Below are 57671 nucleotides of genomic sequence, written 5' to 3' on the forward strand. Positions count from 1 at the left end.
TATATTTACATTCTGGAAGACACATTTAAATACTTTAGACTTGTCAAAAGTATTTATAGTGCTGGAAGAATGTAAATATATCCTGGAGCATAAGTTAAGTGTCTAGTGTGTGTCTATAAATTTACCAGCCTTTTTTATTATTTCTTATCTTTTCCAATAAAGTCGTGCCACTTTAGAAGTTATTTTTTCCTCTACCATATCATTTACAGCCTTACTTTCTATATAACTTCTTAATAATGTATTTATCTTCTCGTGTTAAAAGCTTTGTTCTTCCAAAATAGTTCAAGAACTCTATATAAAAATTCATCTACACAAATGATACTGATTTACTTTCTCGTGGTAAATGATTAGTATCATTTAATGATATTAAACAAGGATTAAATTCTTCGTCAAAATTCACCTGACTTATAGCAGTATTTCCCAAAACAATTTTATGATACATAGTCATATCCCATCCTAAAATTCCAATAAGTCCAGCCTTTAATATTCCTCCGTGTGCTACAATCGCCACTCTGTTTCCATTATGTTTCTTGGCAATTTTTAGAATACAGTTAGCTGCCCTTACAGATGCCAACTTTATACTCTTATCTCCACCACAAAGGGGAGCTTCAAACTTATCAGTTTTCCACGTTTCAAAAGCTTCTGGATAACTTGTCTTTATTTGAGTAACAGTCATCCCTTCCCATTCTCCAAAATTAATTTCTCTTAAGTCGTTTTCTATCAAAAGTTTCTTTTTGCTCTCTGATGCTAAAATCCTTGCAGTTTCAAAAGCCCTTTTCAGCGGACTTGTATATATAAAATCAAACTTACTTTCAAGTCTTTCTTTTAGGTAGTTAGCTTGTACCAAGCCATTCTCAGCTAAATCTATATCTTTACACCCCTGAAATTTACCCAATGAATTCCATTTAGTTTCTCCATGTCTTATTAAAAATATTACTGTTTTCATTTTTTCACCTTTCAACTCAATTATTTTATCATGCACCGTTCAATCTTCGAACTTTAATTGCAACTCTTATTTAAACCTATCATCTTACTATAAATAATCTATCAAACCAGACTTTGATAAATTTGCATTTCTAATATAGGATCGATTCTTATAAATATATAAAGCATATATACCTATCATTATCATTCCTGTTATTAAAAAAGCTATGTTCACTTCAAATGGTACAGCTTCATTACTACTCACTTTATTTCCCATAGTTTTCATAAATACAAAGAGATTATTCAAACCATGACATATTATAGCAGGAATCAAAGATTTGTATTTTAACACTAATATACAATTTGTTATTCCTATAGCAAAGGTCATAGGGTTTGACCTAAAATGTATCATAAAAAATATACCTGATGTAAAAATTATTGCTCTAATTATCCCATATTTATTGTATAACTTACTTAAAAGAATACCTCTAAATATAATTTCCTCTAGTATAGGTGCCAGTAAAACTGTATCTACAAAATCAATAGTCATAATAAAGCTATTAGGCGCTTTTTCGTATGTATCTTTAAGGCCTTTATTAAAATTTTGAACAATACCAGGATTAATTCTATACACTATATACAATAATATTAGAATCATTCCTATTCCTGCAATATATGTCAATATTAATGATATAGGAACTTCAAATATAAAAGATTTCTTTTTAGGCCTTCCTATTACATCTTTAATGTTTATATTATTTTTCTTTAACTCACCTAAAGTTATTATTAATAACGCCAAATTGATTACAAGTGGCATAATACTAAGTATATAACCACTGCTAGGCTTCAATCTTTGCTTACCTACAATTAAAATTATACCAACCAATGCTATAACAAAAATTACCATTGTCCCAATCAACTTTAAAAAATATCCTTTAAGTTTAACATATTTAAATAAATTTAAGTCCATAAAACACCTCCACAGTTAAATTATACTTTCCGTAATTTGCATTTTCTCTGGCCAATTCTTCTTAATATATTTTACAGTAAAGAAACCTGAAACTAAAAAACCAACTAAACTTATTGGCAACCAAAGCATAATATCACTTTTACTAATGTTACTGCTCCCTGAAGAACTGGAAGTAAAAAATGAAATAACTTGAACTAATGATACCAAAAAGTTATTAAAAGCATGTATACTTATGGTAATTAATATATTTTCTGTTTTTATATATATTAAGCACATCATAATCCCAAAGGCAAATGCTCCTAAGAAAGCAAGATCCGCATGCATTATTCCAAATAAAATGGATGATAATATTATTGCTTTAAAAACACCATACTTCATTTTCACTCTATTTAAAATAACACCTCTAAACATACATTCTTCAACAGCAGGAGCTAACAATACTGCACCTATACAATTAAAAATCAAGGAACTAAGAGTATTGCTGCTATTTTCGTTAGTATCTGCTAATAGTTTATTACAAAATTCTGGACTTATCATATAAGCTAAACAAAGTGCTAAACATGCAAAACTAAGACTTAAAATAACATTTATACAAACTACTTTTATTACTTCACCCCACTTAAATTTGCACTTAAAATCCTCTACAATAGGCTTTAACTCTATCTTGCTTTTAACACATTTATACATAAACCAAAAGAACATAAGCAGATTAATTACCACTAGCCAAAAATTAAAATCTAATATAGTAATTTCTTTAAAATAAGATTGTTCTGATACTATAATACTGAATATAACAACAAAAAAATATACAAGTACTAATTTCTTTATTGTTATATTCTCAAAAAAATTCCTCATTCATAACCCTCCATTATTAAGCAAAGAACTCAAATGTTAAGCAGATATCCCAAATCTTAAGCAGATATCCCAAATCTATGATTTGGAGATAGTCGCTTACATAGAGTGCTGATTTGCAGTGAATCACTTACTCATTTGACTAAAAGAAGAAGGAGTTTCATTTAATAATAGTCGTTTATAATAACTTCAACTGTATTACAAACGCCGTTTTAAAATCTTGTTCTGACTCAAGATACAATTTACCACCATGTTTTTCAATTATTTTATATGCAATCGAAAGACCTATACCTGTTCCTCCACTGGTTTTTCTTGATAAGTCTCCTCTTGTAAAAGCTTCAAATATTTGCTCCTTTAATCCTTCCTCAATGCCTACTCCATTATCTGCAATTATAATTTCTATACTCTTTAGCTTTTTCTCAAGTTCTATTTTTAGAGTTGTATAGTCTGGGTTGTACTTTAAAGCATTTGAAATAATATTGGAAATTGCCCTTGACATTTCATTTTTATCAAATTCATATTCAATAGCATATTCAGGTATATCAATTATAAATTCAAAATTTCTATTTTCAATTTCGGGATAAAACTCAACAACTAGTTCTCTCATAAACTCACAAATGTCAATTCTTTCTTTATACATAATATAAGTATCATTATTAAGCTTGGCTAATTCATGAATGTTTTCAATAAGACTGGTTACCCTCTGAGATTTTTCATATATTGTTTTAAGATACAGCCTTTTTTTATCTTCATCTACAACAACTCCATCATATAATGCCTTTGAATATCCCTGTACAGAAGACACTGGAGTTTTTAAATCATGAGAAATATCCACAAAAAATTGCTGCTTTAGTCTTTCAACTTTTTCTCTTTCCAGTTCACTAGCTTGAATCTTTTCTGCCATAAAATTAAAAGCATCCTTTATCTGTGCAAATTCATTGGCTGCTTTAAAGTTAATCCTAGTAGAATAATCTCCCTCTGTCATTTTCTTTATTCCTTCAAGTATTTTATTTAATGGCTTTACTATTTTTCTGGATGTCCAGAATGCATAAAATAATATTACTATAATTAAAAATACTAATATGATAAGCATTCCTATAACTATATGGATAGCTGCCTTTTCTATATATTTTTGGGGTTCGTTTACTCTGCTTATTTCTATTTTTATAACTCCAGGAGGTACTTTAACTATACAGTAATATTTCTTTCCTTCTGAATAAAAAGGAGTTATTGAATTCAAATTTTCATTTCCTATTTTTGATACATCTAAATTCCAATTCATTAGTTCATACATTTCTGCCTCTGTATAAGCTTTTTTATCATCTTTCTTTTTACCAATAACATGAATCAAATTCCTATCTGAATCTAATATTTCCACCCATCCTCCAACAGAAGTGATTTTTGAAGCATCTATACTTTTATAATCGCTTTTTACTATCTTTGAGGCCATGTAAAACTGCTGCATTTCTCCTATATATTCCTGTGAAGTTATCATTCTTCCTATGCCAAAAATCGGAAATGATACGCCAGCGATAAATACCAATATAATAAGAAATACAAATAGTAAATAATTTTGAAACATTGAAGTATATACTTTTTTTGATTTTCTTCTTATCTTAAACATTATTTAAATTCTCCATAAATTTATACCCAAGACCCCTTATAGTTTTAATGTATATAGGTTTTTTAGAATCTTCCTCAATTTTTTCTCTAAGTTTACTCATATGAACCATTATTGAATTATCATCACCATAAAAGGTTTCTTCCCACACTTGTTCAAAGATTTGCTTTTTAGTAAATACCCTGCCTGGACTACTCATTAAAAGTAAAAGAATTTTATATTCTGTTGAGGTAAGAGCAACTTCTTCATTATTTTTGTAAAGAACATATGTAGCTTTGTCCAACCTTAAAGTGCCAAATTCTATAATTTCAACCTTTTCCTTTGTATTTTCATTAAATTTATAATATCTTCTAAGCTGAGCTTTTATTCTTGCTGCAATCTCAAGTGGGTTAAAGGGCTTAGTTACATAATCGTCTGCACCAAGCTCTAATCCAAGTATCCTGTCACTGTATTCACCCTTTGCAGAAAGCATGATAACAGGAATATTGAATTTCTCCCTTATCCTTTTTATTAACTGATATCCATCTATATTAGGCATCATTATATCAATTACAGCAATATCAATATTATTTGATTGTAAAATATCTAATGCCATGCTACCATCGTAAGCTTTAAACAATTCATATTCTTTTTCTAAATATAATGATAAGAGTTCTACTAACTCCTTTTCATCATCAGCAATTAATACTTTTTTCATAAAGATACAACTCCTCTTCCCCTATGCATATGGATTGGCTTTACATTTACTAATTATTATAACAGTTATACTTTATTTATCCAATTTTCACTACGTATTTAATTCTATATTGGTATCATTTAGCTTAACTTAACAAAACCTTAAGATTACCTTAAGAAAAAAACTGCTGACAATAAAATCGTCAACAGTTTTTAAAAATATCATCTAAACTTTCAGTCGTGGGCATCTAAATTTCAATAACAGTTCCTGTTTTATTAATAAAAAATCCTTTACATCCTTCAGCAAATAGTTCCACAGCCTTTTCGCCAGTACAGTGAGATACTCCAACCATGCTTATATCCAAATCATTAAAATATTCAATAGATTTTTTAATTCTGTCATTATCAGCCTCAACAAGATGAGTACCTCCAACAACACCTAGTACTTTCTTTTGAAAAGTTTCACTTATAGTAGTTACCATATTAAGAACTCCTGGGTGAGAACATCCAAGAAGAATTAATAAACCTTTTGGAGTATCTAGTACAAGTGCAATTTCATCAGAGAAACTATCGGTTATATATTTATTTCCTACTTTTATTTGCATACTCTTATTTGCTTTTTCAAAGCTGTGATATTTATTAAAATTTGAACATATGTATATGTTCTCTGATATTTCAGTTACACTAGTACGTACAAAATTAATTGGAATTCTATTTGACTTTAAATAACTTTCATTAAAATTTATTCCAACATATGTATAACCTGTTTCATTAGAAAAATCAGTTTTAAGCTTTCCATCTGAGTAATGATATCTATCACTATTATTAAAAAAATCTTCGCCTATAAATAATTGAGGCCTTATATTAAAGTTTTCTATAAATCGTTTAATTCCACCACAATGATCATAATGCGCATGACTCAATACAATTATATCTGTTTTAGAAATATCAATATTTAACTTTTTAGCATTATCTATGAAGTCTCCACTTTTGCCTGTATCAAAAAGAATATTACAGTTAGGTGTCTGAATAAACATAGATAGTCCATGCTCGTTTTTCAATACTTTTAAATCATCCTGTGAATTTTCAATTAGAGTTGTAATTTTCAAAATAAATCCCCCCTCTTACAATTTTGACACAATATCTTTTAGTATAGCAGCATTTGAATTTAATTTCTGGATTGTAGATGATATTTCTTCAATAGAAGCTGTTTGTTTATCTAACACATTATTTGAATCATTAAATTTCTGAGATATTTCATTTGAAACTACTCCAAAGCCTTTCAAGACTAGTTCCAATTACAATGGTATCTACAATTGTGTTATTTTCATATACTGGTACAGCCATAGCTTTCAAGGGTGTACCAAAAACTTCTTTAGGCACTATGATAGAAACTGGCTTTTTCTGTTTAAGACATTCATATGCTGCACATCCAACAGGTATAGCGTCTCCAGTTTTCGAGGACATTTTGATATTCTCACTATCTTGTACTAATAAAAACTTTTCTGTATTAGATATAGTAAATGCTAATTCATCCTCAAAGTAATGTTTAAAATACGGTATTAAGTTATAAAAAGATTGAATTAGTTCATTATCACTTATGTTATTAACCAACTTAACATCCCCTTTTATATAAATTCAATGCTTCTAAAAGTATGTACTCATTATATCGTCATTTACTACAAAATTCAAACTTCAACGAATCGTACCATAAACGGACTATATTACCAAACCTGGCTTACTATGTATTATACTTAAAACTTTTTTGCTAATATAAGAAAGTACTTTGGAAAATCTTAAAATTTTTGATATAATAAAATTTTTTACTTTATTTAGTCGAATAATATTATCATATTTATAAATTAGCAGTATAATATTTAGTGCTAATTTATAATTCTACAGAAAGGAGTGTTTCTATTTTGATTTCTAATCATCTAAGCACTTTACAAAAAAATAAATTTAAGCTACCTCTAAATAATATTACTAATGAATCACTTCATCTCGGAGTGCTCCTTGCCATAGTTGGAGGTTTTTTAGATGCCTATACCTATATATCAAGAGGTGGCGTTTTCGCTAATGCTCAAACAGGGAATATAGTATTATTAGGAGTTGAAGCTGCAAAAGGAAACTTTAGACAAGCAACCATGTCTCTTGCTCCTATTTTAGCTTTTATATTAGGTGTAATAATCTGTGAATGGTCAAAGAAATTACCAAATGAATCTTTTATAAAAGACTCACCCCGAGCTGTCTTAATTCTTGAAGTTATAATTCTTTTTATTATAGGATTTATACCAAATACTGTTCCAAATGATATTGTAAATATTACTGTATCTTTTGTTTCATCCTTACAAATTTGTACCTTTAGAACACTAGTCGATTCACCTTATAGTACTACAATGTGTACTGGTAATTTACGTTCAGCTTCCTACGCAGCTTATGTTGCATTCACAGAAAAAGATAAAAAAGCTGCAGTGCGATCTCTTCGCTATTTTGTAATTATATTTTTCTTTCTATTTGGAGCACTTTTAGGTGGTTTTCTTACACTAAACTTTGGAATAAAAGCCATTTGGTCTGCAGCTCTTATATTAGTTTTTTCTATTATTGTATTTAGTATAGATGAACTTAGAAATAAACACATTGCTTAATTATTACTACATAGAAATCTCATATAAAAACAAAAACCATGCATAAATAGAAAAATAAATTTTCTTATATGCATGGCTTTTATTCATAAAAACTTATAACTCTCCAATTCTCAACATTCCCATTTAAATTTATACTTTAGTCCTCAAAACTATAGAAACCTTAAAATTTTTTTCGTCTACTACCTTAAACTCAGAATTTCCACCGTATTTTTCTGCTACTGCCCTAACAGATGAAATTCCAATGCCTCTATTACCATTACGTTTAATTGAAAAGAACTGTTCATTATCATATAATACATGTCCATCAAAACCATTGCCAATGACAATAACAAGTTCTCCCATTTTCATACCTGCTCTAACACGAATAAATTTTTCTCCAGATTTCATTCTCTCACAAGCTTCCAGTGCGTTTTCAATACAGTTACCAAAAATGATAGAAAGATCTGAATCCAAAATGCCTATATCCGTAGGAATACTAATTTTAAAATCAGTTCTGATACCTTTTTCTTTCGCAAGCCCGATATAATAGCAAACTAAAACATTAACTGCAGTATTTTCGCAAATAGTTTTCTCTACATCCACCGGAATACTTTGATGTTGTTCTTCTAAATATTTAAGCAATTCCGCTTTTTTATCCGCCTCAATATACCTTCTTACTAATATAAGGTGATGCCGTAAATCATGACGTGCTTTTCGAGTTTTTTCAACGTTCTCAGCAATAGCCTTGTATTGCTTTTTCTGCATTTGAAGCTGTTGATCGATAAAATAGAGTCGTTCCTTCAAATTAGCATTGTCAGATAACTGTTTTAATGTTTTTAGTAATATATAACAAGCAGTAAAAGCCCCGATTCCAATCATATATCGTGTTACAATATGTTTCCAACTTTCTGCAGTACTTAAATCTGTGGTGAAAATCAAGCCCATAGAATAAAACATAAATGGAATCAGCCAAATAAATTTCCAAATATCTGTTTCTACTGAATCTGCAAATTTTTTTAACCGTTTTAGTATCAATTCAAACATTGCAGGAAATGTAAATATAATCTGTACAATTACTGCAACATTAGTAATTGTATAAGGGTGTTTTTCAGAAACCTCCTGAAAAATATTTGCTTCTAAGAAATTTGCTGTGCCAAAAATTACAGCTGAGTAACTTGCCACTATCAAATAAAAGAAAAACTGTTTGAAAAATTTATCCTTAATTACAATAAAAGAATATAATGCAAAAATTCCTCCCCATGCTATACGGTAAACTTGAATTTCCATACCATTTATGCTTCCATTATTCGTAATATAAGAAAATACTCCTGCTTCTAGAGTAATAAGGAATGTATAAATAATAATTACATTTCTTAATGAAATCCTTAACTTATCCAAAAATGGATAGTATCTCAGTATACTTAAAGGTATCATAAACAATAGGATGTAGAGTATCTTCATTACTATATTAAACATAATCATTCCCACATGCTTTCTATGTTATAATTATCAATTTCTTTCATAATGCTTGTCCGACTATTTTTGGGTACAGGTACCAGTGCGCCATTTTCCATGATCAAACCATCGGAAGTTTTCTGAATAATGGCACGCATATTCACAAGAAAACTCCGGTGGCACCTCAAAAATGACTTTTCATTTATAAGCTTCTCCAAATCGTTTAGCGGTGTATATGTTACAATTTTATTTTTCGCCATATGGATATGACAAGCATTTCCAAGGACTTCTATATACTGAATGTCTACTAATTTCACTTTAATTCTATTTTTGCCAACTTTAATTTCAATCTGCCTTGCAATTTCCCCTAAAGATTTAATACACCTGTTCATAGCATCCTTAACCTTAGCATAATCTATTGGCTTTACCAAATAATGAAGTGCTCCTACATCAAAACCTTCTCTGTAAAATTCTTCACTGGACGTAGTAAATATAAATATTGCATTTTCATCTTGTTTACGTATTCTTTTAGCCACTTCTACCCCTGTCATTTCAGCCATATATATATCAAGAAAATAGATGTTAAAATCACCTGGAGTAAAGCTTTGGAACATTGATTCACCATTAGAAAATCCCACTAACTTGGCATTCCAAATGTTGTTGTCGCAACACTGGCATATTAACTCTGTTAGAAGTGCACGTTCTTCCTTATCATCATCAACTATTGCTATTTTCATAAATTAACACCATACTTTTCTAGTAATTTTGTTTACTTTTCTATTATCTCAAATATAATTTTAAAAAACAATATCTAAAATTGTAAAAGATATACAAATAAAAAGCTTGAGCAGACATATAATCTATCCAAGCTTTTAACTCTTATTTAATTGAGCAAAATGAAAGCTTGGACAAACAGCCTGCTTGTTCAAGCTTCTATTTTTATATAGGAAGGTCTGCATAGAAATCTACTTAATAGTAAACTGATACCTCAATTCATTTACTAAAGCTGTCTTATCCCTTGACTTAACATTCTTGCTAATATACAGATAATAAGTTTCTCCTGATTTATAAGGATTTAAAGGTGTTACCTTCAATATATTATCTGAGCCATAGCTTACTTCTACCTCAACTCTGTTTCCTTTCAAATCTGTTACATAAACATTATCCTTTGTTATTGTACTTGAGTCTGCTGTTTTTGTGAATTTTATCTGCCATTCTTTATCTTCTACTACCTTATCTTTCATTACTGTAGTTCTTCCTTGAAAATAGCTTTCTGGTAAGCTTATTAAGGTAAAGTCACTGAATTTATCCACCCAAATTGAAATTCCTATTGCTTTTCCCTTTTCATCATATGTTATAGTACCTTTATCTATTGCATTTTCTCCATCACTGTGCTGAACCATTACTGCTAAAGATGAAAGGAATTTATCTAGTTCTTCCTTTGAGATTGGCAGCTTTGAAGCATCTATTGGCAGTGTTATTTTTGTTTTACCTGTAAAATTAGTTTCTATTTTTAGAGGAGCTGCAATTACCTCTGAACCTGACGCTAGCTTAAGAATAAGCCCTTTAGTTTCTTCAACTTTATTGCTATCCTTTACCTCACTAATTTGGATTTTTGCATCTTTATCTTTCAGCCCGCTTACTGTTTCCTTTGGTAATTCTAAGGCTGCTTTTTCTGTTCTTACATCTAATCCTATATTGTTACTTCCTAGCTGTGTCATTGAACTTTGAGGAACCTGCACTTCTACCTTATCTGCATTGTTTCCTGGTATATCTGTTACACTAATAGTTGCTGTATCTGTCTTTGTTTCCAAAGCCTTTGTTACCGTTTCTTTTGCTTTATCTTCGTCAAATTTTACAGTGTCTGTCTTTATTCCATCACTATCCGTAGTCCTTGTAACTGGTACCTGAGCTGCATTTGTATTTGTTCCTCCATTGTCAACTACTACTGGCACTTCTCTCGTTTCAGTTGTTGGCTGAGGAGTTGGAGTTGGTGGATTATATGGTGGTACGTATGGTAGTTTTTCCGTAATTTCGAAGCCTATGGTAGTTGTAGCAACATAAGTATTGGCACTTTCACCACTGACAGTAAGTATAAGGTTGTATTTTCCTACATTGGTTGGTGCAGTTTCACTTTCGTCATAGGTTGTGCCGTCTCTGCCCGTATATTTTGCTGTGTAGGTAATGCCTGACACGGTTTCTTCATCATTTTTGAAAGTTGGTGTACCTGTGTAAGCATAAGGTTTTCCGTTATAGGTTCTACCTGTAAACACAGCTTCAATGGTAAGTGGTAACTTATCTGTGGTTTTTACGATCAAATCAGCAGTAAAGTCCTTATAATTCTCAGATGTCACTTTAATTTGTATTGCTGCTTTTTTGTCTTTATCAACTACATTTGCCACCTTTAGAGTGATTTTTCCATCAACTATATCAGTGTCTGTAGTAGGATTCTGTGCTAAAACTTTGTAGTCATCAGTTACAGTTCCTACCGTATAAGTAATATCTCCAAAGCTTTTGCCATCTGAAAGAGCGGGCAACAGCTTAGTTAAATCAAAGGTATATTCCTTTTCCAAGCCTTTTACTGCCTGCAGTTCTTGACTTACTCCTGTAGCAGTTGCTTGTGTGATAGATACATTTCCGCTAACAGCAGAATTATCAAGACTGTAATAATCTTTATCCTCACCATCTAATTTAACACTGATTGCAGTAAAGGTTTTGCCTGTGCCCACATTTACATCTGTTACTGTTCCATCTGCAGTTGCTTGTACATTATCATCGTTTTCCACACCTTCCAAAGTTGTAAGTGCAATACTTGTGAAACTGTTTGTTCCGTCATATTCCTTGCTTGCAGAAGTATCGGAATTAACTACTGCTGAGGTGATAGCCTTTTTATTCAGCGTAACAGTTGTGCTTTCGCTGTAATCCGCCATGTTGTTGCTGCCCACATATTTTGCGGTAATGGTGTTGCTGCCGATTACAAGGTCTTTAGCCTTGGTATCATAGGTCATTGTGTAAATGCCGTCTGTTGCATTAACTGTCTCTGTAATCTGCTTATCTCCCACAAACAATGCCATCTGGTTTGCCTCTGGTGCAGAAAAGCTGAGCATCGCCTGCAAACTCTTTGCCGCAGGTGCAGTGCCTGTTGCCTTTGGCGTTACTTGTACTGTTATGGTATCGCCATAGGTAAAGGTATCCGTTGCTTCTTCGCCCTTATAGGTTTTGATACCGCCTGTAAATTCAGTGGCTGATTTTGTGATGGTAAATGGAATATAATCCGTTTCTGCTCCTGCATACTCATCGTTTTCTGCAAGAGTTGCTTTCAGATAATAGGTTCCTGCATTTTTGGGTGATGCACCTTCATTTGCTGCGCCGCTGCTTGCATTTGTAGTTTTTGTACCATTACTATCTGTAAAGTAAGTAAATGAAAGTGCTCCTCCGCTATCCCAGGTAAACAAATCACCATTTACTGTACTATGAGAAATCGGCGTATCGTCAAATACCTTTCCACTCACCGTGCCTTCCAATTGTAGATTCGGTGATTTCTTCAAGGTTGTAAAAGCTACTGTTTTAATATCTGTAAATGTATTCCCTGCTTTTGCCGCCACATAATAGGTGTAGGGTGTATTATTGTTCAGACTTGTAAATTCAATGTCAGTATCAGTATTGGCAGAAACAGATTTAGAAGTACCTGTTGTTTCCAAGGTGCTGGTATCAGTAATCGGCGTTTCGCTTGCAAGGTAATAGACAGTAGCATCTCTATTGCAGTTAACAGTAAACTGTGCACTGCTGTCTGTTATTTCTTTTGCTGATGAAACGGTAACCTTTAAGTTCTCAATTGGCGTTCCGCTCCAAGAACTGTTGCCGCTGCCGCTGTAGCTTCCGCCTTCGCTCTTTACAATGCCATTATTTGTAAATGCGCCGTCGTTGACCATGTTGCCCTGAATAGTGAGCTTGCCCTCATTGGTTATATTTGCCCCTTGTTGTACTGTCAGGGTAGCGCCTGCTGGCAGGGTAAAATCAAAATCAGAAGGAAGCGTAATGGTTCCCTTGGCAATATAGGTGTTGGTGTCAATTTTCAGAAAACCATTATCAAAACCACTTTCATATGCTTTTGTTGATGTAACAATACCAGTTTTTATTTCAGTAACTGTTCCCCAATCAGAAGTGCCGGATATATCAAAGATAGCAGTACCACCCGTCATAATTACGGTAGTACTTCCGCTTATGGTACTTCCAGAACCTGAAGTCCCACCTCTGCAGTATCCATTAATTGTCCCCCCGGTTACCTTGATATAGGTATCTCCCGTAAGATTGGCGGTTTGAGATGTACCACAACATCCGCCATAAAGATTGCTTATATAACCGCCTGTCATAACGATATGAGTATTATATGCCGCGTTTGTTTCATGACCTCCGCCATAAATGCTTGTGTATAGCAAACTTGCTCCATTTTGGGGGGCATTTGAAATACCGGCATCAGCCAGAGACTTTTCGCCTGAATCCAACACACCGTTGGCATTGCTGTCGATATAAACGGTAGTTCCGGTACCATCAGCTACAATCAACAGAGGTGTGCCATTGGCATAAATCACATTACCATCAACCGTCGGTAGTGTAATTCCTGAACTGGCAAGAAGCATAAGTGGTGCTTCCGCTGTACCTAGAACGGTAATGTTTTTCACATCCTCTGCCAAATCTACAAAAGCTGTAATGGTTTTGCTTTCTTGCATCGGGTTACTTTCTACGGCATATACCACCGACATACCCATCTGGAACATTAATAAGCTGACAGATAGGATTACTGAAAGAACTCTGCTTGCAATTTTTGTTTGCATGTTGTTTTCCTCCTTTTAGTCAAAATTCATTCTTAGACCTATTTCACTTGATGACATTGTCCCGATTTTAAGGTGGTATTTCCATTTGGGAAAGTAACTTTTTTTGCAAAATTCCTTCACCTTCTTTCAATGTGTGGACTAATATTTTTTATAAATATTCTAAAAATTCACATCTTCAACACAATAATTACTAGCCTCCTATTACCACTGTTGTAAACAAAGAAGCCTGTCTCTAAGGTAACTACATTCTTCAACAGAAGTCTCAGATTACCCAAAAATAGGTAAAACTAAAAGGCGTACTATATAACAGGATATAAGCTAAAGCAGTATACTTTTAAAGCATTTCTGTTTACTTTTCTATTATCTCAAATTCAATCATGAAAACAATATAAAAGTGATAGAAAGGATTTGCAGAGGGCAGAAAGGATTATTAAATAAAAATAAAAAAAGAGGAAATCCCTTTTTAAGAATTTCCTTTTTTTAATTTCTTGTCATTTGCATATTTAACCAGAAGCTTAACTCTGATTAAAAACCAAATTCTTTAGGATCTAACTCTAAAGTTACAGCAAGCTCTTTTATTATAGCTTCTTCTTTTTCACTTACTGAACCATCTGCTGATGCAATTATGCTGCAAAAACGAACTACCTGTGTAGTTTCATCTTTAGAATATCTTACCTTTAAAATTGCATCAATACATTCTTTCTTTCCTGCATTGTAGTCAGCAATAACAACATCTGCATATTTGTTAAATTCACCTACAACTTCGCTCATATCATATAAACGCATTATAGTGCTTCCCTTCATAAACTCTACCATCTTCTCTTTTTCTGAGAGCTCCAAATTGCCATCAGCTGCTGCAATCAATGCGCATCCTGCAACAATTGCCTGCATAAATTCTTTGTTTGTAACCTTCATAATAGATTCTTCTGCATTTTTCTTTTGTTCTTTTATTTTATCAGATAGCCAATCTACTGATTCTCCTAAATTTTTCTTTTGATCATTTAACCATTCTTTAAATCCCATATTATAAAACATCACCTTTCAAATTATTTAACTATTAATACTATTCTTCTTGTGCTGCTAAAAGAACAATTGCTTCTGCTGCCTTAGCATATTTGAATTTAGCAAGATCACCAATTGTCTTTATTTTAAATTTTTCTTCTAAAACTTTTCCACCTTCAGCACTAATTCCTTCAAGTGCACTTACTGGTGCATCAACTAATTCTTTAAAAGATTTTCCTTCATAGGCCTTGTCTAAAATTTTATTAATATTCATCATCTTGTCCCTCCATTTTTTAATTATATTATTGTTTTTTATATTATTTATCTTCTTCTTCTCTTACTACTATCTCCCTTAAAGCCTTTTTTCTTCTTCTTCCCCTTGAATAGTATCGCTGATAAATCCGGGTCTGATTCAGCAAGAACATTCTTTGGAATATAACAATATCCGTTATCTCCCCATTCTGTTCCCCATGAATTTTTAACTATATAATAATTTCCAATATATCCCACAATCAACATCGCATGTCTTCCATGTTGACCACTTGGTGCTTCAGCTGCATTCATAACTCCATCTCTACCTATTTCACTGAAGGCTTTTCCGGTATTCATTCCAACATGAACAAATCCACCTGCACTAAGTACCTTTTTTACATCTTCCAATTCAATAGTTTGAATCTTTACATCTTCAACACAATAATTACCAGCATCCTCTTCCATATCTTCTGGGTCGACAGCTGGCTCTTCAGCATCATTGTCCCATAATTCTTCCCTACAGCTTCCTGTACTCATAATTTCAATACCTGGTTCAGGTCCACCCATTGTTCCTTCTCCGCCAGTATATGCATATTCAAAGTCCTGAATATCACCTTGAAGGTTTTGAAATACTAACATTGTATAACTACATGCAAGAGGCGGTACTTCTTGTCCCTTCATTCTGAAGGCCATTTCTACAGCATGAGTCCAAGCAAATGCAGAACATCTACTTGTTTGTCCTTGGTCACCTACTGGCGAACAATATTTTCTCAAATCTACTTTATCTTGTGAATCTATATTCGAAACAGATTGCGGCAAACTCTTCTTTGACATTTTTGGGGATCTTCCTGATTTTTTACTTTTCTTTGCTGGAACAGATACATGCAATTTGCTTAAATCAGCATCTGGGAATCGATCTTTAATAACTGAAAGTGACTCCATCGATACAAAACCTCTTGGTACAATAGTATCATCTGAATTATAAAATTGAACTACATCTGATATTCCTTCTATTTCATTTTCTAATTCACTTAAATACTGCTCATTATCCTCTGAAAGCTCATATCCTTCATCCATATACTGCTGTTCTGCAGTATCTCCAAAGTAGTCTCCTTCTCCAAAGAAAGCTTGTGCTGAACTTTCGTAGTCCTCTACTGACCAATCGCCCTCATCTTCTTCAAAGTCTTCATCTTCTGCATCCGGATATTCACTTCTATCTCCATATATATCATTATCCAACTCTAAACCAAATTCTTCATCATCTTCATCTTCATACTCTTCTTCGTCTTCTCCTTCTTCATCGCCTTCCTCTTCGTACTCTTCCTCGCCTTCTCCTTCTTCGTCGCCTTCCTCTTCGTACTCTTCCTCGCCTTCTCCTTCTTCGTCGCCTTCCTCTTCGTACTCTTCCTCGTCTTCTCCTTCTTCATCACCTTCCTCTTCGTACTCTTCCTCGTCTTCTCCTTCTTCGTCACCTTCCTCTTCGTACTCTTCCTCGTCTTCTCCTTCTTCGTCGCCTTCCTCTTCGTACTCTTCCTCGTCTTCTCCGCCTTCTTCTTCGTACTCCTCTTCTCCGCCTTCTTCTTCGTACTCCTCTTCTCCGCCTTCTTCTTCGTACTCTTCTTCTCCACCTTCTTCTACGTAGTCATCTCCACCTTCTTCTACGTAGTCATCTCCGCCTTCATATTCTTCATCATCATAACTCATTGCAATCTCTCCTTTTCTAATCATTTTAGTTAACTATTAAATTTTTAAAATGTCAATTACTTTAACTTTTAGGAGTTTATGTTATCATCCTCTATGAAATTAACAATCCATGAAGGAAAATAATAAACAAAATTTACATATACATTAAATCAAATACAAAAAATTTTCTTCTATTTTGGTATAATTAGAACAATAGAAACCTTAAAAAAATTTTCTTTTATTACTTCAAAATTGGCTTTTCCTCCATATTTTTCTGATAATGCTTGAATAGACGAAATGCCAATACCTCTATCACCATTGCGCTTTATTGAACGAAACTCTTTATTATCATACAATATCTGTCCATCAAAATTGTTACCAATAACTATGACAAGGTCTCCCATTTTAATGCCTGCCCTAACACGAATAAGTGCATCACTTGATTTCACTTTCTCACAGGCTTCCAATGCATTTTCAAGGCAATTGCCAAAAATGATAGAAAGATCTGAATCTAAAATACCTATATCTGTACCAATACTAATTTTGAAGTCAGTTTGAACACCTTTTTCCTTAGCAAGTCCAATATAATAACAAGCTAAAACGTTAACTGCAGTATTCTCACAAATTGTTTCCTCTATATCTACTGGCAAAACCTTTCGCTGTTCCTCTAGATATTTAAGAAGCTCTATCTTGTTATCTTCTTCCAAATAGTTTCTAACTATCAAAAGATGATGACGCAAATCATGACGAACTTTCCTAGTTTCTTCAATATTGGAGGTAAGCACCTCATATTGTCTCTTCTGCAGTAGAAGCTGTTGATTAATAAAATTGACTTTTTCCTGTAAAACAGCATTCTCACCTAAATGCTTTAATGTTTTTATCAAAACATAACAAATAGTAAATGCACCAGCACATGCCATATATCGTACAGTAATATATCTCCAATTACCTACACTACTTAAATTAGCAGTAAAAATGAAACCAATGCCGTAAAACATAAAAGGAATCAACCAAATAAATCTCCAAATATCTGTCTCTACCGAATCTGCAAACCTTTTAAAGTATTTTTTGATCAAAGTAAGCATTAGTGGAAAGGTGAAAATAATCTGTATAAGCATTGCTGCAGTGCTAACTGTATAGGGATGTTTTGCAGCAAAAGCCTGAAAAAAATGTGCCTCAATAAAATGCGCTGTACCGGAGACAAAGCTTCCATAAATCGTCACTATCAGATAGAAAAAAAACTGCTTAAAAAATCTTTCATTGATTACGCTAAAGGAATAAATTGCAAATACAATAACCCAGCTAATACGATAAATCTGAAGCTCCATATTATTTATACTCCTATTACCAATGATGTAAACAAAGAAGCCTGTCTCTAAAGTAATAAGTGTTGTATAAATGGTAACTACATTCTTTAATGGAAGTCTCAGCTTATCTAAAAATGGGTAGTATCGCAGCACGCTAAAAGGCACAATATATAACAGGATGTAAAATATCGCCATTGTTTTATCAAACATATTCATCCCCACATCTTTTCCATATTGTAGCAGTTATTCTCTTTAATGATATTTTATTAACCTTAATTTAAATTTATAGTCCAATTTTTTTCTAAGTAGTTTGCAACTATTCATTCATATATTGGCATTCTCATAAGCTAAGGTGCTATACTTTTAGAGCATTTCTGTTTACTTTTCCATTATCTCAAATTCAATAAGTAAAACAATATAAAAGTGATAGAACGGATTTGCAGAGGGCAGAACGGAATTTTAATGCTGTAAATCTTTCTGTAACATGTAAATTTGAAAATGGTATAGAATATTATAAACCTTTAGTTGACGTCTAAAATTATAGACATCCACGAACGACATTTAACTTATACTCTAGAATAGATACTTAATCATAGTAAATGCAAACTTTTTCAGTTATAATACTAATAACAAATATTTGTATTCTATAGAAAGTGGTGTTTAACATGATTACTATCAATTTATATGTATTACTGATTATAGTTATCTTAACTGCTTTAATTTTCACACTGACAAATGGACTAAATGATGCAAGTTCAGTTGTAGCCACTTTTATAACCAGTGGCGCTGCCACTCCCAAACAGGCAATTATCTTTGCATCCATTTTTGGATTTCTTGGAGCAATAATAGGAGGTAGTGCTGTTGCAGACACAGTATCAAAAATTGTAAATCTTCCGTCAAATCCTTTCATATTGAAGATTTTAATTGCATCAATGCTTGGTGCTATAACTTGGAATCTCATAACCTGGCATTTTGGTTTACCCTCAAGTTCAACTCATGCCTTGGTTGGTGGATTAGTAGGTTCTGTATGGATATCCAGTGGTGCAAATCATATTCTATGGGGATGGAATGAACTTTTTGCTAAAACTCCACATTTAATTGGAATCATGAAAATTATTGCCGGCTTAATCATATCTCCTTTTGCTGGCTTTACTATAGCCTACTTATTGCAGATAGTTTCAAAAATAATATTAAGAAACGCTAAATATGAGATAAATAAGACAATCAATAAACTTCAATGGGTAATGTCTGCACTTTTAGCATATAGTCATGGAGCTAATGATGCTCAAAAAGTTGTTGGTATTATTACTCTAGCAATTACCTGTATCAGTCAGATTTCTTATACTACTCCTCCATTATGGATAAGAATTATATCAGGTTTAACTATGTTTCTTGGAACGATGTTTGGTGGTTGGTCAATAATGAAGACACTTGGAAGAGAAATATTTACTATACGATCTATTCACAGTTTTAACTCTCAGCTTTCTTCTGGTAGCTCACTTATTTTTGCAACAATACTTGGTGCTCCTGTATCAACGACACATGTTGTAGTCGGAAGTGTTATGGGGGTTGGCTCAGGAGATGAATATAAATTAGTAAACTGGAGAATCGGAAAGGAAATACTAGCAGCTTGGCTTATAACAATTCCTTCGTCTGCCTTAGTATCTGCTGCAATTTTTACTTTAATAAATCTTGTTATTTAGCTGCTAAATATTATACCTAAAATAAATATTATTGATTAACTTTTATGAGGAGGTAAATTATGCACAATAAAAAGCTTATAGATAAACTTTTTCCACCTAATTATGATTTTTATGAAATTCTTATAAAGCAAGCGGAATTAACTAATAAGGGTATCAATGCATTATTAAAATGGCTATCTGACACTAATAATCAAGATAAATATTACAATGTACTAAAACTAGCTGACGATGCAGATACTCTTCGTATAGACATGGAAAAAAAACTTATACAATCTTTTATAACTCCTTTTGACAGACAGGATATATACACAATATCCAAATCCATAGATAAGATATTTGATTATTCAAAATCAACCATAGAATCTATGCTTGATTATACTATAGAATGTGATGATATTATTCTATCTATGGTTGAAGAACTAAGCAAAGGCACAGTTGAACTTACCCATGCCTTATCTATACTTAAGGAAAATCCTTTAAAATCTGAAGAATTTGTGCGTCCCATGAGAGAAAAAGAAAACTCCATAGAAAAACTTTATAGAAAGGGCATGTGTATTCTATTCAATAATTCTGATACTATGGAAGCTTTAAAAAGAAGAGAAGTTTACCACCATATTAAAGATGCAGGAAAATGTCTTGGTGATACAATTGATGTTTTTCATAAAATCGTTGTAAGACTAGTGTAATTAAAAATATAAAATTGACATATTAAAAAAATAAGAGACTGTCTCATTAAGAATAAATACCGCAACATATTGCTAATTTTAAATTTGCAAAGCAATATATTGTATGTAAATTCTTTAGTGCGACAGCCTCTTATTCTTATAATGCGTTAGTCTGGTATCATACCTGTAGCTGTAAATTGCTTAAGCAATTGTATCTCCGTTTGGTTCAAAGCATCAATTTGATAGGATTCAGCATTGTCTGTTTTACACCATACTGCAAAATGCTCACAATTGTTATTAATCAGATCATAGCTTTTTTCTCCCAATCTAGACTGAGCTCTCTTAATCGTATCATCAGCTGAAAACTTAGCATTAGTGCCAAAATCTAAAACAAAATATTGACCTTTTGGAAAACGAGCATCCATATCTCCCATGCAAATCTCAGCACTTTTCATAGTACCATCTGTACTGCTATAATGAATTACTTTGTTATTTCCAATGTAAATTCCATAATGACAATAACTGTATCCTTGAAAATTTCCAGCAATACCAACTATATCTCCAGGAATAGCATCTCTATTTACTACTGTATACTTAGGAAGAGTGTCACTATTTATAGTAAATGACATATCTATAGCCTTAGGTAATTTTTCATTCAGGCTGTGAACATCCTGTGAAAGACTTAAAGTATACTTTTCACCAGAAGTATAGCCTCCTAAAGGAGGATTAATTAATAAAGTTTTTTTATCTTGTCCAATATCAAAAGTCACTTCTATAGGCTTGTCTTCACTGTCCTTTACGCTAATTCCTTCTTTAGTAATGTCATCCATAGTAAACTCTTTGGTAAATTTAATTGTCCATAGTTTTTTTGAGTTCACTACTTGGTTAGTTGGTGAATTAAACGCTGATGCTGTATCCGGTAATACAAAAGTAACACCCATTGCAATTAACAATGCCAAAGATAAACATGATTTTTTTAACATTTTACCACTCCTTAAAATTCATTGAGTAATTCTATAAATTTCTAAGCAAAACCTCTCTACTACTAATTTTCCAATAAATTGACAGCAACAATTTTTCTAAAAATACTTTATAGAATACTTTTCCTTAATTGATTTACTTTTCTAAAAATATTTTATCATAAAACATTGGCACATATCACCATATTTTTTATCATTCATCACAAGAATTTTTAACAAGAGGAATGCTATAGGTCCTTATCATACCTATAGCATTCTTTATCAACAATTCATATTTAATATTAATTAGTTAATGTTAAACTTTCGACTATTTTCTTCCAGTCATCCAACTTAAGATTGGGATCCTGTATGAGAACACTATATCTCAAGTTATTTTCAGTCCAGGAAATGCACTTAATATCCTCAATAACCGTTCCTTTTATTCCTCTTACGGTAATATCTTTTTCTCCTGGAAGTTTATCCTCATCATCTTTACTGTCTTTATTATCATTTAGTATCGTAGTCAACGTAAATGCTGGAACTCCATTTTTTTCGTAATTTTGATTTATCTCCTTATGACTTATTGCTTTAGCGTCTAAATAAGTAACCGTTTTTAATTTATAATCTGAGCTTTCCTCCAAGCATAGTATAGACTTCCCTGCTATTTTAACTCCTTCCTTTAAATCTATAACTTTTTCATTGTTTTTTCCGACTTGATCCATATCCTCAATTTTGACGTCAGATGGTAATTTCTGAATAAATAGACTATCCTCTAATTTTGGTGAAAAATCTAGCTTTGTATATTCTGAAATACTTTTAATATTTCCACTTTCTAGTGAAGATTTTATTAAAAACCAATGTTCTTTATCTATCCAATAATCCTGGTTTCCTATAATACTGTTCTTTTCTTTAAGTACCACTGCATTTTCTTCTAAAAGTATAGTAAGATCATTTTTAAATTCCAGACTATTACTATTTTCGTTTGCGCCTTCTTTTTTCCTATACCTTCTAAGATGCGCTTCTACCCTAGCTGATATTTCAATAAGGCTAAAGGGCTTTGTAATATAATCATCTGCGCCTAATTTAAGCCCCTTCACCTTATCTAAATCCGCTTGCTTTGCACTTATAATTAAAATTGGTATTTCACTTATCCATCTTATATTTTTGCATAAAGAAAATCCTTCCATCTCAGGAAGCATTATATCTATCATTGCAAGCTGAAAATTTTCTTTTTTGAAGTCTTCTAAACCTTCTTTTCCTGTGGACGCCCAAGTAACCTCATAGCCTTCTTTTTCTACATGCTCTTTTAGTATATTTGCAATTGCTTCATCATCTTCTACTATTAATAATCTTTCCTTCATTTTGAATCCCCCTATGGTTGTATTATATATGGTTATTTTACCATACTTAGTAAGTTAATAAATTATTTATAATTAATACTTTAAATTGCGTTATAAGCAGCTTTTCTCTATGGTATAATCTAACCATCAAACTATAATGGAGGAATAACTATATGGAAAAAAATCTCTACAAAAACTTGTTTGAAAAACTTGATTTAGGAAAGAGAGTGGTTATAGCTACAGTTTTAGATAACAATCCTTGTAATTCAAATTCTTTTCAAAACAAAATTCTTCTTACCCAAGAAGACTTAATTAAATATGACAAAGCATCCAGTTTTTATGAAACAATTTATGAAAAAGCAAAGTATGCGTTAGAGACTGGAAATCTTCAGTTTGTTAAAGTTTCTGAAGAGAAAACATATTTAATTGAACCCTATTTTCCTGAGCCTAATTTAATAGTTCTAGGCGGTGGACATATAGCTAAACCTTTAGTTGAATTTGGTGCTAAAGCAGGATTTTCAGTTACTGTTATTGATGATAGACCTTCCTTTGCTAATAAACCAAGGTTTCCAGAGGCCGAAAATGTAATTTGTGAAAGCTTCGAAAAGTGTTTCGATCTCATTAACTTGAATGAATCTTCCTTTGTTGTTACTGTTACTAGAGGCCACAGACATGATATGGATTGTCTTAGAAAAATACTAAAATACGATACGGCTTATATTGGAATGATTGGTTCAAAGCGTCGTGTCAAAGGTGTTATGGAACAATTGCTAAGCGAAGGTTATTCTCAAGAAAAGCTAAATAGAGTTAATGCTCCTATAGGACTTGAAATAGGTGCAGTTACCCCTGAGGAAATAGCATTTTCTATTATAGCTCAAGTCATTCAATATAGAAGACTTTTTGATCGAACTACTGGAACTATAAAAAAATCAAAAACTAATTGGCCTGAATTTGATAGAGATGTGTTAACAAAACTTAGTGAGGAAGACAATCTCTCAAAGGCAGTAATCACAATTGTTTCTACAAAGGGCTCTGTCCCAAGAAAAGAAGGAGCTAAATTACTTATAACCTCTAATGGTGAACTCGTAGGAAGTATTGGAGGCGGCTGCAGCGAAGGTGCAGTAATAAATACTGCTCGTTATATGCTGAGAAATAATATTACATATCAAATTGAAAGAATAGATATGACAGGTGACGTTGCCGAAAATGAAGGTATGGTATGTGGTGGAATTATGGATGTAGTCATAGAATGCTTTAATTTTTAAGACATTTATATAAATATCCACGGCCGACACTTAACATGTGCCAAAGTATAAGTTAAGTGTCGGCCGTGGTTCTCTATATCTATCAAAGACCTTGTTTATCATATTCTAAGTAATTGCTCTTATTCCAAAAGAATTCTTTTAGTTACCTGTATCATTAGTTTTGCTTGACTTTCCTGATTTATAATCTCCTGTTTTAACATTAAAGTTAAGGTTTTTTCCATCGCTAGTACATATTATAGTTCCATTCTCATCTGTTCTATAAAGCTTAATTTGTTTTTTCTCTAGCTTTTTCATAATTTCACTATGTGGATGTCCATAATCGTTATCCTTACCACAAGACACTATCGCATATTTAGGATTAACCTTATTTAAAAATTCAGTACTTGTTGAAGATGAACTTCCATGATGCCCTAATTTTAAAACATCTGCTGATATATCAAAGCCTTTCGATAATATCTCTTTTTCAGATAAGCTTTCTGCATCTCCTGTAAATAAAAATTTATTGCTTTCATAGGTTAATTTGATAACTATTGAATAATTATTTATATCCTGATATTTAGAGCTATTAGGAGCCAGTATTTCACAGCTAGCATCACCTAATTTAAATGCTGAGCCAGCTGTGGGTGTAGTAATTTTTAAATTCTTTGATTTTAATGCTTTAAGCACATCTTCAAAGGTTTTAGTATTTGATGTTACTTTAGGCATATATATAGTTCCAATGTCAAAATTCTTAATTATTGCATCAAGACCACCAATATGGTCCTCGTGTGGATGAGTTCCTACTACATAATCTAAATGTTTTATACCTTCCTTGTTCAAATAATCAACCATTAATTTTTCATCTTCATTAGTTCCTGCATCTATTAACATGTTATGAGTCCCTTGTTCTATTAGGATGCCATCGCCTTGTCCAACATCAATATAATGAACCTTCAGTTTACCATTTGATTCAGACTTAGTGTTTGTGCTTGAAGATTGATTTTTGTTACTGCTTGTACCATTAGAATTCGGTTTGCTGCACCCAGTAATAACAAAAATAAAAATAATTATAATTGATATTAATCCTATAATTCTTTTTTTCATACTTGTATCTCCTTTTGATATAAAATTATTCGGCTTATTTTTTCAAGAAAATTAACTCTTATAAAAAAACAAATCTTATATTTTTGTTAATTCTTATATATATTATAAAAGAACTAATGTTCTATGTAAATAATATATTTATTTGCATAATAAAACAAAAATATATTATAAAAAACCCTATAAGATAGGACTTTTAATAGTTTCTACCTTATAGGGATTAATTTTATACATTCAAATCCACGTTATAAATCTTCTATACAAATTTTTTGAGCCTAATCTCATTTTTATATTTTTGGCACCTGTTATAAACTGTGAATATGGAACAAATGCCAATATACTTATCAAAATTGGTGTTGCCAAAGATGTAATAATCCAAGATAAAAGACCTAAAGCTAGTGGATTCTTTATATGATAATACCAAGTTGCATGATTAATTATATATATTATAACTAAAACATGCGCCATATAGGCTGCAAAAGAATAATCACTAATATATCTCATAAAAATGTATATCTTAAGCTTGTTTGCAAATATATCTGATATTATGTAGAATACTAAAATTGAAGCAACAACATATAGTATCCACAAAGGTCTTATGAATTGGATATTGTTATATTTTACTTCATGTAAATACGCATAAACAAGTAGAGGTAAATATACAGCAAATATTATATTTTTATTTTTTAAAACTTTATCCTTAATATATTCGTAATTTAGTGCCAAATACATACCAAGTACAAAATATAGATACCAAAACACTGGAGATATGCTTACAGCTTTTCGCTGTAATTCGTCTGGACTTTTAAATAAAAAGGATGTAACACTATTTTCAATAACATTAGTGTATTTTGATACATAGTAATATAGTATTGTTAATCCTATAAAAATAATTATTCTAATTTTAATATTTGAGGCATGTACCTTTTTTGCAATTAAAAGTATTATAGGAAAAATTAAATACAATCTTAAGATCATTCCCATATACCACAAATGAAATGCTGCGTTGCCTGATACTAATTGCATTAAAAAACTTTGAAACTTTTGCATATCCTTTAATTTATATATATTAATGGCTGACCACACTATATAAGGTATCAATACATACTTAATTCTCTTAATATAGTATTTTTTCCAATCAAACTTCTCTGAATACACATATAGAAGAGACAATCCACTTATAAAAAGAAAAATTGGTACTGCCGTTTGTGCAATAACATATATAAATTTTAATATGCTATAATCAAGAACGCTAATATTTTTATTATTAGAAAGGCCTCCTACTGTATGTTGAGCCACAACAAATATAAATGCAGTTGCCCTTAAAATATCAATTTCTTTTAATCTCTCATTACTCATAAGTAAAAACTCCCATCTAGATACAAACCTGTTCCGCATACGATTATATCACATTTTCAAAATTAATGTTACAGGATTTAATAATAAAATAAGCACCGGCCTTATACCAGTGCTTATTTTGTATATTCTATAAAGGGGATCTATGATAGTTCTATTATCTCTAAGTAGTTATTGACTTAGAACAATTATTATTATAAATTACGATTGTTACATTCTTATGTCATATATATTAAATAATTATTTATTTTTTTAATAACTTGTAAATAAAAATTCAATTTGCAACATAACTTACTAGAAAGTAGACTTATGTGTATGAATAAGCCTACTTTCTACTGAAATATCTTCATTCTTTAAACTTTAAATTTTCCAATTAGCTCTTCCATTTCTGTTGCAATCTTATACAAAGCCTTTGCTGAACTTGATATTTGCTCTATACTAACAGTTTGATCTTCGACAGAAGCCGAAACTTCCTGTGTTGTAGCCGCAGATTGTTCTGAAACCGCTGATATATCCTCTATAGCTTTTATAACTTCTCCTCTATCGTTACTCATTACCGCAATATCTTTAATCAAACAATCGATTTTTTCAATTATATTGATTACGGATTTGCCTATGCTATTGAAAGCATCTTCTGTAACAGCACTCATTTTGCTAGTATTTTCTATGACCTCTTCTGCAGACACCATTTCCTTTTTAGTATCTTCTATTATACTCCTAAACTCTGATATAATATTCTCAATTTTTACAGTTGCTACTGAAGTGTTCTCTGCAAGTTTTTTGATTTCATTTGTAACTACTGCAAATCCTTTACCTGCTTCTCCTGCCCTTGCTGATTCTATAGCAGCATTAATTGAAAGTAAATTAATTTGAGATGTTATATTCCTTATTGTTTCAGTAATTACACTGATTTTCTCTGATTCTCCATTAAGAAGAAATACTTTCTCTCCAATCCTATTTGAAATCAATCTATTTGTAGCAACTACGTCTTGAAGCTTTTCAACTATCTCTAATCCACTATCTTTAACCCTTTTACTCTCATCTATAAAATCTTTCATCTCCGAAGAAGTATTATTTATGCTCTCAATTTTCTTAGAAAGCATGTCTAATTTTTCTGCGCTCATTTGTGTGTTTTCGGCTAGATTAACAGACCCCTGTGCCATATCCTCAACTGCTTTAGCCACATTCTCAATTGAACCAGTTGTTTCTTCCAGCGAAAGAGACAACTTTTTAGTGTTATCTTCTATTACAAGAGAGGTTTGCTGTATTTTGACTATGAGCTCTCTCATAGTCTTCCTTGTATTATCTAAAGCCCTAGCCATAATACCTGTCTCATCCTGTTTCTTATATAATTTTTCATAAGCATTACCATCTGTTAAATCTAACTGCTCCGTTTTAACTAAAAGTTCTGTTACTTTCTTTATTGGTTTTACAAATGCCGTACCTATAAATATACCTAATGAAGCAACAACAATAATTGTTATAATAATCAATATAGTTACTACTTTAGTATTTGTATTAACTCTGCTCATGATTTCAGAAGTTTTTCCGGTTACAACCAACTCCCAGTTCGCAGCTTTTATCAAATTATAGTATCCTAATCTCTGTGTTTTATCAGATGCTACATATTTTATGCTTCCATTTGAATTTTTGAATACAGTATCCATAAATAACTCAGAATTATCTGGGTTAACTTCCTCAAATCTTTTCCCTATATTATCTTTTGTAGGATGTGTCAGAAATACGGTTGTGTCTTTATTTAACAAGTATCCGTATCCTGTCTCCCCTACTTTTATTTCATCTACAGCTTTTATTATTCTATCAGCATTAATTGCAATCAAAAATACACCTTTAAATTCTCCATTACTACTTATTAAAGGTTTCACAAAAGCTACTGTCTTATTTCCTGTAGCTTTACTTGTAACAATATCACTAACCACTACGGAATTTTCCTTCTTTGCTTTTATGAAATATTCTCTATCAGAAATATTAATGTTTTGTCCATCATCATTTATAGAACTACCAGTACTATTCGAAAGCACAACAGTCTCAATTCCTGGATATTCTACTTTAATCTTTTTAAGCATTAGTTGTGCAGAGTTTCTATCAGCACTCTGTACTTCAGGATTGCCTTTATATGCCGCATTTAATAAATCGATTTTCTCTTGAACCCACAAATTTATTGTTGCTGCTGTATCTTCTGCAATATCCTGTATATGCACTGATATTTCCTTGTTTTGATCTCTACTGTAATTTGAAAGTTGATAAACATTTGTTATTAGTAAAGGTATTAGCGATAACATCAGTACAAAGACTAATAGCTTTGCTTTAATACTTTTTATCATTAAGTTTCTCACTCCTATTTAGAGAGTATTTTATATTAAAATTGTATATTTATCTAATACTATAGTATGTAATCTTATAATGTTTGTACCTATTTACTTTTATCTTTATTTAACCACAAAAAAGTTCAGAGCTTCATAATGTCACTCTGAACTTTTAAAAGCTTTTGAACATTTTATTTTTGTGATATTAACCTTATGCCACAATGAAGCATTTAATTCGCCACCTAGTATAACAATAATGGACACAAGAAAAAGCCAGGTAAGCAAAATGATTATAGCTCCTATGCTTCCATATACTATTGAATAATTAGCAAAATTGTTTACATAATATGCAAAAGCTACGGAGACTAGTATTAGGTTAAGAGTTGAGAATAGAGCTCCTGGGAGAACCTCCAGCCATGTAAGTTTTTTACATGGTGCATAACGATAAAGAGCTGTAAAAATAAATATAGCCGTAGATATAAATATAATATACCTAATGACTGTCCATAAAGTAAGCAACTCATGAGAAAATCCCAATTTATAAGCTGCATAGTTCCATATAATACCTCCCAATATTAATAAAAACATCATAATAAGTACTATAAAAGCCATTCCTAAAGTACAAAGAATAGAAATAGTCCTTACTTTAATAAAAGTTCTTGATTCAGGAACTCCATAAGCTTTGTTAAGCCCTTTTATAACTGCATTAAAACCAGCAGAAGCAGACCATACAGTAAATATTAAACTAAAAGACATAAGTTGACTGTGCTTAGTAGTAATAACCTCGGATACAGTATTACTTATAAGATCAAAGGCACTTGCTGGCATAATTCTGCTTAAAGCCGCTAATATTTCATTCCCATTTAGAGAAGTGTGTCCTATAAGAGTCATAAGAAAAATTATAAAAGGAAAAAAAGACAAAATTAAATTATACGCAAGCTGAGATCCCAACGCAGGAACATCATCATCGTTGAATCTAGAAATCAAATCTAATACTAATCTTATCATATTTATAACAGCCCTCTTAAATATTCTTTCTATTATATTGTGAATATTTACATTATATGCTTTAATAACAGGAAAATTAAAGCATAAATTACAATTCAAATGTTTTATATTTTTATGTAAAAATACAAAAAGGAGGAAATGATCTCCCCCTTTTATTTAATATATAAAATTATAATTTTTCTACTTTTCATTATCTATAATTTGATTAAATAACTGTTTATCTTGCTCAATCTTGTCTTTTGATCCCTCTACAAAATATATATTTTGTTTCAAAATTTTGTCAAGCATATTTCCATAGTTTCTTATATCTTCTGGTGTAGTTGAAAGTGCATCCTTTTCATAATTTAAGAGATCATTTACAGAAGAATTTGTAAGATACATTGAATCACAAAGAGATCCTTCCATTAGCGGTCCATTAGTTTTCAAATTTACAAACTCCCTAATAGAGCCTATAATGTAGTTTGCCATCTCAGAATCTGTTGCTTTAAAGTTTTTAAGATAATCCACAGTACCTTTAAAAGCTTCTAAAGTTTCCTTGAGATTTGGGTCTCTCATTGATGCAAGTATAACTCTACCATCAGATGAAAATACAGATTGAACTCCATATGCACCGCCAGATGTCCTTACCTTATTCCATAGGTATCCCATATCTAATACATTTTGTAGTACCATCATCTTTCCACTGTAAGTATATCCAGCCTTTTTTAAATCTCCCGCTTGTATTATTGTCTGTACCTTTGCTGATGAAGAAAAGGCTATATTCTTATTAGGCATAGAAAAAGTATATTTTTGTTTTGGTAGTACTTGTGAATTAATTTCAGAACTTATACGACTTAACTCATTTTTTAATATTTCTGATCCTTTTTCACTTCCACTACAGCTCACTATAAGTTCATTTCTATTAAATGCAAGCTTGCAAGTATCCTTAAGATTTTTAGAAATCTCATCCCACTTTGCATCAAAGTTATTGTCTATATCCTGCAAAAACTTATAGTAGGAAAGCCCCGTAAGTTCGGCACTATATCTTCCACTTTCATTCATATATGCATTCATTTCCATAATTGCGCTAGTGCCTGCTCCTGAAGTCAATACCATTTGAAGAGCCGATTTATTTTGCTCAATAATTTGCTTTATTTTCTGTTTATCATTAAACTGACTGTTGTTTATGATTTCTTTAACTATATCTAAGGACTTTGGTATATTTTCTTCTGGTACTAATAAAGATGCTGTAATTTTAGGTTTATAGTCATCAAGATTCTTGCTATTTGATACTGCTGAAGGAGCAAAACTAACAGTGCTGCCCATATATTGTAACATTTCATTTGAAAGCTGCTGATAACTATGTTCTGATGTGTCTACGTTTCCAAGTAAGGCTCCAAGTAAGCTTAAATAGTGTAATTTATCTTGAGGCACTTTTGATGTATCAAAGTAAAAATTTATACTGGAAAGTCCATTTAAATCTGTATTATGCGTAAGTACCTTTATACCTGCCTGGTCTTCTACTTTATATTTTAAATCTGGCAACTCAGGTTTAATATCTTTAAGTGAAAGTTTTGGCAAAACTTCAATTGCTTCTTTAGAATCTTCGCTTTTCTGCCATGTATTAAAATCTTCAGTATCCTTTAAAAGTAAAGCCTGTCCATTTTCTCCTGCTTGACTTTTATAAGCCGCAAGCTTCTTAGCTGTATTTTCAGCATTTCTACTTTCAAGTCCTGCTTCAGGCTTAAGTATAACTAATGAATGATGTTTATTCGAAAGTAAATATTTATTAATTAAATCTTGAAAGTATTTATTTTCATCTCCATCTGCAATTTTTTTCATTACATCATCAGTATCAAAATACATGGTAGGATCTTTATCATATATCCATGTAGCTAACGCAGTTTGTGATAAAATCAAACCATTTCCTCCAAGCATAGGTGTTACAAGTTTTTCAGAACGCTTACTTATATCATAAGATGCTAAAGCAGATTTAAGAAAATCTTTATCGAATCCATTCTTAGAAATATTCTCTAACGTATTTAAGATGGTTTTTTGAAATACTTCCTTTGAAGCCTCATCAGAATTTACAGCATTAATTGAAAATATTGGCTGAATGCCTTCCATGCTAAAGGAAGAACTTATATCTTCTGCAATTCCACTGTCTGTAAGCGCTTTTTTTAGTGGAGCGCTTTCTGTTCCTGTAAGTAAATAGCTTAGAAAACTTAATGCTATATTTGTTTCCTTATCTTCTATATTACTTGTAACAAAATTTAATGATAAGTATGTTTTCTTCTTTGTATCACTATCTTGAGCTACAGGATAAGAAGCTACTTTTTCAGGTATATCAGATAAAGGTTTTTGAGCCTTAATAGAAGTATTTACAGCAACCTTATCAAATTTGCTTAAATAATTGTTGTTAATAAACTGAAGATATTTTGCTATATCTAATTTACCATATAAATATATATAACTGTTTGAAGGTGTATAATTTTTCTTGTAGGTTGAAACCAATTGCTCCCTAGTAAGAGTAGGAATATCCTCTGGATTTCCACCAGAATCCCACTTATTAGAAGTATCAGGGAAAAGTGACTGATTTACTGCACTATGTAAAAGCCATTGCGGATTAGAATAATTTCCTTTCATTTCGTTATAAACGACACCATTAATTGAAAGAGGCGAATCCTTTGATGATAGTTCATACCTCCAACCTTCCTGCTTAAATATATTAGGATCAGTGGTCAAATTCGGATAAAATACTGCATCTAAATATACTCCCATAAGGTTTTCAAGATCCTGTTCGTTTGTACTTGCTACAGGAAATGTAGTATAGTCAGTGCTAGTCATTGCGTTTATAAATGAACCTAAAGAACCCTTAAGCATTTCTTTAAAAGGTGATTTTACTGGATAGTTCTTAGATCCATCAAGAACTGAATGTTCAATAATATGATTTACTCCTGTGTTATCTGAAACAGGTGTTCGAAAAGTAATATCAAAAACTCTTTGAGTATCTTCATTCTTAACATACATAAGCTTTGCACCTGTTTTTTCATGGGTAAAAAGCATAACAGTAGAATTAATTTTCGGTACTTCTTGAATTGAAGTAAGCTGAAAGCCATAATAACTTTTCCCTATCTGATTATCTACTGTAACATCTGCACCTGCAGCATAAACAGTTTGTCCAACTAATGCGCAATTGCTGGAAGAAACCAGCATAAAAAATGCCACAATAATATTAGTTGTTTTTTTAAATAATATTTTCATCTTATGCATCCCCCCTTATTGCATTTTTTCTTGTAATGAAATTATAACCTATTACTCGTATATTTTCCACATTTTTCATATATGTAACAATATTATATAGATCTTTTCTTATTATTTAATAAAATTAATAATTTCTTTATAATTCAATGATATGATTTAGATTTATGTAAGCCATTACATATTGAAAAATACACTAAGATATATAATAATATTATTTGTATAGTAGTACTATATGTTATTAATTACATGGCTAAAGCGTGAACGCTTTTCAGAAAGGATAGGTAAAAATGAACAACAGCAAGGGAATCGGCATAAGGTTATATATGCTAATAGGATTTGTCGTAGTATTTATATTAGGTATTAGTTGTTTTTCATGGGTTACATTTAGAAATTCTAGTGAACAAAACAAAAGTAGACTTCAAAAAACTTCTGAATATATAAACATAGTTGATGAGGCTAGGAAATCTCAGGTAGACTTCAAAATACAAGTACAAGATTGGAAGGATACATTATTAAGAGGCAATGATACTAATTCTTTCAGTAAATATTATTCTCAATTCACACAAGATAACAATAACGTGAATTCAGATTTATTAAAGCTTAAAGATGACATGGCAAAATACGATATAGATACTCATTCAGTTGATGCAGTATTAAACACCCACAAAAATCTATATGATAAATATGGCAAAGCTATTCAAAGTTACGATCAGAAAAATATAAATAGCTATCATGCAGTAGACGCAATGGTAACGGGCATTGATAGACAACCTACAGAAGATATGAATGCATTGGTAAAACAGATAGAAGATATGGCAAATTCAGAAGTTCAAAATATGATGAAACAATCTGACATTGAAGCCAAGAATTTCAACAGAAATTTAATTTGTGTTTCAGCTCTTGGTATTATTCTAGTTATTTTCTTTACTATATTGATTATCTCTACATATAAAGATATTACAAAATTTATAGAACAGTTTAAGACATTAATGGAAGAGGCGGAAAATGGAGATCTTACCATTAAAGGTGAGATACATAAAAAAGATGAATTAGACGAACTTACTGAAAGATTCAATAGATTTATTGACAAAATTAGGACTTTAATCTATGAAGCCAAAGATACAAGTGTAACTGTAGCATCTTCCTCTAAGGAAATAACGAGAGCCTCTGATGAAGTTAGTAAATCTATTGAAGAAGTATCAGTAACTATATCTAACCTAGCGGAAAGCGCATTTAAACAAGCTGAATTGGCCCAGCAAAGCAATAAAGGAGTTATTGGTGTTGTAGCCGGCTTGAATCTCATAACTGCAAATACAATGCATATTAATGAACTTGCAAACAAGGCAATGGAAACTGTAGTTAGCGGGACCTCAAGCCTTAAACACCAAAGTAGCAGAATGATCAATACCAAGAAAGCATCAAAAAATGTAACAGATGTAATTTCTGACTTATCTATAAAATCCAATGAAATTGGAAATGTTGTAGAATTTATTAATGATATTACAGATCAGATAAACTTATTATCCTTAAATGCTTCAATAGAGGCAGCTAAAGCTGGTGAGGCTGGTAGGGGTTTTACTGTAGTAGCTAATGAGGTTAAAAATTTAGCAGAACTCTCAAAACAATCTACACAAAAAATAAGCAGACTTATATTGGATGTACAAAATAATATTAAAAAAGCTGTTACTGAAGTGACAAATACAAGAATTTCAATAGATGAACAGGAAACTTCTCTTAAATTAACAGATGATTCCTTTAATCTTATTCAAACCTCTATTTCTGAGATGGCAAATAAGATAACCGAAGTTGCCGATGAAACAGAAGGAATCAATGAAAATGCAATATCTGTAGAAAAATCACTAAAGGACATAGTAAACCTAATTGAGCAAAATGCTTCTAGTACAGAAGAAGTTGCTTCTTCAACTGAGGAACAGACTGCTTCTGTTGAAGAGGTAGCATCTTCCATTAATCAGCTTGCAGAGATGTCAAATAGTTTACAAAGGTCACTAGATAAATTTAAAGTTTAGTTAAAAAAAGGAGAAGGTAAAACTTTCTCCTTTTTAGTTTGTTAAATCATTTTCCTTTTTTATTTTTATTGCTTTTTCCAGTACTTCTGCAATCACTAGTGTAGTGCCTGCCAATATTAAGTATATTGATATTCCTAACTTCATTGAGGTAGTTTTAGAAAATATAATTAAAAATGTAATAATCACTTGCTTTGCTATAGAAAACGCATATATAGTTCTACTACTCATAGGTGACATAAAAAGAAAATTTACATCTGCTGGTGAATATTGGGTAGGATAATATTTAACCACTGCCTTATAAATATTAATAAAAAAATTATTGTAAGAACAATCATTACTAGAGCGCCTAATATTAACTGTTGAACTGCTTATAATTATTACTTTTTTTACTTTCTTTGTATTCAAATCTATAATATAACAAGTTACATGTATAAAGTTTTTTATTTTTTGCTTTATTGGTTGTGAATTATATACTTGAACCTATACTATTCTTCGTGGAATAATATGGTATAATATATTATAATTATTTTACATAGTGTTTAATTAATACTCATTGGAAATTTACTAAAAATAAATGATAGAAATGAGATGAGCAAAAATGAAAAAGCAAAATCTTAAAAGAATAATTACAGCTGGATTAATAGTAACAGGTATTTTAACAATAGCTCCAAGTGCAAAAGCAGAATATACACCAAATACTACAAATCTGTGTTATACAAAAGGAACTTCGTTAATAATGGTTTTAAAACTAATAAATGAAAAACTACATCATTTCGACAACAATGATGCAAGCCCATCAGAACTTGTTAACAATAACTCTGACTCCAATAATATTTTTGATCAAAGCATCGAACAAGCAGTGGGTGAAGCCATAAAAAGTAGAAATCAAAAATATTATTATATGGGAGAAGTAGCTACAGAAGGTCATATTATCCTTGAAGTTGAAGAAAAAGATGACTTAGTTAAGGCCTATACAATTTCTAGCTTTGGTTACTTTGGCTTTGAGAATGGCATATTTACAATAGTTAGTGGAAGTGGAGCAATCCCTACAGTTATAACGTTCTCTAAAAATGCAAATAACGAATACTCATTGCTTGAATACAAAGAACCTATAGATGGAGATGATTGTTTAGATTCTACAAAAAAAATGTTTCCTGAAAGGTTATGGAATAGAGTCTTATCTGGAAACGACTTAGTTTATTCTAAGCTTGTCGAATCACAGAAATCTCAAGCTGAAGAATACTTAAGAAAAATTGGCAGAACTGCCCAAGTAAATCCAAACTATGTAGAAAGAAAACTTCCAGATATTAATGTTTCGGCATCAAATAAATTGTTTTCAGAGCTGACAAAATATGATTCCCTTTTAAATGATTGTCCTTATTGGATAGGCTCAAGAGAAAGAATAGAAAATGGCATAAGAATAGTTTACGAAACATCTCAAAGTAAAAGTAGTGATGGATATGACCTAATTACTTTTAAAAAATCAAAAGCGGATGGAACCATTATTGAAGAACGTATATACAAAATTGTAGGAAGTGAGCCAGAGCTTCAACAATAGAAGAGTAAAATAAATAAAGAGCAAAAGTATATTAATGAATGGTATGAACTTTCATCATACCATTCATTATTTTTTGAAGTCAATTATTGTGTGTTAAAATTAACATAAATATTTAATAAATTACAAACTTATTAAATTAATTTGAAACTTTTTATGCTGCTTAAGTATCTAACCTATGTAAAAACAAAATGCTGCAGCACTGAAAGAAGGTAAAAAATGTACAATATACAGGAACTTGTTCAAAAAAGTAAAGCTGGTGACATTTCTTCATTTATGTCACTTCTAAGAGAAAAAGAAGTTCTTATTTATAATATTTCTTTTTCCTATACAAAAAACTCCTACGATGCTGAAGATTGTATATCTGAAGCCTCCATAAAAGCTTTTGACAAGCTAAAACAGTTAAAAAATGAAGAAAAATTTTATTGTTGGTTTATTTCCATACTCATAAATATATGTAGAAAGAATATAAAAAGCAAAATAACTATTCCATCTGACGATACAATAAATCAAGTGAGAGATGAATTTTCCTATCAATTCATTGATGATAGAATCCTTATAGAAGAATTGCTCTCTAAACTTAGAAAAGATGAAAGAGATATAATTGCATTTAGATATCTTAAATTATATATTCTGTATCCAATCCAAAATATTCTATTAATGAAATAAGCTTTTGTGACAAAGATGGCAAGGAATTTATAAAAGACTCAGGGTACATTTGGGGATATACCCGTCCAAATTTAAGTTCAAATAATAAAGAAAAAGCTTTTTGTATTGATATGAATGATGGTGTTGTAAATTATATAAAAAATAACCCTGTGTCCATAAAGATAAATAACTTAGTAGTAAGTGATGAAAAATCTAAGAACCTTATTGATAAAGTTAGTTCACTTATAAATAACAACAGTAATCTAAATGTTAACTGGACTTTAAAAATGCAGATACCTATGCAGCAAATTAAAGTTATACCTATAAATAAAGAATACTCTTTTGACATAGGTATACTTAAACTTAATTCACTTAAAATAAGCATTTTAAAAAGTAGTTTTGATTATAGTTTTGTGCCAAAGGATAAAGACATAAAAGGTATGGAGCCTATATTTTCTATAAGATTAGGTAATGAATATGCAACGAACCAATGGCTCGATGGCTGCAGCAATGACGATGGAAGCACTACTGGAACACAAACTTTCAACTCAATATATTATAAACCTTTAAATGAGATAGGAATAAAACTAATTGGCATACAGGCCAATTTTAGTAATCCAAATCTATATAAAATAGATAAAAATAGATAAAAATAAATTGCCAATGAAATTTGACTTTAATGGTGAAAAGTTTAAGGTTACCTCTACAAATCAAAAAGGCAATTCTAATGAATACACTATAGAATATAACAAAACAGGTAGAATATACAATGAACTTGCTTTTGATTTTCCTGGAGTAAATTCCTCTAGACAGACTAATAAAAGTGAAAATATACAATTTAAAGATCAGAATTCGAGAGATTTACTTTATAATTCATTAAGGCAAGCAGTCCCTAATCTTAAGGATATTGAAAAGCAATTTGGGAATTTTCAAACTGGAGCTGTAAGTGCTGCCGTTACTACAGACTCTAATTCAACAAAATTTAGGGTATCTGCTGTTAAAAATATTATTTGTAATGAAGATGAAATAGTACTCCATAAATAAAAATTTTCGTATTCCATAAAGAATCCCTTCATCTATGTTAATAATATGATCTTTATAAATCTACTATAAGATTATTTTTAATTACACATAATCTATAAATATTTAAGTACCTTGTTAAAACTCTCTATGATATAATATAAGAAAACAAATTTTCGGGGGATTATTATGGAAAATAAAATTGAAGCTGAAAGAATTGAGCGTTTAATCAAAATAGGTTCTATATTTGAAAGTATTGGTGTTACCTCTGTAGAACTTGCTGAGAACATTAAAGAACATATCGAAAGCTGTCCCGGCGGCAAAGCTTGCTTAGAAAAGCTTATTTCTAAGCAGAACATAGAAAACTGCTAGATTTTAAAATAAATGGGGACGTTGCATTTAGACAAACATGACTGACAATAGAATTCTACTGTCAGATATAGCTCTTTGTAAATGCAACGCCCTATTTACTTTAGTCCATTATATACTTTTTTTATATAATATTTTTACATCCTTCTGGACACTCATACATTATACCAAAAACCTCATACTCATGTCTTATAAAAATCCTTTACCTAAAAATCAAAGGTATCTAAGTGAACTATTTATAATTTTATTCCTGTATAAATCAAAATAGCATCTCTTAAGAATTCAGCTATTCCAGGTTTCTCCTTATCATAATAGGCTTTGAATCTTTCATCATCAACATACATTCTAGCAACTCCAGCATGTGCTTCCTTTGTATAAGTATCCCAATAAAAACTTATCCATTGCCTATGCAAATCTGCAGCCTTCTTAGCTAATTCACTTGCTGCATCACCAGTTTCAAATGCTGTCTCCAGAGCTTCAAACATATCCTTTTCAATTCTAGTAACTCTAGCATATTCTTCTTGTGTCATATTTTTAATCTTGCTATTTGATATATTAACAGCCTCCTCCCCATACTTCTCTCGAATTTCTTTACCGTATTTTTTTTCATTATCATCTATCAGCTTTTTCTTAAATCCTTCAAACTTTTCTCTATCACTCATTGTAATACCTCCTTCTATTGACTTAATTGTTTTATCTACATTCGCAATTAATAAATCTAGTTGCTTTCTTTTACCAAGAAGCTTCTGGTGATGTTCTTTCAATGCCTTACTCCGCTCAAAGGAAGATGAAGTTATAATGTCTTGTATACTTTCTAAATTTATACCTAATTCTCTGTAAAAGAGTATAAGTTGTAACTTATCAATCTCATTTTTGCCATAGATACGATACCCTGATGAACTAATCCTTGCCGGCTTAAGGAGTCCTATTTCATCATAATATCTGAGGGTTCTTGTGCTAACTCCTGCTAGATTTGCTAACTTCTGCACTGTGTATTCCATCTTTCCACCTCCTGATAAGATAAATATAAACCTTTACGTAACGTTAATGTCAATACAAATAATAAAAAAAATAGGTACAAATTTAATTGTACCTTTGAAGGGGATATTAATAGGGGTAAATGGATTTATATTTCAGACAATAGACAATTGCTATTTGAATAATCCGTTAAACAAAAAATACTGTCTATTGATATTTATTATTATATATTTTTTTTGACATATTTCAAGTATTATTTTTCGACATTTAAAATATTTATTTATGAATTTACTTAACCTCCAATCAGTGTCATTTAACTGATTGATTGTTTCGCTTTTTTGTTAAATCATCCTATTATTTTACAAACTGTTTTCAAAATATAAATAATTAGTTAATAAACATTACACAATATTGTAACAATTTACATTTATAATAATAATTGTCCTAAGTTAACAAAACTTAGAGAAAATTGTAATAGTCCTCTTAATTAATATAAATATAAAAATAAGCACTAGTATAAAACTTGTGTTTATTTTTTTGTATTAAGAGGAAAAATATACAAAACATAGAATGTAAATAGTAATTCTCAACCCCAATTTATAGAAATTCAACATACAGTATTTTTATCCAAAGCTTTAGTATAACTTAAGTTTTTTATCTATTAACCGAATTTATAATTATCAACAAATTAAGCCTGCCTTTAATGAGCAGAGTTTTATGACACAAGGAGGACGCTGCCATGGTTAAATTCAACAAATTCAATAATGTAAAGCTTTCTTATAAGATCTCTCTCTTAATTTCAGTTCCGATTTTAACTTTAATTATTATATCTACAATTTCAATATTTAGCATTAATAAAACTTCACAGAAACTTATAAATAATTTATATACTGAATGTAGCAAAAGTAATTCTTGGTTATTAAATGCAGATAGAGATTTCTATCAAGCCTTAACTGCTCAGAGCGAAATGGAGAAAATAACTGATCCTATCGAATTAAAAAAATTAAAGGATACCTATGAAGAAAACTCAAAACAAGCAATTGACAGAGTCCATGAAGCTTATAAAATAGTAAATTCTGACAAGAAAAGATTTGAAAACTTAAAGCACAAAGATTCAAATATGACTTTACCTCAGCTATTTGAAGCCTTTGATAAGGATTATTCAACTTGGTATAGTTTATTTGATTCCAATAGTAATAATTTAAAAGATAAAAAAGAATATTTGAAAACCTTTGATTCAGCTAGGGAAAGAATAAATGAAATGGAAGAGATTTTTGATGCCTACGGAACTACTATTATCGGAGATAGTAATAATATAGTATCTTCAACTAAATCTTCAATTCTCGCAATTTTGGTTGGATCAATATTGATATCTTTAATTATGGCTATATTTATAATTATTAATATAAACAAACGACTAAAAAAATCAATAGAACTTATAGCTAAAACAGCAGATTTTGATTTAGTATATGATAAAAGTTTTTTATCATATGTCGAAGAGAAAGACGAGTTTGGATTAATAATAGCCTCTGAAGCTTTTTCTAGAAAATCCTTCAGAACAATATTAAGTAAAGTATTAGATGGAGTTTCAAAAGTAAATGAAGTTGTAAATTTATCAAATAGAAATATGGATACTCTTGGAAAACAAATTGATGAAATCTCTGCGACAATTGAAGAACTTTCTGCTGGAATGGAAGAAACCGCAGCTTCATCGGAAGAAATTAATGCTTCAGTAGAGGAATTAAATAAATCTATTGAAGATATGTCAAAAGAATCAAATGTTGGTTCAAAATCAGCAAAAGAGGTTAAATTACGTGCAGAGAATCTAAAATCTTCTGCAATTGAAGCCATGCAAAAGGCAGTTAACATAAAAACATCAGTAGATCAAAGATTGCAATTAGCCTTAGATAAAAGTGTCGCAGTTACTGAAATTAATACTCTAACTGAAGGAATACTTCAGATAACATCCCAAACAAACTTACTGGCTTTAAATGCAGCTATTGAAGCCGCTAGAGCCGGTGAGGCAGGAAAAGGATTTGCTGTTGTCGCTGATGAAATTAGACAACTTGCCGAAACTTCTCAAAATCAAACTATAGAAATACAAAATGTAACAAAAACTGTTATTGAGGCAGTTAACAGTCTAAAAGATAGTTCAAAGGAAATGCTGGACTTTATACAAAATCAAGTAACTAATGACTATAAAAAACTTGTAGATACAGGAGAACAATATGACAATGATGCATTAATATTTTCCCAACTTACTAATAACTTAGCTGTATCTTCTGAAAAACTAAAGAGATCTATTCAAAGCATAAGTGACTCTATAAATGGAGTAAGTTCAGCTACTTCTGAAGGCGCTCAAGGAGTGTTTAATATCTCTGAAAAAGTTTCAACAATTACTTCTGCAGTAGCAGATGTAGTAGACAAATCTTCAATATCTCAAAATAGTGTACAGGATCTTTTTCACGAAATTTCTAAATTTAAAGTAAAATAATGAAGCTTTTGCAGAATACTCAAAAGCCTTATCTAAAAATAAAAGCCATTCATAACTAGGAAAACACACTTCCTTATATGAATGGCTTTTATTTACGGAAATTTATAAACAATAATACTTATTTTTTAAGAATACTTGGACAATTACATTTAAATTAGATATAATAAAAAAAAACAATTCGAAGTAACTTATGAAACGAGGTTGCTGAACTATATAGATAAGTGCAACAGCTCCATTTCAAAATCAGCTATAGTTACTTAAATATTTGCAATTGTATTTATAGAAAGGTGTTGAACATAATATAATGGACACAGTTAGAACCTCGAGTTTATTAAAAAACAAGTCTCTACGTTCTCTGATGCTAGCAAGGGTTTCAACTAATTTTGCATATCAGATGCTTACAGTAGCTATCGGTTGGCAAATGTATTCATTAACTCATTCTGCTTTTTATCTTGGCCTTGTTGGATTAGTTCAATTTTTACCAATGCTATTATTATCTCTTTTCGTTGGACAACTATCAGACAGACATGATCGTAGAAAAATAATCTCTATAAGTCAAATAGCTGAAAGTATTTCTATATTTGTTTTAGCTTTTGGAAACTATAGTGGTTGGATCACTAAAGAAAGATTTTTAATAATAATTTTTCTCATAGCTGTAGCTCATTCCTTTGAAGGACCACCAATGCAAGCTTTACTTCCTAATATCGTAGAAAAAGATATTTTTCCAAGTGCATCAGCATTGATGTCTTCTGCTTCCCAATTTGCAGTTATAATAGGTCCAGGTGTTGGCGGTATACTATATCATTTTGGAGCAACCTTAATTTACTCTATAGTAGGCTCCTTGTTATTAGTATCAAGTATATTAGTGTCTCAAATTCTTATAATCAAAGAAGAGAGGAAAAATGAACCTGCAAATTTAAAATCACTTTTTGCTGGAATAAGTTTTATTAAAAGTAGACCTATAATACTTGGAGCAATATCATTAGATTTATTTGCAGTGCTATTTGGTGGAGCCACAGCTTTATTACCAATCTATGCAAGCAACATTCTTCATATTGGCTCTTTTGGGCTGGGCATCCTAAGATCTGCTCCAGCCGTTGGTGCATTATTAATGTCAGCAGTACTTGCAAGAAGACCACTAAATGAGAAAGTTGGTAGAACAATGTTTATAGCAGTAATATTTTTTGGAATATCTACTATAATATTTGCAATATCAAAATCTGTTATCGTATCTTTTTTAGCACTTTTTGTACTTGGTGCATCAGATGTTATAAGTGTTGTTATACGTTCAACTCTTGTACAACTTGAGACTCCTGACAATATGAGAGGACGAGTAAGTTCCGTGAACATGATATTTATCGGTACATCTAATCAACTTGGTGAATTCGAATCAGGTATCACAGCTTCTTTTTTCGGAACTGTACCAGCTGCACTTCTTGGAGGAATTGGCACTATTATTGTGGTACTAATTTGGATTAAATTATTTCCTTCTCTTTTTAACGTAAATAAATTTGTAACCAGTGAAAGTTAAAAATATTAAGGGGCTGTTGCATTTAGCAAACATGACCGAAAGTAGAATTATGCTCCGAGAGAGGTTACCAAGCTTCGTCACTATGAAAACTTTTAATCAATCTAAAGCTCAGCATTTAAGCAGATATCCAAAATCTTTGATTTTGTGATAGTCGCTTACTCATCTGACGAAAGGAAGAGGAGTTTCATTAAAATCTAAGAACCTTTGATAAACTCGTGCCTCAAGACGGACCAACTTATCAATTATCATTGATAAGTCGCTCGTTAAAAGCTATTTAGGCTTTTAACCATATCAAAGGTCCTAAGATTTTCTAAAATGCTTCGCTAAGACTGATCAAAAAGTTTTTATATGTGCCTTCAGCTTTGGTAACCTCTCTCTACGTATAATTCTACTTTCTAGTGTAGTTCCTTGTAAATGCAACAGCCCCTAGTTTTAAGAATTGTATTACTTAATAGTATATTGATATCTGTTCACTCACAAAATAATTATTTCTTATACATATGGTAAGGATAAGTTGAAATAATAATATTTTTGTTTCTAAGCAAGGTTTCCCTTATAAAAAATCCAGTATGATTATGCAGTGCCTCACCCCACCACTCATCAATCTTAAATTCTGGTAATATAACGGATATTCTCTCATTTTCTCCTGCTGCATCAGCTATTTTACCAATACAGTCTATTAAAGGAGTAACTACTGCTCTATAAGGAGAATATTTCGCAACAAGGAGTATATCTGTATTCAACAGCTCCCATTTCCTTTTAAGCTTTTCTATTGCTTCTTTATCTGAAGAAATATTTAGTGCTATTACATCCGGTGTAATACTTCTTGCATAATGCAGTGCATTTATTGTAGCTCTATTTAAGCTTGCTATAGGCACTATCATAACATGAACAAAAGGATTGTCTAGATGAATATCTGCAAGTTCATCTTCAGTAATTCTCAAGTTATCTGCCACTTTATTATAATGTTTTTTAATTGCTGTCATAGCTAAGGTAAGCATAGGTATAAGTATAATCACTATCCATGCACCTTCTGCGAACTTTTCATAAATAAGAATTATAGTAGTAACTGCTGCAATAATTGCTCCGAATCCATTTATAACAGCACGCTTTTCCCAACCATTTTCATTACTATTCTTCCAATGTATTACCATCCCAGATTGGGATAATGTAAAAGATAAGAAAACTCCCACAGAATACAGTGGAATCAAATTATGGACATCTGCATTAAAAGCAAGTACTAGTATACCTGCCACAAAGGATAGAAAGACAATTCCTGTACTAAAACTTAATCTTTTTCCTCTAGCTGTGAACTGTCTAGGCGCAAATCCATCTTTTCCTACTACATACATTAACATAGGAAAACCTGTAAAGGCAGTATTGCAAGCCATAAACAGTATAATAGCAGTTGTCAATTGTATAAAATAGTACATAAAGGTTTTTCCAAAAACGCCAGTTGCAATTTGCGAAAGAACCGTAGAATCAGCTGTTGGAATGGCATGATAGAATCTTGCTAATAATGAGGTTCCTCCGAATATAAGAAATATTAAAGCAGATAACAGAATCATAACTGTTTTAGCATTTTTTTGACTGGGTTCTTTAAAATTTGGCACTGAATTACTTACAGCTTCAATACCGGTTAAAGCAGAACATCCATTTGAAAATGCTCTTAAAATTAAATATACGCTTATTTCACCAGATACCTTAAGCTGTGCATTAATTACATTTGCAGGTGGCGCCCCATATAAAGCGCATTTTATTAATCCATAGATAATCATAAAAAGCATACCAAACAAAAACATATAAGTAGGTATACTAAAAATTTTAGATGATTCACTTACTCCTCTTAAATTTAAAATAGTTAATATAATAATAATGGATATAACCAAAAAAATTTTATGTGCTGCAAGACTTGGAAATGCTGAAACTATAGCTGCTATACCAGCACTAGAACTAACAGCTACTGTAAGTATATAGTCAACCAACAATGAAGAAGCAGCTACTAAACCTGGCTTTACTCCAATATTTTCTTTGGCAACTACATAAGCACCTCCGCCTTGAGGATATGCTCTAATGATCTGAATATAGGAAATTGTAAGTATAAACAATAATCCAATAATCATTAAAGAAATCCATCCCAGCCATATATACGACATTAAACCTATAACCGGAATAAGAAAGGTTAAAATTTCTTCTGCTGCATAAGCTACAGAAGATATAGCATCACTAGCCATAACCGCTAGTCCAAAAGGGACATTGTATTTTTCATGAGATGTTTTTTCATTAGGTAATGGTTCACCAATTATTGCGTTTAGAAATTCTTTTATCATTTTTTCCTACCTCCTGTATGCATATAACCTTAAAAATCAGCTTATCCTATTTGATATGTTATTTTTTGTAGAATAGCTAAGTTTTCATGAATATATGTCTATATAGATTTCAATACAGAAAATATAACTATCCCTAGATGGATAATATTAATAATTTGTTATATACATATATTATAGTAGTGGATTTAATAAAAGCAACAGAAATCAAGGTAAATTTCGGCTCGTTTTCAACCAATTTATTGGATTTTAGAACATATTTACGTTTATATCTCTATATTATTTATTCCCCTTAAGGTAGCTCATCTCACACTGATAGTCCAAAAGCTGAAGATTCTGGTCTTTAATAATACCAATTAATAATTCTGAATAAATTTGTTCTCCATTTTTATTTTCTACGGTGCTATACCCTGCCTTTTCTATGGCATTTGCCTGAGCAATGTATTGAGTCGCTTGGAAAACTCCATTTTGTTTATATCTTTTATTATTTTTAAGAAATTCCCCATAATCTTTTAGAGACTGTTCTTTATTATCATATACCCGAAAATTATCAACAATCTTTTTATCATAATATTCTGAGGTATTCATCTTAACCTTTTTGCCCTTCCAATTGCTATCTGCCTTTATTCCAAATAAATTATTTGCTTTTACACTTAGATCTGATTTTCCCCATCCACTTTCTAATATGGCCTGGGAAATAATTATTGAAGGAAGAACATTATATTTTTCATAAATTTGGACAGCTCCTGGGTATAATTCTTGAATAAACTTTTGCTTAGCTGAATCATTTAAGTTATTTTTTAACGTTCCTGTATATTTTAAATCCTCTATATAACTATGAACTTTTGCCTGTTGTTTTGAGTCAAAAGATAGCTTGTTCAACACTTCATCTAAATCTACTAATTTATATTCACTATTTTTAACCTTAACAGATGTAGTATTTTTTTCTAAAAACATATTAGCTAACTGATTAACATTGCTGCTAGTAGCCTTAGAAAAATCATTTTTGTATCTAACCCCATCAATGGCTGCCATATACTTCCAATTAGTTTGAAGCTTTTCCTTACTCACATTGTCTGCGGCTTCTATATAAAGCTTTGTGTTTAATTCTTTTAGATTTATATGCTTGTATTTAGCTGTATAATGTGCATAAATTCCTAATCCAATTAGTGCTGCAAATATCAAGGTAATCACAACCATAACCATATTCTTAAATCTATTATTATTTTTTCTGCTCATATTATAACTCCTATATATTTAATTTTTAACCTAAATATAATTATAAACAATTTAATTACAAATTCCTACATAAAAATAAAATCTATGCAGCATTTTGCACATGCATAGATTCTATATAGTTCTACTCTTTTTGCTTTTCCTATTTGTCACCTATACATTTTAATCTTAAAATTAATACTTTCTTAAAAATTTATATGTACTATATGTTAATTTTCTTATTTTGTCAGAACTTTGTCAGAAATATGGTATAAAATAGATTTACAGCATATTTTAAATAAATTAAACATTTAATTTACAAAATAAGACACTGGTTGTATGTTTTAGGAGAGATTTTAATGAAAGCTACAATAATAAAATTCGAAGGGATATGTGCTATTTGCAAAACAGAAGATCTTAGTGTAATAGCCATAAGAAAAGTCAATCTTCCCATTGAAGCACTAGAAGGCGATTTATTAAATATAGATACTGACACTATTACCATAGAAAACAAAAGCATTGAAAGCCCTTCTGATTTTAAAAATGATATATCATTAAATTTATGGTAAAAAAAGAAAGGTACATCTTTATCATCTTTTATTAGATATGAATGTTCCCTTCTCTTCTTAGAGTAATATTCTTCTATAGTTATACAAATCTAATTATATATTAGATATTTTACTCTCTCTGCTTTAAACTGTTCAAGTCCTGAACTATATTCCGTTTCAATTTGCTGAGGACTATATCCTGACTCCAGATATTGCCCAATCTTATCTGTCCCCATTATTTTATCAAACATAACAATTGTATCTTTGCTCTTAGGGACTTTAAAGTTATTTAAGGAATGTGCATAAGTTATCACATATATTCCGGTTCTTGCAGGGTTAAAAGTATGGTAATCGGTTATTTCGAGCTTTACCCCACCAAATCCGTTTCTTGGAGATGCATTAAATCTAACTCCTGGCAATGAAGCTTCATTTAATAATTCCGCAAACTTATCAGAGTTAATACCCTTTCCACCAACCCACGTAAAATAATCATCTTGGTATACTGTAGTTCCTTCACCAAGCCCAGTTGAAGAATAACAGAAAACAGATTGTATATTAGGTATATAAGGAGAACTTTGCACCCAATTTAATCCAGTATCCTGAAATATCATTTTTCTATTATATCCTTCCATAGGTACTACTGTAAGTTTAGCTGATATGCTTCTATTAAAAAACTGACCTAATTCTCCTACTGTCATTCCGTAGGTCATCGGCATGTTGTCTATTCCTACAAAGCTTTTAAATTTATCTTCTAATACTGGTCCTCCAAGAACCTCTCCCCCCAATGGATTAGGTCTGTCTAAAACTACGATTTCCTTATTATATTTTGCTGCTGCTTTCATACAATAATTTAATGTAGATATATATGTATAAGATCGTGCCCCAACATCTTGAATATCAAATACTAAGACATCTACCTTTGAAAGCATATCCTCTGTAGGCATTCTTGTGTCTCCATAAAGACTATATACAGGAATTTTTAATCTTTCATCAGTATAAGATTTCACATAATCTCCTGCCTTGGCCTTTCCATCAATGCCATGTTCTGGAGCAAAAAGAGCTGTAAGTTTAGCATCGCCATAATTTGATAATATGTCAACAGTACTTACTCCTCTACTGTTTACCCCTGTTTGGTTGGTAACAAGTCCTACATTTTTTCCTTTTATTAAATTGCTGTATTTACTTATTAGTAAGTCATCTCCAAGTTTAAAACTGCTTTCTGCTTTATTAACTAATAAATTTTCAACTGCTTCCTTTGACACAACTGCCTCACCACCTAGCACTCTAAACTCACTTGCTGAAGGTATTTTAGAATAAAATCCAGTTTTAGTAATTGATATGTTGCCATTAGTAAGTATTAGTGGTGAATTTACTTTTGCTGCTGCTACAGAACCAGATAAGGCATCTGCATAACCTTCCCCTGTACTTATATAAATACTATTAAAATTTATTTCATTTGAAAATTCTTCGACTATCTTTTGATTAGTCTCGTATCTATCCATACCTCCTATTCTCTTAAAATCATTAAGCTCATCAGTTATATTAGTTCCAATTACACCAATTCCACCAGTCACATAGGATTTTCCTTTGCTGCTTTGAAGATACTGTTTTACCCCTGAAGATAAAGCATATTTATTGGTTAATAATATTGGCATCCCCTTTACAGCTGCTATAGGTGCTATTGAAAGAGCATCTGGAAAACTCTCTCCTGAGGCTATTACCACTCCATTATCACTCCCTATAAGCTGCGCAACCTTTAAGCTTGTATCATATCTATCACTTCCGGAAATTCTTTCGTATTTTACTTTCATGCTATCCAATTGTTTTTCTATATCCTTCGATACAACTCCGGTTCCGCCTATTATGAATAAGTGTCTCACTTCTAATCTAACTAACTGATTCTTTATACCATCACTTAAACTTTTTCCACTAGTTAATAGAACTGGTGCATTATATTTTTTCGCTAAGCTGGCGGCGCAAAGTGCATCTGCAAAACCTTCTCCTGAAACTAGAACTGCATAATCTGATTTATCCCAGCTATTTTCACATATGCTGATGGAAGTAGCATATCTGTCGCTTCCTCCAAACCTTTTTTGGGATGGAGCTGCAGATACCTTAATTGACATAAAAACAAAGCTGCTTAATAAAAAACTTATTAATAATAAATACTTCTTTCTTAACATTATATACTCTCACTCTCTTTGCTAATAAAACTTCTTCAATTATTAATTTATATCTCGATAATTACTTTATAGATACCAACACCAGACACTTAACTTATCCGGTCGCATAAGTTAAGTGTCGGCCGTGTTTATCTATACAAACAATGCTCTTAATTTAAACATTTATAAAGCACTTGTCTATTTTATTGTTCTAAATTCATATCCATAGTCTTTCAAAAATTGTATAATTCTAGGCAAAGCTTTCGCTGTTTCTTCCTTACCATAGGTATCGTGCATTAGTAAAATTACCTTTTCTTTATTTCCAACAGTATTTCTTACCTCTTCTAACAATTGCTCTGCATTTTTTCGTCCGCCTTCTGCATCTCCATCATAGGCATTCCAGTCTATACTATACATATTGTTTTCCCTTAATACAGCGTTAAAAGTACCTAAATTGGGATCGTTATAATATTTCCTAGACATATATCCTCCAGGCATTCTTGTAATTCTTGTTTTAAATTCCTCCCCAATAATACTACTTATTGCATTATTAGTTTCCCTAACTTCCTCCATATATTTATCCGAATCTACTTTATTACCAGGATATATAATTTTAAGTTCATGGGTATAAGTATGGTTACCTATAGCATGTCCATCTTGTAAAATCCTGATAACTAATTTCTTACTTTCCTCATTAGCTTCAATATTAGACCCAAGTAAAAAGAAAGTTGCTTTTACATCATTATTTTTTAATATATCTAATATTTGAGGAGTTACTGTAGTAGATGGTCCATCATCAAAAGTAAGAAATACTATTTTTCTTCCATCGCTTTCAAAATTATTTTGTAACATCCTGCTTACTTTTTCTGCATCATAGGTATATCTAACTATTTTTTTATCACTTAATAGAGTTTGAACCGCTTCATCTGGCATAATCTCTTCGCCACCTAATACTCGCATCTCATTTATCGAAGATATTTTTGAAGCAAGAACGGTTTTAAGAAGTAATACATTCCCGTCTGTGAATATAATTGGTGAATTTATTTTTGCTGCCGCTGCTGAACCAGATAAAGCATCTGCAAAACCTTCTCCCGTTGCCACATATACGCTGCCAAAATTTATATCATTAGAAAATTCATCAATTATTTTTTGATTGGTTTCATATCTATCCACACCATTTAAAATTTTATAATTGCTTGTGCATTTTGCAATATCTTCACTTACAGTACTGTCAACACCAAGAACATAACACTTCTCTATTACACTATTTCCAATATAAGATTTAATATTATCATTTAGACTATGCTTGTCTGTTAATAATATAGGAATTCCTTTAATCGCAGCCATAGGTGCTATGGATAATATATCCGGGAAGTCTTCTCCTGATGCTATTACTATTCCATTATTAATACCTATATACTGTGCAACCTTTAAGCTAGTATCATATCTGTCATTTCCTGATATTCTTTCACAATCTATATTGGCCTCATATATCTGCCTTTCTATATCTTCCGATATAACTCCTGAGGCCCCTATAATAAATACCTTCCTCACGTTTAGTCTGGTTAGCTCATTCTTTATATCGTTACTTAAAACTTTTCCGTTAGTTAAAATTATTGGCGCATCAAATTTTTTGGCTAAGGTTGTTGCACAAATGGCATCTGCAAAACTTTCTCCTGAAACTAAAACTGCATAATCTGACTTGTTCCAATTGTTTTTGCATATACTAAGTGATGTAGCATACCTATCACTGCCTCCAAATCTCTTTTGAATAGTATCCGCATATACCTTTCTTGGTATAAATAACAAGCTAATTATTAAACAACCTATAATAAATATACAGCTTCTTTTAAACATTCACTTCTTTCCTTTCAAAAATTATTAATTTAATCTAAATTCAATACACACAACTCCTGTGACAATATTATTCTATATCTTTCCTTAAATTCCTCTTAGGTTTTTAAAATCAAATAAATTTACACTATTTTGTTTATACTTTCATTAAAAACTGTTGATTTCCAATTGCAGTAATAGTATAATTTGACACATAATAATATTTAATATATATTAAATATTATTATGCATTAAATTTTTATTAACATTAATATTTAAACACAATAAAGTGTGTAAGGAGGATAAAAATGAAGATAACTGAAATATCAGTAAAACGACCAGCAGCAATGTGGATGGTCGTAATTTTGCTAATTGCACTTGGTGTTTTTGGCTATACAAAAATGGGAGCAAATTTACTACCCTCCATGAATAATCCTGTTATAACAGTTAGTACAATCTATAGCGGTGCTAGTGCTGAAGATATTAAAAAAGACATTGTAAAACCTATTGAAGACGCAGTATCAGGAATAAGTGGTCTTGATACTATTAATTCGACCGCAAAAGAAGGCTATGGTACTGTTACAATAACCTTTAAATCTACTGCTAATTTAGACACTGCATATCTGGATGTGCAAAAAGCAGTCGAAAATGCTTCATCAAAGCTTCCTAAAGACGCTGATAAGCCTACTATATTTAAGATGGATACTAATGCCATACCAGTTTTGGCAGTTTCTCTAAATGGGAATGTAAGTTATGATGAACTTTATAATGAATCTGATATCTTAAAACAGAAACTAGAAAAGCTACCTGGGGTCGGTAAAATAGACTTAATGGGCGCTGATAAAAAGGAATTAACAATAAAGCTTGATAAAACTGCCATGGAGTATTATGGCATAAGCATTAATACTGTGATGGGTAAACTAAATACAGTTAACCTGAATGTACCTGCTGGTGAAATTAAGCAGGACAAGTTAGATCAATCTGTCAGAGTCATTGGTCAGTTCCGCAGCATAGACGATGCAAAAAATATGTTAGTACCTACATCAAATGGAGGCACTGTACGTCTGGGTGAAATCTCCAAAATAAGTTTAGAAGCTCCTGATGCAACTACTCAAATAAGATTTAATGGTAAAAAAACTATGGCAGTTGTTGTTGGGAAACAAAGTGATGCAAATGTAGTAGAAGTAGCAAATAGTGTAAAAAAGGAATTAGAATCAATTAAAAAAAGTATTCCAGATGGAATTAAAGTTGATATTGCTTTTGATACCACTACCTTTATTACTTCTTCATTAAAACAAGTACAGCATAATCTTATAGAAGGAATTATAACTACCGCAATTGTGCTCTACTTATTTTTCCGTAGTTTTCGTTCTTCTTTAGTTGTTTTAGTTGCTATACCTACCTCCCTTATAGCTACCTTCTTTATGATGTACAAGCTTAATTTTACACTTAACATGCTGTCTCTTATGGGACTATCTTTAGTTGTAGGTACATTAGTGGATGACTCAATAGTTGTAATAGAAAGTATACAAAGGCACATAGGTTTAGGTAAAACTCCTAAAATTGCAGCTATTGATGGACGTGATGAGGTTGGAATGGCTGCTGTAGCTATAAGTCTTTGTGATATAGTTGTATTTGCTCCTATTTCTCTTATGTCTGGTATGATAGGACAGCTATTTAGAGAGTTTGGACTTACTATAGTTGTAGCTACAATATTTTCTCTCTTAGTATCCTTTACAGTTACACCTATGCTTTCATCGCGTATATTAAAGAAAGAAAATAAAGAAAATGAAATTAAGAAGGATGGATTCTTCAGCAAGGTTCTGGAAAAATATAAAGGAACTCTTATATGGTCTCTAGAACATAGAAAAAGAGTTTTATCAGCTGTCATTATATGCATTGTGCTCAGCGTTGCTCTTATTCCAATGGGAATATTAAAATCCGAATTTATACCTACAGCTGACCAAAGTAGTTTTACTATTGATCTCTCTCTTACTCCAGGCTCTACCTTAAAGCAAACAGACGAAAAGATTACTCAAGTTGAAAACTACTTAAAAGGAATGAAAGAAGTAAAAAGTTATTTTTCAATGGTTGGATCAAATAGTCAAGGAAGTTCTGATAAAGCTACAGGCGAAATTATGGTTAACCTAGTTTCTAAAAATGAACGTAAAAAAAGTCAATCTCAGCTTGCATCACAAGTTCGTGACTTTGGTAAAAAAATGACTGGAGTAGATTTTACTGTAACAGAATCCCAATCTGGCGGTGGAAGCAGTAAACCTGTTTCTATAAGTATAAAGGGAGATAGCCAAGAAACCTTAGAAGCTTTATCAAAAGAAGTAGAGAATATAGTAAGAACGGTTCCCGGAATTATTGATGTAAGCAACTCTTCCAATATAAAAAGCAGTGAACTAAGAGTAAACATAGATAGTCTATCAGCTGCACAATTCGGCATTGCTACATCTGATATAGGAAGTTCTGTCAGAACTGCTTTAGCAGGTACTAAAACCGGAGTGTATAGAGCAAATAATGAAGAAAATGATATAACGCTTAAATTTATGGATGGTCAGATAAGAAGTGCTGAAGATATTAAAGCTATAAAAATTTCAAATGCGTCTGGACAGCAAATATCATTAAGTCAAATTGCGACCGTTGTAAAAGCAGATAGCCAGCCATCATTATCTAGAGAAGATAAACAGGATGTTGTCACCATAGGTGCAAACCTACAAGGTAGAGTTCTTGGAGAAGTAACTAATGATATAAAAGCTAAATTAAAGTCTCTGTCTTTACCTACAGGCTACAGTATAAGCTATGGTGGAACTCAAAAAAATATGGCTGAATCCTTTAGTTCTCTTGGGTTAGCCTTAGGAGCTTCATTATGCCTTGTTTATATGATATTAGTAGTACTTTATGAATCCTTCTTAACTCCAGCTATAAGAATGGTATCTCTTCCTTGTGCTATAATAGGTGCCTTTGGTTTACTAGCATTAACAGGGCAAACTTTAAATTTAATGTCAATGATTGGGCTCATAATGCTTGAAGGTTTGTCATCTAAAAACGGTACTTTATTAATAGACTATACAAACACCTTAATGAAGAAAGGAATGAATTTAAAGGATGCCCTTATTGAGTCTGGTGTTACAAGATTAAGGCCTATAATAATGACAAGTTCAACAATGATAGTTTCAATGCTTCCTGTTGCATTGTCTATGGGTGAAGGAAGTGAAATGAAACAGAGTATGGCTATAGTAATTATCGGTGGTATGGTTGCGTCGACTATACTTTCTCCTATAGTAATACCAATAGTTTATACTTTAATGGATGACTTAACAAAATTTGTATTTAAGAAAAAAAGAAACACTAAGGGGGGTACCCAATATGAAGGTTAACATTTTAAATAAAAAGAACTTAATAATAGGTGTAGTCTTAATAATAATTATTATCGGATGTGCTTCTATTTTTAGTAAGAGCAAAAAAGCGGAAGAAAAGCAAGAAGTTAAAAATGTGAAAGTAGAAAAAATAGCTATTGGTTCAATATCTACCGAAGTAGATTATGCAAGTAAATTGAATCCTGTACAAGAGGTAACAATTTTACCTAAAGTTGGAGGGAAAGTTGCTAATGTGAATGTAGATATAGGGGATAAAGTTACAGCAGGACAAGTGCTATTTACACTAGATACTGCTGAACTTCAAGCACAATTTCAATCTCAACAGGCGGCTTTAGAAGCTTCAAATGCTAATTTAGCTAGAACAAGTGACTCTGGACTTCAGCAGCAAATAACAACTTCTGAGCAGTCAGTTCAGAAATCACAAATAGCTTATAACGATGCAAAAGATAATTATGATAAAATGCAAAAATTATACGCTAGCGGAGCTATATCTAAACAAGAACTTGATAATGCAAAACTAAGACTTGATAACTGCTCTGTGGACTTAAAGGCTTCTCAAGATAACCTAACCCTTATAATCGAAAAGTCTGGTCCACAATCTACACAAGCTGCAGCAGCACAGGTTGCACAAGCACAGGCAGGAGTAAATGCTGCACAAATTCAATTAAGCAATGCTTCTGTAACTTCACCTATTGATGGAATAGTATCTTCTAAAGATGTCAAGGTCGGTCAGCTTGCTGGTGGTCAATCTGGATCAGTTACTATAATAGACAGCAGTAGCTTTATCTCGGAAGTAAACGTTCCAGATAAAGTAGTTGGAAAACTTCAGATTGGTCAGACAGTTCAAGTAAGCATAAGTGCCTTAGACAACAAAAAAGTGACTGGAGTAATAGATAGAATTAGCCCTAACTCTAATTCAAAAGATAACTCTTATACTATAAAAATAAAAATTGACAATTCAAAAGGAGAACTTAAAGCTGGTATGTTTGCAAGGGTTTCTTTGCCATCCGAAAAGAAAGATAACATATTAACAGTTCCAAACGAAGCAATAAAAATGGAAAATAACGTGAATTATCTTTATGTAGCTGATAATGGAAAAGTAAAAAAAGTATCCGTTGATATTGGTATTTGTGATGACAAAGTTACGGAAATAAGTGGAAATGTACAAGCAGGCATAGATGTAATCGTAGAAGGACAAAATTTATTAAGTAATGGAGATAAGATTAACGTGGTTAAATAAATGCTTTAGTAGAGTCGATGCATTTTTTAATTAGAATTATTAGGAAGTTAAAAGTCTAAATAACCTTTAACGGGTAATTTGTGAGCTGAAGTGAACGTGTTAATTTACCCCGTGCTCGAAGGGGAGCGAACGTGGTTAATTACACAGCGTTCCGACTAGAAGGAGGAAAAATATATGTGTAAAAATCCTGTGGATGTGTTAGCTGAAAATCTAATTACCTTCCTTCCAGTAATGATAAAAAAAATTATAAAATTTGATACAGCACCCATTAAAATGCCTCCACTAAATCAACTAATGGTACTAGGGCTTCTTCAAGAAGAAGGAAGTTCATCAATTTCGGAGTTGTGTAAAAATTTAACTATTTCCAGACCTCAAATGACTATTGTTATAGATAAATTAGTTGACTTAGACTTGGTTTATAGAGTGCATAATGAAAGTGATCGAAGAACAATAAATATCAATGTTACTGAAAAGGGTAAAAAATACTGCCTAGAAATTTCAGAAATGGTTAAAGAAAACTTAAAGTCTAAACTCATGAATCTATCACAGGAAGATTTGTCAATACTTCTAAGATCAATAGACGTTGCAAAAAATATATTTAAAAAACTAGAATAAAAAAAACTAGCTGGAGGCTAACTTAATGGTAAACTTTCAGCTAGTTCTATATTTATACAAATCAACCCTCTATTTTACTTATCTCTATATCCACCTTGCCTAATTTCTCATAGATGGAAGCTAAAGTTTCTAGTTCATCTGGTTCTAAATGAGAGAGATAGCTTTTTAGTATTCTGCGGCATCTTTCCTCAAATTTATTCATCAATTCCCGTCCTTCATCTGTTATAGAAACGAGTACAGATCTCCTATCCACATCATCATGTCGACGATAAACCAATCCATTGTTAGTTAACCTGTCAATCATTGTTGTTACTGCACTTGGCTTAACTCCAATTTTTTCAGCTAAATCCGTAACCTTATTTGATTCTTTTTTAGATAATAAATCCAACATATTAAGCTGTGTTTCAGTTACACCAAACTCTTCCAAGGACTTCTTAACGGTCTCACCAATTTTCATACTGGTACTCCATAATGCAATTTGTGCACGAGAAACATAATCCTCTTTATTTACCATAAGTGTTTCCCCCTTTGTGTATCTACCTTGAATAATATAATGAAGAAAATAAAAAGTCAAGTC

Annotated in this window: 45 protein-coding genes; 16 read left to right on the forward strand and 29 right to left on the reverse strand. The window is 31.4% G+C overall.

The window, feature by feature from the left end; translation table 11 throughout:
- Positions 1 to 307: 307 nt before the first annotated feature.
- From I6U48_RS06005 to I6U48_RS06035, 8 genes are all read right to left on the reverse strand, one after another.
- The gene (locus tag I6U48_RS06005; RefSeq protein ID WP_218319637.1) at positions 308 to 946 is read right to left on the reverse strand and encodes a histidine phosphatase family protein; all 639 of its coding nucleotides are present in this window, start codon (positions 944 to 946) and stop codon (positions 308 to 310) included.
- A gap of 87 nt (positions 947 to 1033) precedes the next feature.
- Positions 1034 to 1894, reverse strand: a complete 861-nt coding sequence (locus tag I6U48_RS06010; protein ID WP_218319506.1) for a CPBP family intramembrane glutamic endopeptidase — start codon at positions 1892 to 1894, stop codon at positions 1034 to 1036.
- A gap of 15 nt (positions 1895 to 1909) precedes the next feature.
- Complete coding sequence (locus tag I6U48_RS06015) at positions 1910 to 2749, reverse strand: CPBP family intramembrane glutamic endopeptidase (protein WP_218319507.1); 840 nt, start codon at positions 2747 to 2749, stop codon at positions 1910 to 1912.
- A gap of 175 nt (positions 2750 to 2924) precedes the next feature.
- The gene (locus tag I6U48_RS06020) at positions 2925 to 4370 is read right to left on the reverse strand and encodes a HAMP domain-containing sensor histidine kinase (RefSeq protein WP_218319508.1); all 1446 of its coding nucleotides are present in this window, start codon (positions 4368 to 4370) and stop codon (positions 2925 to 2927) included.
- Positions 4363 to 5064 (reverse strand): response regulator transcription factor, encoded by a 702-nt coding sequence (locus tag I6U48_RS06025; protein WP_218319509.1) that lies wholly within the window; start codon positions 5062 to 5064, stop codon positions 4363 to 4365. Before I6U48_RS06025 ends, I6U48_RS06020 begins: the two co-directional genes overlap by 8 nt.
- Before the next feature lie 226 nt (positions 5065 to 5290).
- Positions 5291 to 6151, reverse strand: a complete 861-nt coding sequence (locus I6U48_RS06030) for an MBL fold metallo-hydrolase (protein WP_218319510.1) — start codon at positions 6149 to 6151, stop codon at positions 5291 to 5293.
- A 15-nt stretch (positions 6152 to 6166) separates the two neighbouring features.
- A complete protein-coding gene (locus I6U48_RS29560) occupies positions 6167 to 6328 on the reverse strand; it encodes a hypothetical protein (protein WP_246615220.1) in 162 nt (53 codons plus the stop codon).
- Positions 6300 to 6656, reverse strand: a complete 357-nt coding sequence (locus tag I6U48_RS06035; RefSeq protein WP_246615221.1) for a hypothetical protein — start codon at positions 6654 to 6656, stop codon at positions 6300 to 6302. Before I6U48_RS06035 ends, I6U48_RS29560 begins: the two co-directional genes overlap by 29 nt.
- 308 nt (positions 6657 to 6964) lie before the next feature.
- Between I6U48_RS06035 and I6U48_RS06040 the strand changes: the two genes are divergently transcribed.
- On the forward strand, positions 6965 to 7687 hold the full coding sequence (locus I6U48_RS06040) for a YoaK family protein (protein ID WP_312890909.1): 723 nt from the start codon (positions 6965 to 6967) through the stop codon (positions 7685 to 7687).
- A gap of 129 nt (positions 7688 to 7816) precedes the next feature.
- Here the strand turns inward: I6U48_RS06040 and I6U48_RS06045 are convergent, their stop codons facing one another.
- From I6U48_RS06045 to I6U48_RS06075, 7 genes are all read right to left on the reverse strand, one after another.
- Positions 7817 to 9142, reverse strand: a complete 1326-nt coding sequence (locus I6U48_RS06045; protein WP_246615222.1) for a sensor histidine kinase — start codon at positions 9140 to 9142, stop codon at positions 7817 to 7819.
- 2 nt (positions 9143 to 9144) lie between these two features.
- Positions 9145 to 9858 (reverse strand): LytR/AlgR family response regulator transcription factor, encoded by a 714-nt coding sequence (locus tag I6U48_RS06050; RefSeq protein ID WP_218319513.1) that lies wholly within the window; start codon positions 9856 to 9858, stop codon positions 9145 to 9147.
- Positions 9859 to 10086: 228 nt separating this feature from the next.
- Positions 10087 to 13956 carry a YDG domain-containing protein gene (locus tag I6U48_RS06055; protein WP_218319514.1) on the reverse strand — a complete coding sequence of 1290 codons (3870 nt, stop codon included), beginning with the start codon at positions 13954 to 13956 and terminating at the stop codon, positions 10087 to 10089.
- Positions 13957 to 14481: 525 nt separating this feature from the next.
- Positions 14482 to 14979, reverse strand: coding sequence for a tellurite resistance TerB family protein (locus I6U48_RS06060; RefSeq protein ID WP_218319515.1), 498 nt, complete (start codon positions 14977 to 14979; stop codon positions 14482 to 14484).
- Positions 14980 to 15019: 40 nt separating this feature from the next.
- Positions 15020 to 15235 carry a hypothetical protein gene (locus I6U48_RS06065; RefSeq protein ID WP_218319516.1) on the reverse strand — a complete coding sequence of 72 codons (216 nt, stop codon included), beginning with the start codon at positions 15233 to 15235 and terminating at the stop codon, positions 15020 to 15022.
- Positions 15236 to 15279: 44 nt separating this feature from the next.
- Complete coding sequence (locus I6U48_RS06070; protein WP_218319517.1) at positions 15280 to 16914, reverse strand: C1 family peptidase; 1635 nt, start codon at positions 16912 to 16914, stop codon at positions 15280 to 15282.
- 170 nt (positions 16915 to 17084) lie between these two features.
- Positions 17085 to 18410 carry a sensor histidine kinase gene (locus tag I6U48_RS06075; RefSeq protein WP_246615223.1) on the reverse strand — a complete coding sequence of 442 codons (1326 nt, stop codon included), beginning with the start codon at positions 18408 to 18410 and terminating at the stop codon, positions 17085 to 17087.
- Positions 18411 to 18865: 455 nt separating this feature from the next.
- Between I6U48_RS06075 and I6U48_RS06080 the strand changes: the two genes are divergently transcribed.
- Both I6U48_RS06080 and I6U48_RS06085 read left to right on the forward strand, forming a co-directional pair.
- Entirely contained in the window at positions 18866 to 19903 is a 1038-nt protein-coding gene (locus I6U48_RS06080; protein ID WP_218319519.1) for an inorganic phosphate transporter, read from the forward strand.
- Between the two features lie 59 nt (positions 19904 to 19962).
- Complete coding sequence (locus I6U48_RS06085) at positions 19963 to 20589, forward strand: DUF47 domain-containing protein (protein WP_218319520.1); 627 nt, start codon at positions 19963 to 19965, stop codon at positions 20587 to 20589.
- Positions 20590 to 20735: 146 nt separating this feature from the next.
- Here I6U48_RS06085 and I6U48_RS06090 read toward each other — a convergent pair whose 3' ends face one another.
- Complete coding sequence (locus I6U48_RS06090) at positions 20736 to 21551, reverse strand: lecithin retinol acyltransferase family protein (protein ID WP_218319521.1); 816 nt, start codon at positions 21549 to 21551, stop codon at positions 20736 to 20738.
- A gap of 278 nt (positions 21552 to 21829) precedes the next feature.
- On the reverse strand, positions 21830 to 22888 hold the full coding sequence (locus I6U48_RS06095; protein WP_218319522.1) for a response regulator transcription factor: 1059 nt from the start codon (positions 22886 to 22888) through the stop codon (positions 21830 to 21832).
- Between the two features lie 152 nt (positions 22889 to 23040).
- On the opposite strand from I6U48_RS06095, the gene I6U48_RS06100 reads away from it, so the two are divergent.
- Complete coding sequence (locus I6U48_RS06100) at positions 23041 to 24132, forward strand: XdhC family protein (protein WP_218319523.1); 1092 nt, start codon at positions 23041 to 23043, stop codon at positions 24130 to 24132.
- 138 nt (positions 24133 to 24270) lie between these two features.
- Here the strand turns inward: I6U48_RS06100 and I6U48_RS06105 are convergent, their stop codons facing one another.
- The 5 genes from I6U48_RS06105 to I6U48_RS06125 form a co-directional block, all read right to left on the reverse strand.
- Positions 24271 to 25215 carry a ComEC/Rec2 family competence protein gene (locus I6U48_RS06105; protein WP_218319524.1) on the reverse strand — a complete coding sequence of 315 codons (945 nt, stop codon included), beginning with the start codon at positions 25213 to 25215 and terminating at the stop codon, positions 24271 to 24273.
- Between the two features lie 231 nt (positions 25216 to 25446).
- Positions 25447 to 26571 (reverse strand): acyltransferase, encoded by a 1125-nt coding sequence (locus I6U48_RS06110; protein WP_218319525.1) that lies wholly within the window; start codon positions 26569 to 26571, stop codon positions 25447 to 25449.
- Between the two features lie 350 nt (positions 26572 to 26921).
- Positions 26922 to 28913 (reverse strand): methyl-accepting chemotaxis protein, encoded by a 1992-nt coding sequence (locus tag I6U48_RS06115; protein ID WP_218319526.1) that lies wholly within the window; start codon positions 28911 to 28913, stop codon positions 26922 to 26924.
- 141 nt (positions 28914 to 29054) lie between these two features.
- Positions 29055 to 29903, reverse strand: a complete 849-nt coding sequence (locus I6U48_RS06120) for a YihY/virulence factor BrkB family protein (RefSeq protein ID WP_218319527.1) — start codon at positions 29901 to 29903, stop codon at positions 29055 to 29057.
- Positions 29904 to 30083: 180 nt separating this feature from the next.
- Positions 30084 to 33146 carry an insulinase family protein gene (locus I6U48_RS06125; RefSeq protein ID WP_218319528.1) on the reverse strand — a complete coding sequence of 1021 codons (3063 nt, stop codon included), beginning with the start codon at positions 33144 to 33146 and terminating at the stop codon, positions 30084 to 30086.
- Positions 33147 to 33433: 287 nt separating this feature from the next.
- Here I6U48_RS06125 and I6U48_RS06130 point away from each other — a divergent pair, with 287 nt between their 5' ends.
- Positions 33434 to 35173, forward strand: coding sequence for a methyl-accepting chemotaxis protein (locus I6U48_RS06130; RefSeq protein WP_218319529.1), 1740 nt, complete (start codon positions 33434 to 33436; stop codon positions 35171 to 35173).
- A gap of 33 nt (positions 35174 to 35206) precedes the next feature.
- On the opposite strand, the gene I6U48_RS30450 is transcribed toward I6U48_RS06130, so the two are convergent.
- A complete protein-coding gene (locus I6U48_RS30450; protein WP_218319530.1) occupies positions 35207 to 35578 on the reverse strand; it encodes a putative ABC exporter domain-containing protein in 372 nt (123 codons plus the stop codon).
- A 193-nt stretch (positions 35579 to 35771) separates the two neighbouring features.
- On the opposite strand from I6U48_RS30450, the gene I6U48_RS06140 reads away from it, so the two are divergent.
- From I6U48_RS06140 to I6U48_RS06160, 5 genes are all read left to right on the forward strand, one after another.
- On the forward strand, positions 35772 to 36731 hold the full coding sequence (locus I6U48_RS06140; RefSeq protein ID WP_218319531.1) for a cell wall-binding protein: 960 nt from the start codon (positions 35772 to 35774) through the stop codon (positions 36729 to 36731).
- 216 nt (positions 36732 to 36947) lie between these two features.
- Complete coding sequence (locus I6U48_RS06145) at positions 36948 to 37397, forward strand: RNA polymerase sigma factor (RefSeq protein ID WP_218319532.1); 450 nt, start codon at positions 36948 to 36950, stop codon at positions 37395 to 37397.
- Between the two features lie 110 nt (positions 37398 to 37507).
- On the forward strand, positions 37508 to 38026 hold the full coding sequence (locus I6U48_RS06150; RefSeq protein WP_218319533.1) for a hypothetical protein: 519 nt from the start codon (positions 37508 to 37510) through the stop codon (positions 38024 to 38026).
- Between the two features lie 7 nt (positions 38027 to 38033).
- Positions 38034 to 38420, forward strand: coding sequence for a hypothetical protein (locus I6U48_RS06155; RefSeq protein ID WP_218319534.1), 387 nt, complete (start codon positions 38034 to 38036; stop codon positions 38418 to 38420).
- 165 nt (positions 38421 to 38585) lie between these two features.
- Positions 38586 to 38768 (forward strand): hypothetical protein, encoded by a 183-nt coding sequence (locus I6U48_RS06160; protein WP_218319535.1) that lies wholly within the window; start codon positions 38586 to 38588, stop codon positions 38766 to 38768.
- A 233-nt stretch (positions 38769 to 39001) separates the two neighbouring features.
- Here I6U48_RS06160 and I6U48_RS06165 read toward each other — a convergent pair whose 3' ends face one another.
- The gene (locus I6U48_RS06165; protein ID WP_218319536.1) at positions 39002 to 39766 is read right to left on the reverse strand and encodes a MerR family transcriptional regulator; all 765 of its coding nucleotides are present in this window, start codon (positions 39764 to 39766) and stop codon (positions 39002 to 39004) included.
- 716 nt (positions 39767 to 40482) lie between these two features.
- Here I6U48_RS06165 and I6U48_RS06170 point away from each other — a divergent pair.
- Positions 40483 to 42237 carry a methyl-accepting chemotaxis protein gene (locus I6U48_RS06170; RefSeq protein WP_218319537.1) on the forward strand — a complete coding sequence of 585 codons (1755 nt, stop codon included), beginning with the start codon at positions 40483 to 40485 and terminating at the stop codon, positions 42235 to 42237.
- Between the two features lie 304 nt (positions 42238 to 42541).
- A complete protein-coding gene (locus I6U48_RS06175) occupies positions 42542 to 43768 on the forward strand; it encodes an MFS transporter (protein WP_218319538.1) in 1227 nt (408 codons plus the stop codon).
- 485 nt (positions 43769 to 44253) lie between these two features.
- Here I6U48_RS06175 and I6U48_RS06180 read toward each other — a convergent pair whose 3' ends face one another.
- Both I6U48_RS06180 and I6U48_RS06185 read right to left on the reverse strand, forming a co-directional pair.
- Positions 44254 to 46098 (reverse strand): APC family permease, encoded by a 1845-nt coding sequence (locus I6U48_RS06180; RefSeq protein WP_218319539.1) that lies wholly within the window; start codon positions 46096 to 46098, stop codon positions 44254 to 44256.
- A 276-nt stretch (positions 46099 to 46374) separates the two neighbouring features.
- A complete protein-coding gene (locus I6U48_RS06185) occupies positions 46375 to 47334 on the reverse strand; it encodes a glycoside hydrolase family 73 protein (RefSeq protein WP_218319540.1) in 960 nt (319 codons plus the stop codon).
- Between the two features lie 335 nt (positions 47335 to 47669).
- Here I6U48_RS06185 and I6U48_RS06190 point away from each other — a divergent pair, with 335 nt between their 5' ends.
- Entirely contained in the window at positions 47670 to 47879 is a 210-nt protein-coding gene (locus I6U48_RS06190) for a DUF3006 domain-containing protein (RefSeq protein ID WP_218319541.1), read from the forward strand.
- A gap of 89 nt (positions 47880 to 47968) precedes the next feature.
- On the opposite strand, the gene I6U48_RS06195 is transcribed toward I6U48_RS06190, so the two are convergent.
- Positions 47969 to 50041 (reverse strand): exo-beta-N-acetylmuramidase NamZ domain-containing protein, encoded by a 2073-nt coding sequence (locus I6U48_RS06195; protein ID WP_218319542.1) that lies wholly within the window; start codon positions 50039 to 50041, stop codon positions 47969 to 47971.
- A gap of 177 nt (positions 50042 to 50218) precedes the next feature.
- Positions 50219 to 51877: a cell wall-binding repeat-containing protein gene (locus I6U48_RS06200; RefSeq protein WP_218319543.1), complete on the reverse strand. Its 1659-nt coding sequence runs from the start codon at positions 51875 to 51877 to the stop codon at positions 50219 to 50221.
- A gap of 284 nt (positions 51878 to 52161) precedes the next feature.
- Between I6U48_RS06200 and I6U48_RS06205 the strand changes: the two genes are divergently transcribed.
- The 3 genes from I6U48_RS06205 to I6U48_RS06215 all read left to right on the forward strand — a co-directional run bounded on the left by I6U48_RS06205 (position 52162) and on the right by I6U48_RS06215 (position 57094).
- Positions 52162 to 55239, forward strand: coding sequence for an efflux RND transporter permease subunit (locus tag I6U48_RS06205; protein WP_218319544.1), 3078 nt, complete (start codon positions 52162 to 52164; stop codon positions 55237 to 55239).
- Positions 55229 to 56479 carry an efflux RND transporter periplasmic adaptor subunit gene (locus tag I6U48_RS06210; RefSeq protein WP_218319545.1) on the forward strand — a complete coding sequence of 417 codons (1251 nt, stop codon included), beginning with the start codon at positions 55229 to 55231 and terminating at the stop codon, positions 56477 to 56479. The genes I6U48_RS06205 and I6U48_RS06210 overlap by 11 nt, the downstream gene beginning before the upstream one ends.
- A gap of 174 nt (positions 56480 to 56653) precedes the next feature.
- Positions 56654 to 57094 carry a MarR family winged helix-turn-helix transcriptional regulator gene (locus I6U48_RS06215; RefSeq protein WP_218319546.1) on the forward strand — a complete coding sequence of 147 codons (441 nt, stop codon included), beginning with the start codon at positions 56654 to 56656 and terminating at the stop codon, positions 57092 to 57094.
- 61 nt (positions 57095 to 57155) lie between these two features.
- Here the strand turns inward: I6U48_RS06215 and I6U48_RS06220 are convergent, their stop codons facing one another.
- The gene (locus I6U48_RS06220; protein ID WP_218319547.1) at positions 57156 to 57608 is read right to left on the reverse strand and encodes a MarR family winged helix-turn-helix transcriptional regulator; all 453 of its coding nucleotides are present in this window, start codon (positions 57606 to 57608) and stop codon (positions 57156 to 57158) included.
- Positions 57609 to 57671: the final 63 nt, after the last annotated feature.

The sequence above is a fragment of the Clostridium thailandense genome (assembly GCF_019207025.1).
GTDB classification, from domain to species: domain Bacteria; phylum Bacillota; class Clostridia; order Clostridiales; family Clostridiaceae; genus Clostridium_AM; species Clostridium_AM thailandense.

Bases quoted from the DNA above. Each gene is read 5' to 3' on its own strand.
- I6U48_RS06005 (WP_218319637.1), bottom strand. From the start codon at position 946: ATGAAAACAGTAATATTTTTAATAAGACATGGAGAAACTAAATGGAAT.
- I6U48_RS06010 (WP_218319506.1), bottom strand. From the start codon at position 1,894: ATGGACTTAAATTTATTTAAATATGTTAAACTTAAAGGATATTTTTTA.
- I6U48_RS06015 (WP_218319507.1), bottom strand. From the start codon at position 2,749: ATGAGGAATTTTTTTGAGAATATAACAATAAAGAAATTAGTACTTGTA.
- I6U48_RS06020 (WP_218319508.1), bottom strand. From the start codon at position 4,370: ATGTTTAAGATAAGAAGAAAATCAAAAAAAGTATATACTTCAATGTTT.
- I6U48_RS06025 (WP_218319509.1), bottom strand. From the start codon at position 5,064: ATGAAAAAAGTATTAATTGCTGATGATGAAAAGGAGTTAGTAGAACTC.
- I6U48_RS06045 (WP_246615222.1), bottom strand. From the start codon at position 9,142: ATGTTTAATATAGTAATGAAGATACTCTACATCCTATTGTTTATGATA.
- I6U48_RS06050 (WP_218319513.1), bottom strand. From the start codon at position 9,858: ATGAAAATAGCAATAGTTGATGATGATAAGGAAGAACGTGCACTTCTA.
- I6U48_RS06055 (WP_218319514.1), bottom strand. From the start codon at position 13,956: ATGCAAACAAAAATTGCAAGCAGAGTTCTTTCAGTAATCCTATCTGTC.
- I6U48_RS06060 (WP_218319515.1), bottom strand. From the start codon at position 14,979: ATGGGATTTAAAGAATGGTTAAATGATCAAAAGAAAAATTTAGGAGAA.
- I6U48_RS06065 (WP_218319516.1), bottom strand. From the start codon at position 15,235: ATGATGAATATTAATAAAATTTTAGACAAGGCCTATGAAGGAAAATCT.
- I6U48_RS06070 (WP_218319517.1), bottom strand. From the start codon at position 16,914: ATGAGTTATGATGATGAAGAATATGAAGGCGGAGATGACTACGTAGAA.
- I6U48_RS06075 (WP_246615223.1), bottom strand. From the start codon at position 18,410: ATGTTTGATAAAACAATGGCGATATTTTACATCCTGTTATATATTGTG.
- I6U48_RS06080 (WP_218319519.1), top strand. From the start codon at position 18,866: ATGATTACTATCAATTTATATGTATTACTGATTATAGTTATCTTAACT.
- I6U48_RS06085 (WP_218319520.1), top strand. From the start codon at position 19,963: ATGCACAATAAAAAGCTTATAGATAAACTTTTTCCACCTAATTATGAT.
- I6U48_RS06090 (WP_218319521.1), bottom strand. From the start codon at position 21,551: ATGTTAAAAAAATCATGTTTATCTTTGGCATTGTTAATTGCAATGGGT.
- I6U48_RS06095 (WP_218319522.1), bottom strand. From the start codon at position 22,888: ATGAAGGAAAGATTATTAATAGTAGAAGATGATGAAGCAATTGCAAAT.
- I6U48_RS06100 (WP_218319523.1), top strand. From the start codon at position 23,041: ATGGAAAAAAATCTCTACAAAAACTTGTTTGAAAAACTTGATTTAGGA.
- I6U48_RS06105 (WP_218319524.1), bottom strand. From the start codon at position 25,215: ATGAAAAAAAGAATTATAGGATTAATATCAATTATAATTATTTTTATT.
- I6U48_RS06110 (WP_218319525.1), bottom strand. From the start codon at position 26,571: ATGAGTAATGAGAGATTAAAAGAAATTGATATTTTAAGGGCAACTGCA.
- I6U48_RS06115 (WP_218319526.1), bottom strand. From the start codon at position 28,913: ATGATAAAAAGTATTAAAGCAAAGCTATTAGTCTTTGTACTGATGTTA.
- I6U48_RS06120 (WP_218319527.1), bottom strand. From the start codon at position 29,903: ATGATAAGATTAGTATTAGATTTGATTTCTAGATTCAACGATGATGAT.
- I6U48_RS06125 (WP_218319528.1), bottom strand. From the start codon at position 33,146: ATGAAAATATTATTTAAAAAAACAACTAATATTATTGTGGCATTTTTT.
- I6U48_RS06130 (WP_218319529.1), top strand. From the start codon at position 33,434: ATGAACAACAGCAAGGGAATCGGCATAAGGTTATATATGCTAATAGGA.
- I6U48_RS06140 (WP_218319531.1), top strand. From the start codon at position 35,772: ATGAAAAAGCAAAATCTTAAAAGAATAATTACAGCTGGATTAATAGTA.
- I6U48_RS06145 (WP_218319532.1), top strand. From the start codon at position 36,948: ATGTACAATATACAGGAACTTGTTCAAAAAAGTAAAGCTGGTGACATT.
- I6U48_RS06150 (WP_218319533.1), top strand. From the start codon at position 37,508: ATGAATGATGGTGTTGTAAATTATATAAAAAATAACCCTGTGTCCATA.
- I6U48_RS06160 (WP_218319535.1), top strand. From the start codon at position 38,586: ATGGAAAATAAAATTGAAGCTGAAAGAATTGAGCGTTTAATCAAAATA.
- I6U48_RS06165 (WP_218319536.1), bottom strand. From the start codon at position 39,766: ATGGAATACACAGTGCAGAAGTTAGCAAATCTAGCAGGAGTTAGCACA.
- I6U48_RS06170 (WP_218319537.1), top strand. From the start codon at position 40,483: ATGGTTAAATTCAACAAATTCAATAATGTAAAGCTTTCTTATAAGATC.
- I6U48_RS06175 (WP_218319538.1), top strand. From the start codon at position 42,542: ATGGACACAGTTAGAACCTCGAGTTTATTAAAAAACAAGTCTCTACGT.
- I6U48_RS06180 (WP_218319539.1), bottom strand. From the start codon at position 46,098: ATGATAAAAGAATTTCTAAACGCAATAATTGGTGAACCATTACCTAAT.
- I6U48_RS06185 (WP_218319540.1), bottom strand. From the start codon at position 47,334: ATGAGCAGAAAAAATAATAATAGATTTAAGAATATGGTTATGGTTGTG.
- I6U48_RS06190 (WP_218319541.1), top strand. From the start codon at position 47,670: ATGAAAGCTACAATAATAAAATTCGAAGGGATATGTGCTATTTGCAAA.
- I6U48_RS06195 (WP_218319542.1), bottom strand. From the start codon at position 50,041: ATGTTAAGAAAGAAGTATTTATTATTAATAAGTTTTTTATTAAGCAGC.
- I6U48_RS06200 (WP_218319543.1), bottom strand. From the start codon at position 51,877: ATGTTTAAAAGAAGCTGTATATTTATTATAGGTTGTTTAATAATTAGC.
- I6U48_RS06205 (WP_218319544.1), top strand. From the start codon at position 52,162: ATGAAGATAACTGAAATATCAGTAAAACGACCAGCAGCAATGTGGATG.
- I6U48_RS06210 (WP_218319545.1), top strand. From the start codon at position 55,229: ATGAAGGTTAACATTTTAAATAAAAAGAACTTAATAATAGGTGTAGTC.
- I6U48_RS06215 (WP_218319546.1), top strand. From the start codon at position 56,654: ATGTGTAAAAATCCTGTGGATGTGTTAGCTGAAAATCTAATTACCTTC.
- I6U48_RS06220 (WP_218319547.1), bottom strand. From the start codon at position 57,608: ATGGTAAATAAAGAGGATTATGTTTCTCGTGCACAAATTGCATTATGG.